We start from the raw sequence: 55921 nt of genomic DNA, 5'->3' as shown, positions 1-55921 counted from the left end.
GCTGTGGATCAACCGCCGCCTTGCCAGAGAGCAGACGGCTGCTGAGGCACTTGATGAGGAAGCTGGCGGCGAAGGCGGCGGGGCTGGCGGATCGCGTCTGGCCACTGTTCTGCCGCTGCTACGTATTACCGCTCAGGTTACGATTGCCGTGATCTTTGGCCTATTAGCGTTGGGAGCCTTGGGCATCAACATTACGCCCCTGCTGGCCGGTGCCGGTGTTCTGGGTCTTGCTATCGGCTTCGGCGCACAGAAACTGGTGGCAGACATCGTTGGCGGCGTCTTCTTCCTGGTCGACGATGCATTTCGGGTTGGTGAATATGTTGATGTTGGCGGCACAATGGGTACGGTCGAAAAGATCTCGATCCGCTCGATGCAATTGCGACACCATCGCGGTGCGGTTCACACGATCCCCTATGGCGAGATTCAGAAGCTGACCAATTTCAGCCGCGACTGGGTGATTATGAAGCTCAAGTTCACCGTGCCGTTCGACACTGATCCAAACAAGGTCAAGAAGATCTTCAAGAAGATTGGCGCCGAGATGATGGCGGATGAAACCCACAAGGATGGCTTCCTGCAGCCCTTCAAATCGCAAGGTGTGTTCGACTTTGATGATGTGGGCATGATTATCCGCGGCAAGTTCATGGCCAAGCCCGGCAAACAATTCACGCTGCGCAAGGAGATCTTCAATCGGGTCAAGGCCGAGTTCAACGCCAACGGTATCGATTTTGCACGTCGCGAGGTCCGCGTTGCGATTCCAGGCCAGGAAGAGGCCGAGGAATTGACGCATGAACAAAAGTCCGCACTCGCCGCCGCAGCGGGTGACGCGGTTGCCCAACAGGTGCAAAAGGACCAGCAGAAATAGCGCGTCCAAAACCACTCTGAAACCGCACTTAGGGTGTAGACGAAGAGGCGCTATTGCGCCTCTTTGCGTTTGTGCAACACGGAAGATGACCCGCGAAAAACGGGTACAAATCGAACAAAACGCCTTTACCCTTTCCCCCGGCGGCCCCTTCCCCTAAAAGGCGCCAACAATTGCCATCTCGGGGACTGATACAGGATGCAAGAGCCAGCCATCACACCGGATCTGATTGCCGCCCATGGGTTGAAACCCGACGAATACGACATGATCCTCGAGATCATCGGGCGCGAGCCGAGCTTTACCGAGCTGGGCATTTTCTCGGCCATGTGGAACGAGCACTGTTCTTACAAATCCTCCAAGAAATGGCTGCGCACGCTGCCGACATCCGGCTCACAAGTGATCTGCGGACCCGGTGAAAACGCAGGTGTCGTGGATATCGGCGACGGTCAAGCCGTCGTTTTCAAGATGGAAAGCCACAACCATCCGTCATACATCGAACCCTACCAAGGCGCCGCAACCGGAGTTGGTGGCATCCTGCGGGACGTCTTTACCATGGGCGCGCGCCCGATCGCGTCGATGAATGCGCTGTCTTTCGGTGAACCCGGCCACCACAAAACCCGCCAGCTGGTGAACGGTGTCGTTGAAGGCATCGGCGGCTACGGCAACTGTTTTGGCGTGCCATGTGTTGGTGGCGAAGTTCGATTCCACCCCGCGTATAATGGCAATTGCCTTGTGAACGCTTTTGCGGCCGGCCTCGCCGATAGCGACAAGATATTCTACTCCGCCGCCTCGGGTGTTGGCATGCCCGTCGTTTACCTCGGTGCCAAAACAGGCCGGGATGGCGTCGGCGGTGCCACCATGGCGTCAGCAGAATTTGACGACACGATCGAAGAAAAACGCCCCACTGTACAAGTTGGCGATCCTTTTACCGAAAAGCGCCTAATGGAAGCGACGTTGGAGTTGATGCAAACCGGCGCCGTGATCTCGATCCAGGACATGGGCGCGGCTGGCCTGACCTGTTCCGCTGTGGAAATGGGCGACAAGGGTGGTTTGGGCGTGCGCCTCGATCTCCAAAACGTACCCCAGCGCGAAGAAAACATGACCGCCTATGAGATGATGTTGTCTGAATCTCAGGAACGCATGCTGATGGTCCTCAAGCCCGAACTTGAGGCCGAAGCCCGCGCCGTGTTCGAAAAATGGGACCTCGATTTCGCAATCGTCGGCGAAACCATTGCAGAAGATCGCTTTCTGATCGTCCACAACGGCGAGGTAAAGGCCGATCTGGTTCTGTCAAAGCTGTCCTCGACTGCACCGGAATACGACCGCCCGTGGGAACCGACCCCGGCAGCGGAAGAGTTAGCTGAAGTGCCTCAGATCGACCCAATCGACGGTTTACGCGCCTTGCTCGCCTCGCCTAACTACGCGGGGAAGCAGTGGGTATATGAACAATACGACACGATGGTCATGGCCGACAGTTCCCGCACGCCCGGGCTGGGCGCTGGCATGGTGCGTGTTCATGGCACCGACAAGGTGTTAGCCTTTACATCCGACGTGACGCCCCGCTATGTGCGTGCCAATCCGGAAGAAGGCGGCAAACAGGCGGTGGCCGAGGCCTATCGCAACCTGACAGCCGTTGGCGCCAGGCCCTTGGCAACAACCGACAACCTGAACTTTGGCAATCCCGAAAAACCCGAGATCATGGGTCAGTTCGTCGGCGCGATCAAAGGCATCGGCGCTGCCGTGGCCGCGCTGGATATGCCGATCGTGTCGGGCAACGTATCGCTGTATAATGAGACCGACGGTCAGGGGATCTTACCCACCCCAACCATCGGCGCAGTTGGCTTGCTGAGCCACACGGATGAGATCATCGGAGACGAGGTTCGCGATGGCCATGTGGCGCTTGTCATCGGTGAAACAACCGGTCATCTGGGCCAATCCGCGCTGCTCGCCGAGGTCTTCAACCGCGAAGACGGCGACGCCCCGCATGTGGATCTGGATGCCGAACAGCGCAATGGCGATTTCATCCGCGCCAATCGCGAGATGATCAAGGCCTGCACCGATCTGACTGACGGCGGCTTGGCACTTGCTGCGTTTGAACTGGCCGAAGCAGCTGGCGTCGGGGTCTGCCTTGACGACGCCTCGACCGAGTTCCTGTTCGGCGAAGATCAGGCTCGCTATCTGGTCGCCTGCAACTTTGATCAAGCCGAGGCATTGATGATTGCCGCCGGTCAGGCGGGCGTTCCATTGGTATCGGTCGGGCGGTTTACAGGCGATAGTGTCCGCATCGGTACATCCGAGGCTCCGCTTGATGAGCTGACTAGCACTTTCCGCAATAGTTTCGCCGAAGCCGTTGCCTGATTCCGGCACCGGCACATCAGAAAACCTGCGCCTTCTTCGGTGCAGGTTTTGTCCTTTCAAGGCGTCTATCTGACCCTTGCACGCCCCGCCCCGGCGCTCTACATCTTGGGAAAGACCTTCAGGAGAAACCTAAATGCCGATGAGTGCCAACGATATCGAACACCTGCTGCGCGACGCTTTTCCCGATGCGGAGATTCAGGTTGGCGGCAACGACGGGGTACATATGTCGGCCATGGTCGTAGACGAGAGTTTTCGCGGCAAAAACCGGGTGCAACAGCAGCGCGCTGTTTATGCAGCCTTGAAAGGTAAGATGGACGGCCCAGATGGTGAATTGCACGCGCTGGCGCTGACCACAAAAGTGCCTGAATGATGAAATTTTTGTGGGAGGTCCTGAAGTCAATGGGCAGTTGGTCTCCTCCTGATCCAAACGAGAAACCTCCGCTTGGAATGGAAGCAACCAATTTGGGCCTCGTTAAAAAGACACACGATGACAACACGTGGCGAGAAAACATGAACAACCGCCATCGACGTGACATGTGAAGGAAACGCAAAATGAGCGACGTTAAAACCCAGATCGACGAAACCGTCAAAGCCAATACCGTTGTGCTTTACATGAAAGGCACCAAAGAGATGCCGCAATGCGGGTTCTCTTCGCGTGTGGCCGGTGTTTTGAACTATATGGGTGTCGAATACACCGATGTGAACGTTCTTGCCGATGAGGGCATTCGCCAAGGCATCAAGGATTATTCCGACTGGCCGACGGTTCCTCAGCTTTACGTCAAAGGCGAGTTTGTGGGCGGTTGCGACATCATCACCGAAATGACCTTGTCGGGTGAGTTGGACACGCTGTTTGAAGAGAATAGCGTCGAATATAATAAAGAAGCGGCCGACAAAATTCGCGAAGCAAACGCCTGACCAAGGTTAACGGCTGGAGCAATCCTGATAAATGACCTGCTCGCTGGTGGCATCACCTGCCGCCTGATAGCTGATCGATGCGTTCCATCCCTTGGAACGTAGGATGTAGGTGCCCTCACCTTCGGTGGATTCGTACCGAATGCCAGATCCGCTTGCGACCTGACGCATTGGTACCAGTTTGTTGTCCACCAGCGTCGCTGCTGCGCCCGGCCCGTCAGAGACATTAAAATACGTCACCGGCAACGGCACCCCGTTCTCGCAGGTGAAAGTTACCGACAAAATGTCGATTTCGGCCAGTGCCACCGAAGCGGGTATTGCCATCAACGCACCGCCAGCGATGCTGCGCAGACTGCTCATCGTGCCTTTTTCTCCTCGACGACCGAGGCCAGCGCCTCGGCGCGCGCGGCCAGTTCGGCCAGCGTGTCCGTAACGGACGGAGGAACGACTGCAACCTCAATCCGTTCGGGTTCTGGCAAGGGTGCAGCGCGCAATTCGTTCAGTTTGGCTTCGATTTCGGCCAGCTTGGCCTCAAGCGCCTGCACTTTCTCTTCGGTGGCCGCCGTTTTGTCTGCCAGCATCAGGCCAGCCATCAGCAGCATCCGTGATTCCGGCATCCGCCCAATCTGATCTGACAGAACCTGCGCCTCGTCATCCAGCATCTTGGCGGCTGCTTGCAAAAACGTTTCTTCACCTTCCTGACAGGACACTTCAAAGCCGCGCCCACCGATATGAATGGTCAATTCGGGCATCACTCCACCTCACCTTCTGCCAGTTTCGCCTGCGACAGCAGTGGTTCCAGGCGCGCCAGTACAGCATGTGCCTCGGCCGCATCTGTCGCCTGCGCAGCCCGCGTTGCTTCAAGCTCGGCCACGGTGGCCCGGTTTAGCAATTCAGCATCTGGCACACCGTCTTCAGCCGCAGCTCTTAGTTCGTCAACCGAGCTACGCAATTGCTCATTGGCCTTGCGCATCCTCTGAAGATCATCATCCAACCGCGACATGGCGGCACCATGGCTGGTGCGTTCGGCGCGCAACATCTCCAACTCTGCACTCAGATCGCCAACCCGTTCCGTGTCGGCCAGTTCTGACCGCAACCGGGCGTTTTCCGCTTCGATCTGTTTCGCCTGGGACATCAGCGCCTGAAGCTGTTCCAATTCAGCCCGCAGTGGTGTGGGGTCTTCGCGAGCATCCAGTTCTGAGCGCAACTTCTCGTTCTCGGCTTTCAAAGCGTCCAGCTCTTCGCTGTTTTCAAGCGCAGCTTTGGCATCTGCCAGCTCTGCCCTTGCCGCCTCGACCGATACAAGTTTCGCAGTTGCTTGCGCCAGTTCTTCCCGTAGCGAGTCACTTTCGCTGTCTTCGTCGGATGTTGACCGCAGTTCCTCAAGCTCGTTGCGCAGCTCGTCCGCTTCCTGTTCGTGCTGGTCCTTCAGCACTTTCAACCGCTCTTGAAGTTGAGCATTGGCAACACGCTCTTCCTCCAGTACCGCCTGCAACGCTTCGTCCGGAACACCACTGCCCGTGGCTGTGTGTTGCAAGGCCTCAACGCCACTGCCGATACGTTCCATCGCAGCGATGATGCGGTGCTGTAGTTCCTCGATCTGGCTCATGCCCCTGTCACCTCTTTATCAAGGTTCATTCTATTGCGGGATGATCCGAATCAAAACCCGGCCCGCCTGTCTCTAGTCTAACGGAATGCGACAGAAAATACCCACTGTTTGGTTTCAATCACTTGGGCAACACTCTTCAAGCTGGTCAAGCCTGCAACGCCCGGTTCCGCTTGCACTTTGAGGGGTGGATGGTATTGAGCCCGCAATCTGCTTGTAACCCGAAGGAACAACGCCCGTGGACCTGACTGCGCTGCGCAATGCCAACCCCGAACACTGGGACAAAGCTGCGGCCATCCGCACCCTGACCCTTGATGCCGTCGCCGCCGCCAATTCCGGCCATTCCGGTATGCCCATGGGCATGGCTGATGTCGCAACAGTATTGTTCGAAAAGCATCTGAAATTCGACGCTTCAGCCCCGAACTGGCCAGACCGCGACCGGTTTATTCTGTCCGCAGGCCATGGTTCGATGCTGGTTTATTCACTGCTGTACCTCACGGGCAACGCGGATGTGACACTGGAAGAAATCAAGAACTTCCGCCAGATGGGCGCCAAAACTGCCGGCCACCCGGAAAACTTCCTGATCAACGGTGTCGAAACCACCACTGGCCCATTGGGTCAGGGCATTTCCAACGCTGTGGGCTTTGCCATGGCAGAAGAAATCCAACGCGCGCATTACGGCAAGAAGGTTGTCGATCACTATACCTATGTGATCGCAGGCGACGGTTGTTTGATGGAAGGTGTCAGCCAGGAAGCGATCACCCTTGCGGGCCGTCACGAGCTGAGCAAGCTGATTGTTTTCTGGGATAACAACAACATCACCATCGACGGCACCGTCGACATGGCCGATCGCACAGATCAGGTGCGCCGCTTTGCAGCCTCGGGCTGGCACGTCATCGAGATTGATGGCCATGATCCCAAAGCAATCGACGCGGCCATTGTCCGGGCGAAAAAGTCGAACAAGCCGACCATGATCGCCTGCGAAAGCCACATCGCCTTGGGCCACGCCGCTCAGGACACCTCCAAGGGGCATGGCGCGCTGACCGATCAGGATCAGTTGAAAGCTGCGAAACAGGCCTATGACTGGCCTCACGACGCATTCGAGGTTCCCGCCAACGTCAAAGCGGCATGGGAAGCCATTGGTGCCCGTGGTGCGGATGAACGTGCCGCCTGGGAAGAGCGTTTCTCGCAATTGTCCGAGCGCAAGCAGGGTGATTTCAACCGCGCTTATGCGTTTGACGCACCCAAAAAGCTGGCCGGTGCCATCCGCGCGTTCAAAAAGCAGATGTCGGAAGATCAGCCTAAACTGGCCACCCGTGCGTCTTCGGAAAAGGTTCTGAATGTCGTCAACCCGATTATGACCGAAACAGTTGGCGGCTCAGCAGACCTGACTGGGTCGAACAACACCAAATCGACCGATATGGGCGTATTCCTGCCGGAAAATCGCAAGGGTCGTTACATTCACTACGGGATTCGCGAACACGGGATGGCTGCAGCGATGAACGGCATGGCTCTGCATGGTGGTATTCGCCCCTATGGCGGGACATTCATGGCGTTTACCGACTATGCCCGCCCGTCCATGCGGCTGGCTGCGTTGATGAAGGTGCCCAGCGTGTTCGTGATGACACACGATTCAATCGGTTTGGGTGAAGACGGCCCAACACACCAGCCAGTCGAACATCTGGCGATCTCGCGGGCAACGCCGAACACCTATGTGTTCCGCCCCGCTGATACGATCGAGACCGCCGAAGCCTGGGAACTGGCACTGACGTTCAAGGACAGCCCCTCGGTCCTGTCGCTGACACGCCAAGGCGTGCCGACCGTGCGCACAGAACACAAAACTAAGAACCTGACCGCCCAGGGTGCCTATGTTCTTGCCGAGGCCGATAACAAGCGACAGGCCATCCTGATCGCAACCGGTTCAGAAGTGTCGCTGGCCATGGAAGCCAAAGCGATGCTCGAGGTCGAAGGCATCGGCACGCGTGTCGTTTCCATGCCTTGTATGGAATTGTTCGCCGAACAAGATGAGGCCTATCGAAAGCGCGTTCTGCCGGGCGGTGCCGTCCGTGTTGGTATCGAGGCCGCGGTACGCGCCGGCGGATGGGACCGCTGGCTGCTGGGTGAACGGGGCCGCGAGGCCAAGTCGGATTTCGTGGGCATGTCGAGCTTTGGCGCATCCGCGCCGGCCGGTGAACTCTATAAGCATTTCGGTATCACCGCAGAGGCGACAGTTGCCAAGGTCAAAGACTTGTTGGGCTAATTGCCTACTTGGTGCGACTAATCGGAAGGGCGGCACTTGCCGCCCTTTTCTATTCTGCCGCCGCTCCCACTTGCCCCTTCAGTGCATCATAGGCACGCTGGGCGTAATCAACCCGCAGCTCATATTGGCCGCGTGCGACAATAAACTCGGGTGCTTCGATCCCTGCCGCCGAAAACACTTGTCTCAGATGCGGGCCTGATAGCGGGATGTAGTCCGCTGATTGACCGCTGAACCTGTTGAACAGCCGCCCGCCAAACCATATTCGGCGTTTTCGGGCCTGTTCGTCTGAGTGCAAACGAAAATGTAAAACGCCAAGGAGAGCTTCAGCGTCGAATGGCAACAAGTCAGCGGCGGCGCTTATGCTTGAGACGGCTGGGGCGAGACCGTCGGTGGCGGCGTTACGCATCCCCTTCCGTGTTGGACTTGGCCCAGAGACGATCCGAATAATTGGGCGGTCAGCCATGCCGGACTGGCTCCGCATTGCTAGTGCGAGCTGGATTTGCGGGACATCATCGGAGCGACGACCTTCGTCGCGACCGGAATCAGCACCAGTCCCCATGCCAGCCCGAAAATACCATCCATCGTGGCCTTGGCTGTCCATTCGACAAACCCTTCCCATTGGGCGGAAACCGAATGGCCAACAGCGTAAGCCAGGTCATGGATATGATGCCCCAGCCAACCAAAGCCCAGAACTTCCATTCCGTGAATGATGATGGAGCCTCCGACCCATAGCATGGCGGCCGTACCGACGATTGACAGCGTCTTCATGACTCCGGGCATTGCCTTGACCAACCCACGTCCCAAACCGCGCCCAATTGGAGTTGGCGCGTTATTGGCCAGATAGAGCCCGACATCGTCCATTTTCACGATCAGGGCGACCGAACCATAGACGGCCAGTGTCACGCCAAGACCCACAACCGCAAGCGTCGCGGCCTGCATCCATATATTCGGCGCCTCAATGGCCGCCAGCGCGATCGTCATGATTTCGGCCGACAGAATAAAGTCCGTTTTAATTGCGCCTTTGACCTTCTGTTCCTCCAGATGTCCCGGGTCGGGGTTTTTTAAGTCTTCTTCGATCACGTGACTGCCATGTGGGAACAAAACATGGAAAATCTTCTCGGCCCCCTCAAAACACAAATACGATCCCCCGATCATCAACAAAGGCGTAATGAGCCAGGGCGCAAAATTGGCCAGCAACAACGCAACCGGCAAAAGCAGAACAATCTTGTTGAACACCGAACCACGGGCGATGCGCCAGATGATCGGCAACTCCCGTGCTGGCGCGAACCCCTGAACGTATTTCGGTGTCACCGCTGCATCATCGATAATGACACCCGCAGTCTTGGCCCCCGCCTTTCCTGCTGCTGCAACAACATCGTCGACAGAAGACGCCGCAACCTTGGCGATTCCCGCCACATCGTCCAAAAGGGCCAACAGACCACTCATCGCGCGTCCTTTCCTGTCACCTGTCGCATCTGGAACCTACCTGATCCCACGGCTAGCGCAAGCGTTAGCGCAACCGGGACAGGTTTGCGCTAACACCTTAAAAATATGCCATTTTTGCCCTTTTGAGATTCCCCATTCGCCGTTATATGGCGTGAAAAGCAAGCGCATTTGGAGACGTCAGATGACCATCAAGGTCGGTATTAATGGTTTTGGTCGGATTGGCCGCTGTACCCTGTCGCACATCGCCGCATCGGCGCGAAACGACATTGAAGTGATCAAGGTGAACGCAACCGGACCTTTGGAAACCTCGGCGCACTTGCTGAAATACGACAGTATCCATGGGCGTTTTCCACGCGACGTATCCATCAACGGCAACACCATGGACCTGGGCCGCGGCCCGATGGAGATGTTTTCGACCTATGACATGAATGAGTTGGACTGGGATGGCTGCGATGTCGTTCTGGAATGCACCGGCAAGTTCAACGATGGGCGCAAAGCCAAAACCCACATGGAGCGTGGCGCACGAAAAGTTCTACTGTCGGCACCGGGCATCAACGTCGACAAGACCATCGTCTTTGGCGTGAACCACAACAGCTTGACCGCCAATGACAACATGGTGTCCAACGGCTCTTGCACCACGAACTGCCTTGCGCCGCTTGCCAAGGTTCTTGACGAAGGTATTGGCATCGAACACGGCATCATGACCACGATCCACGCCTATACCGGTGACCAGCCGACATTGGACCGTCGCCACAGCGACCTATACCGCGCCCGCGCGGCTGCAATGTCAATGATCCCCACCACTACAGGCGCTGCCGCTGCACTGGGAGAAGTGTTGCCGAATCTTAAAGGTCGTCTGGACGGATCTGCAATCCGTGTACCGACGCCAAATGTATCCGCTGTTGATCTGAGTTTCCGCGCCGCGCGCGACGTCACCGTCGAGGAAGTGAACACGATTGCACAGAAAGCCGCTCAAGGTCCGATGCAACGCGTTCTGGGCTACGAGCCCGCACCGCTGGTGTCGACAGATTTCAATCACACCGAAGAAAGCTCAATCTTCGCACCCGACCAGACCCGCGTCGTTGATGGCCGCATGGTGCGCGTATTGGCCTGGTACGATAACGAATGGGGCTTCTCGGTCCGTATGGCCGATGTGGCCGTTGCCATGGGTCGTCTTAACTGACTTTCCCGTGATCGCTTGAACAGCTTCGCCCGCTCAGGTTATCTGGGCGGGCGTTTTCGTTCGGGGACAGGATGACAAATCAAATCGCCATCTGGCTCGGAATACTGCTTATTGGTGGTATGATGATTGACTACGCAATGTTCGGACCCGAGCATTTGTTGTTTCTTAGCAAAAAGCTTTATGCCTTTCTGGACTGGCTTGCGTTCTGGCGATGACAGAGGTTTCGCTTGACTTTTCCGCTCATCTGATCTTGTTAGCGCTAACTACACTTTAACCGATGCCGATAGGCTATTCAGACGGAGCGCACCATGACACTCAAACTGGCAATCAACGGCTTTGGACGGATCGGGCGTGGTGTTTTGCGCGCGGTCATGGAATCGGGCCGCACAGATGTGGAAATCGTCGCGATCAACGATCTGGCGAAGCCTGAGATGAACGCTCATCTGTTTGAATTCGACAGTGTGCACGGGCGTTACGCTAACCCGGTCACCCTGACCGAGGCCGGTCTGGACGTGGGCGCAGGTCCGATCCGCCTGACCAGCGAGCGGGACCCTGAAGCGCTGAATTGGTCCGATGTGGACGTGGTTCTGGAATGTACCGGCGTTTTCCGCACGCGCGAAGCGGCCGAGCGTCACTTTGAAAACGGATCAAAGAAAGTTCTGATTTCGGCGCCAGCGCGGGGCGATGGCGGCGTTAAGACGGTGGTCTTCGGCGTCAACGATCACGAGCTGACTACAGCAGACACCGTTGTGTCGAACGCATCTTGCACAACAAACTGCCTATCGCCTGTTGCAGCGGCATTGGATGCCGGTTTGGGCATCCTGCACGGCAATATGACGACCGTTCACGCCTATACGGCAAGCCAGCCGGTGCACGACACTGCAGGCAAAGACCCCTATTTGTCGCGCGCGGCAGCCCTGTCAATGATTCCGACCACCACCGGTGCGGCCTCGGCTGTTGGTTTGGTTCTGCCGCAGCTGGCCGGCAAGCTGACCGGTCAGGCCATTCGTGTGCCAACGCCAAATGTCTCAGTCGTCGATCTGGTCGCTGAGGTCTCGCGCCCCACCACCGAAGACGAAGTAAACGCGCTGTTTGTCGAAGCCGCTGCAAAGATTCCAGGTATCCTGGCGGCGGAAAAGCGACCGCTTGTGTCCATGGACTTCAACCACGACGCGCACAGCTCCACCGTTTCGCTGGCCGAAACCAAAGTCACGGATGGCACGCTTGTGCGCGTTCTAGCTTGGTATGACAATGAATGGGGCTTTTCGAACCGGATGCTGGACACAGCCGCCGCGATGGGCGCCCTAACCTAACCTCTCGCGCAATGCTATATTGACGCGGGGCGTGACGAATTTCGACACGTCCCCGTCCAGCCGCGCGATTTCCTTGACCAGTTTCGAAGCGATGGCCTGATGCCGCGCCTCGGCCATCAGGAATACCGTCTCGATCGAGTCGTCCAAAGCCCGGTTCATGCCAACCATCTGAAATTCGTATTCAAAATCTGCCACAGCCCGCAGGCCACGCACGATGATCTGCGCACCGACGTCTCGGGCACAGTTGATCAGCAGGTTCTCGAATGGATGGGCAACAATTTCCGTTTGTGTCTGCTCAGACAGATGCGCGCATTCCGCCTCAATCATGGCCACGCGTTCTTCCAGCGCAAACAGCGGGCCCTTGTCGCGGTTGATCGCGACACCAATCACCAGCTTATCCACCAAGGCCGACGCGCGACGGATAATGTCGATATGACCCAGGGTGATCGGATCAAAAGTTCCAGGATACAATCCAACCCGCATCGCGCCCTCCTGCGCAATAAAATTTCTGCGCAAGCAAACACAACTCTGCTGCGGCTGCAAGGGGCCTCAAACAAGGCCCTTGTTGTCAGTGCCCCATGATCATGCCTTCAAGCGCATCTTTCTCCATGGCAAGTTCTGCCAGTTGCGCCTTGACCACGTCGCCCAGGGTGACGATTCCCACCAACTTGCCTTCTTCGACGATGGGCATATGGCGAAAACGACCTTCGGTCATACGAGACATGATGTCCTGAACGGTTGTCTGGCGGGTCGCGGTTACCAGCTTCTCTGTCATGTAGGAGCTTACTGGCTGGGTCAGGCAACCGCTGCCACTTTTGGCCAGTTCGCGAACAATATCGCGCTCAGACAAAATCCCAGCAGCCGTTTGCCCGTCATCGTCTGAGACAACCACCGTGCCGATGCGTTTTTCTGCCAGTACCTTTGCCGCTTCGGAAACTGTGGCTGTCGAACCGACTGTCACGACCCCATCCGCTGCCTTTGACTTGAGAATGGCCTGAACAAGCATAGGGAAAAACCTCCGGAATAACGTACTGTTTTACAAAGCGTTGCGCGATTGTCGTGACCTGTCAAGTTTCGGCAGCGGCTTCCAGCCGCGCCACCTCGTCGCGGATACCGCGTGTCAGGGCTTCGGCGAAGCGGTTCAACCGCTCGTTGCGCTGATCCCCCTGATGCCTGACCAGATAAAAACTTCGGGTCAAACTCACTTGATCCGTCAGGATTTTCTGCAGATTCGGATGAAAAGGTAGCGTGAAGTCATGTGCCACACATAGGCCGGTCCCTGACGACACCTGCCGCAGTTGGACCGAGACAGAGTTCGATGCAAGCGCGACACGGTCAACGCCAATATCGTTCAGATAGTCTAGTTCGCGGTCAAAGATCATGTCGGGAATGTAGCCAATCAGACGGTGCTGACTTAGGTCCGCCACCGACTGAATTGGTCCCTTTCGATCCAGATAGTCCTGCGTGGCAACCATATGCAGCTTGTAGTCACTGATCTTTTTGACCAACAGCTTACCGGCCGTGGGCGCACTGACGGTGACGGCCATATCCGCCTCGCGTCGTGACAGGTTGATGATCCGGGGCAAGGCCAGAATCTGAATATCCAGATCGGGGTTCGCGTCACTGATCTTTGCACAAACCTGTGGCAGCAGGTAGTTGGCGCTGCCATCTGGGGCCCCAATCCTGATTTGGCCGCTTAACGATTTGGTTGATCCAGTCATGGCCCCGGCCGCAGCGCGCATCGCCTCTTCAGCTTGCAGCCCATGTTCCAGCAATCGCTCTCCGGTCGCTGTCAGCACATAGCCCTGTTGGGATTTGGTGAACAGCAACGCATCCAGCGTCGTTTCCAGACGGGCAATGCGCCGACCCACCGTTGCAGGATCAATCTTGAGGATGCGCCCTGCGGAGGACAGGCTTTCTTCTCGCGCGACAGCCAGAAAGATTCGTATGTCATCCCAATTTGGGTTCATCCCAGTCTCTTTTGCATTTTTGCAAAGCTCTTTTGGGATATTGCCTCTGTTCCCAGGATTTCTGCAAGCCTATTCTGCGGCCAACTTTATCGGAGGAGAATTCGATGCAAGACCTGACCCACTTCATCAATGGCGAGTACGTCGCTGGCGCTTCTGACCGTTTTGACGATGTCTTCAACCCGGCAACGGGCGAAGTTCAGTACAAATGCCCGATGGCCAGCGCCGCAGAAACAACGGCCGCAATTGAACAGGCTGCTATGGCCCAACCCGCATGGGGCGCAACCAACCCGCAAAAGCGCGCCCGCGTGATGATGGCGATGGTTGGCCTTATGAACCGTGATATGGAAAAGCTGGCCGAAGCGTTGAGCCGCGAGCATGGCAAGACCATCCCAGACGCCAAAGGCGATCTTCAGCGTGGTCTGGAAGTGATCGAGTACTGCATTGGCGCACCTCAGATGCTGAAAGGCGAGTATACAGACAGTGCCGGACCTGGCATCGACATGTACTCGATGCGCCAGCCACTAGGTGTTGTGGCATCTATCATGCCGTTCAACTTCCCCGCCATGATGCCTCTGTGGCACGTCGGCCCTGCCCTAGCCTGCGGCAACGCTGTCGTCCTGAAACCGTCTGAGCGGGATCCCTCCGTTCCGCTGATGCTGGCCGAACTGTTTGTCGAGGCTGGCCTGCCCAAGGGCGTATTCCAAGTCGTCAATGGCGACAAAGAAGCCGTCGACACCCTGCTGGACAGCGAGATCATTCAGGGTGTGTCCTTCGTCGGCTCAACCCCGATTGCGCAGTACATCTATTCCCGCGCAACAGCGAACGGTAAGCGTGCGCAGTGCTTTGGTGGCGCCAAGAACCACATGATCGTGATGCCCGATGCAGATATGGATCAGGCCGCTGATGCTTTGGTTGGTGCCGGATTTGGTGCGGCGGGCGAACGTTGCATGGCTGTCTCTGTTGCCGTGCCAGTGGGCGACGAAACTGCTGATGCCCTGATTGAAAAACTGGTGCCTCGCATCGAAAAGCTAAAAGTCGGCCCCTACACGTCTGGCGATGACGTGGATATGGGCCCGGTTGTGACCGGCGCCGCCAAAGAGCGCATTCTGGGCCTGATCAATTCCGGTGTGGAACAGGGTGCGAAGCTGGTTGTCGACAACCGAGACTTCAGCCTGCAAGGCTATGAGGACGGCTTCTTTGTTGGCCCACACTTGTTTGACCACGTGACGCCTGCCATGGACATCTACCGTCAGGAGATCTTCGGCCCCGTCCTGTCGACTGTGCGTGCAGGATCTTACGAAGAAGCGCTGAAACTGGCCATGGATCATGAATATGGCAACGGCACCGCGATCTTTACCCGCGATGGCGACACGGCACGTGACTTTGCCAGCCGGGTGAATATCGGCATGGTTGGCATTAACGTACCGATCCCAGTACCGCTGGCCTACCACACCTTTGGTGGTTGGAAGAAATCCATGTTCGGCGATCTGAACCAGCATGGTGCTGACAGCTTCAAGTTCTATACCCGCACCAAAACCGTCACGGCCCGCTGGCCGTCGGGTATCAAAGAAGGTGGCGAGTTTAACTTCAAGGCCATGGACTAAGGTTCCGGCCACATCAAATCCGAAGGCCGCCTCATCGGGCGGCCTTTATCGTTCCATGATCAGTTAAGAACGATAAAGAAACTCGACAAACTCAAAAGCCTGAATGCGTGTTTGTGCAATATCCGGTAGATCGAAACTTCATGTCTGCACACAACGGAAACGTCGTCGGCACCGGCGGATTCCCGTTCATTTCATCGTAAGTTCACGAAAATTTCAGGTTGAATGTCTGGCTCTTCGCCACAACACACCATAAATTGCACCAAAATCCGAGCGGTCTTTGAGGAGGCTCACGTGTCCAATTCTCGTATTACTCGCCGTAAGGCCCTGTTGGGCGTTGCTTCGGCTTTGGCCGTTCCGTCTCTGGCGCGGGCGCAAAGCATCGATGCATTCCCGCAAACGGAAGAAGCCATAAGCACCCAGCTTCCGGTGCGTCGCAACGTATCGTCGTTTTCTCAGCAAAACTGGCAAGATCATTTCGATCAACTTGGCGTAGGCTGCTTGTTGGCCGACATCACCAGCCGAGCGGTGCATTATTGGGCGGCTGATGGTTCGTACAAGTTATACCCCAGCTCGGTCCCGATGAGCGAAGAGCTGACCAAGCGCGGCTATACCAAAGTCGTGCGCAAAACAGAGTTCCCCAGCTGGACCCCGACCGCCTCGATGCGGGAACGTGATCCAGAGCTACCCGTGCGTATGGAAGGTGGCGATCCTGGAAACCCGTTGGGTACGCGGGCGATGTATCTGGATTGGCCGGCTTATCTGGTGCACGGCACCCATGACACCCGCAAGATTGGACGCCAAAGTTCGTCCGGCTGCATTGGTCTGTATAATCAGCATGTCGAGGAATTGTATCCTCTGGTGCAAATCGGCACGCAGGTCCGACTGGTATAATCAAAAAGCCCCGGCCAAATGGACCGGGGCTTTTGTTTGCAAAGCCGTCAGTCTTATTCAGGAATGATAACCGCGTCGATGACGTGGATAACGCCATTGCTGGCTTCGATATCGGCCTGAACGACCTCGGCACCGTTGACCTTCACACCGTTTCTGGCGTTGACGCTTAGCCGATCGCCCTGAACAGTCAGGACCTTCGCTCGTTTGCCAGCGATGTCACCGGACATCACTTTGGCCGGTACGACGTGATACGTAAGGATTTCAACAAGCTGATCCTTGTTCTCGGGCAGCAAAAGGGTTTCCACGGTGCCTTCTGGCAGCGCAGCAAATGCTTCGTCTGTTGGGGCAAATACAGTGAACGGTCCGCTTCCCTTAAGCGTATCAACCAGGCCTGCGGCCTGAACGGCGGCGACCAATGTGTTAAATGACCCTGCGGAAACGGCGGTGTCGACAATGTCTGCGGCCTGGGCCTTCAGTGGCATTGCAAATGCGAGTGCGGCGGCGGCCCCCATAAATGTACGACGGAACATGGCTGTCTTCTCCTCTCCAGCTTGTTATGGAAAGGGTTACGGGCTTTGCTCAGACCCGGATCACTTTAGATCAAACTTCTTTGACCCGAACCCAGATGCTTTGAGCGCGACCATCGCGCAGAAACGGCAGGGCTTTGACGGCATCAGGGCGGGCCTGTTGCAGGAAAAACCCGGGCCAAAGCATTGAATACCCACCAGATTGCAGCAGAGCATGCAGCATGTACTGCTCGCCCCAGCCAGGGCAATCATAGAAAAACCGTTTGGGATATTCGTAGGGCAAGAAAACATCGTGCACATGGATCACCACACCCGACTTCAGCGCAGGGATGATCCGGCAAAACAGATGGGCGACATCATTGCTCATCCGCACAACGTGGCTGGAATCGATGAATAGAATGTCCCCGGCCTCAAGCTGATCGAACAGCGCGGGGTCGACCTCTTCGAGCCGTTTTTGTTCAAACTGATCGACGACGTGGGCGATGTCGGCGCGTGGATAGGGGTCAATCGCGGTGATCTGGGTTTGCAAACGACCATCGATGACTGCCTGCCGGGTGACACGCGTAGAGTTTCCGCACCCGACCTCGATCACGCGTTTTGGCTGATACCTGCGGACCATCAGATACAACGCATCCGCATCGGGGCTGTCATAATATCCGTTGCCGATGCGATATCCGGTCTGGTTCTGCGCCGGGTCCTTCAACGCGGTCAGAGCGTCCGCATGCTGCTGGTATTCCTTGGTCAGTTGCCCGACATCAAAGCTCTCCATGCCCGGAGACAAGGCGTAAGCAGGTTTGGTCAATCCCCCTGCCCGCTCAAAGCTCTCAAGCCGCGCGCGTTCGTCGCGTTCCGTGACCTTGTCGACCAGTTTTACACCAAACCGGTCAAGGGCGGCGTTGATCCGTGGAAATTTTCTGGGTTTCACGCGGCAGGCTCCGATTTGGTACTTTGCGACTGTCGCTCCATACCGTTGCTTGCCCGGCCTCTGCAAGAACCAGAACCTCAAACCCTTGGCAAAACGTTGATTTCCGTATTCACTGGTCCGACACAGGAAGAGGAGGTCCGCGAATGCAGCAGGATTTCACGCTGGGCATCGAAGAAGAATACCTGCTGGTTGATCGCGACAGCCTGCAACTGACCGAAGCACCCGAAGCCCTGATGGATGCCTGTCAGTCCGATTTCGAAGGTCAAGTTAGCCCTGAATTCCTGCAATGTCAGATCGAAGTCGGCACCCGCCCCCATACGACGATCAGCAGTGCGCGCGAGGATCTGAAACGTCTGCGATCGTGTGTCTCTGAGCATGCCGCTGCGTATAACTTGAGCCCCATCGCAGTATCCTGTCACCCTTTTGCGAACTGGAAGGATCAGCATCACACCCGCAAGGAACGCTATGATGCACTGCAACACGCGCTGGGCGGGGTCGCCCGGCGAATGCTGATTTGTGGCATGCATGTGCACGTTGGCGTTGCGGATCAGGCCCTGCGGGCAGACCTGATGCCTCAGCTGTCCTATTTTCTGCCGCATCTTCTGGCCTTGTCTACATCTTCCCCCTTCTGGAATGGCGAAGACACCGGGCTGTCGTCGTATCGTCTGACTGTATTCGACAATCTGCCGCGTACCGGTCTGCCGCCGGACTTTGACAGCTGGGCTGAATACGAGCGTACAACCGGAATACTGGTCGATTTGGGCGTTATCGAAGATACGTCAAAAATCTGGTGGGACCTGCGCCCCTCACACCGGTTCCCGACGCTTGAAACCCGCATCATGGATGTGCAGCCGCGTTTAGAACACACGCTGTCACTGGCTGCATTGGTTCAGGCATTGACGCGGATGCTTTGCCGCTTGAAAGACCGCAATCTGCGCTGGCGCCAGTATGATCGATTTTTGGTCGGTGAAAATCGCTGGCGTGCGCAGCGCTACGGTGTTGGTGAAGGACTCATCGATTTTGGTGACCGTTCCATCAAACCAATGGCCGAACTGATCGGAGATTTAATGGGCCTTCTTGCCGAAGATTCCGAAGCCCTGGGCACCATGAAAGAACTCGCGCGTTTACGGCAGATTGCTGAAAACGGAACCTCCGCAACCCGTCAACGCCGTATTCATGCCGAGGCAGCGGCCAAGGACGAGGATCCGGGCAAAGCAGTTGTTCGGCATCTGATCGAAGAATTTCACGCCGATCTTTAAGGGTTTGTTGATCTGCGCAGTACTTCCAGATGAATTCGCGCCGAACGATTGCTGACCCTGCAAAATTTCTGTAACGATTGGGAAATAAACAACCGTTCAATTATATGCCGACGGGAGGGAGCGCTATGGATTTCGCGCTGAGCGAGGAACAAACAGCCATCTTTGATATGGCTTACGCTTTTGGGCAGGAAAACATCGCCCCATTTGCCCGCCAGTGGGAATCAGATGGAACGATCCCAAAAGATCTGTGGCCCAAGATTGGAGAGCTTGGATTTGGGGCTTTATACGTCTCGGAAGACGGCGGCGGATCCGGTCTGACCCGATTGGATGCAACGCTGGTGTTCGAGGCATTGTCGATGGCCTGCCCCTCGGTTGCCGCGTTTCTGTCAATCCACAACATGTGCGCCAAGATGTTGGACAGCTTTGCGGATGATGACCTCAAATCCCGCATAATGCCCGGCGTGCTGACTATGAACACCGTACTAAGCTATTGCCTGACCGAACCCGGATCGGGCTCGGACGCTGCAGCGCTGAAAACCCGCGCAGAACGCACCAATGAAGGCTATACGCTGAACGGAACCAAAGCATTTATCTCGGGCGGCGGGTATTCTGACGCTTATGTCTGCATGGTCCGCACCGGTCAGGGCGGACCTAAAGGCATTTCCACGGTGTATGTCGAAGATGGCACCCCCGGCCTCAGCTTTGGCGCTTTAGAGAAGAAGATGGGGTGGTTAAGCCAACCCACAGCGCAAGTGCAATTCGATGATTGCAAGATTCCATCCGGCAATTTGGTCGGAACCGAGGGCGACGGTTTCAAGTACGCCATGATGGGCTTGGATGGCGGCCGTTTGAACATCGCATCCTGTTCGCTGGGCGCAGCCCAGGCAGGTTTGGACATGACGGTGCAATACATGTCCGAGCGCAAAGCCTTCGGCAAATCCATCGATCAGTTCCAGGCTTTGCAATTCCGCTTGGCGGACATGGAGATCGAGCTGCAGGCCGCCCGCACGTTCCTCCGGCAGGCGGCGTGGAAACTGGATCAGGGCGCGCCGGATGCCACCAAGTTCTGCGCCATGGCTAAGAAGTTCGTGACCGAGACCGGCTCAAATGTGGTTGATCAATGTTTGCAACTACATGGTGGCTACGGCTATCTAGCGGATTACGGGATCGAAAAGCTTGTGCGCGATCTGCGGGTGCACCAGATATTGGAAGGCACCAATGAAATCATGCGTGTGATCGTCGCGCGACAGATGCTTGCCGAGAGCTGAGGACCCAATGTCTGACATCGATATCCGCACGACTGGCCGTGCGGGGCGCATCACCCTGACGCGCCCAAAGGCTCTGAATGCACTGACTTATGAGATGTGCATGGCCATCGATACCGCCCTGCGCAACTGGCGCGAGGACGATGCGGTAGACCTGATCATATTTGACGCCGAGGGCGACAAAGCGTTCTGCGCAGGCGGGGATATCGCCGAGCTGTATGAAACCGGTACCAAGGGAGATTTCGGTTTTGGCCAGACATTCTGGCGCGACGAATATCGACTGAACGCGTTAATCTTTGAATATCCTAAACCGGTGGTCAGTTTCTTGCAGGGCTTCACCATGGGCGGCGGCGTCGGTGTTGGTTGTCATGGTAATCATCGCATTGTCGGCAAAAGCTCCAAAATCTCGATGCCCGAATGCTCGATCGGTCTAGTGCCGGATGTGGGTGGCACGCTGATGCTGGCGCTGGCACCCGGAAGACTTGGTGAGTTTCTGGGCATGACCGGTCATCGCATGGGACCTGCGGATGCTATCCTCGCCGGGTTTGCCGATCACTTCATCCCGCTTGCGCACTGGTCTGACCTGATCGAAATGCTGGAAGCCTCAGGCAACGCGGACCTGCTGCAGGACCATGCGGAAACCCCGCCGGAAGGTAAACTCTCAAGCATGCAAAGTGATATCGACCAAGTCTTTGGCGGCGAAACGCTTGGCGACATACTGATCAACCTCAGGGACAGCGATCGGGATTTCGCGTCCAATACCTTAGACGCGCTGCAGCGCAATGCGCCTTTGTCGATGGCCTGCACGGTTGAAATGCTGCACCGTTTGCGCGGCCCTGCCCTGACCATGCGCCGCGCATTGGAGATGGAATACCGGTTCACCTCTCGGGCAATGGAACATGGCGACTTTCTGGAAGGCATCCGCGCCCAGATCATCGACAAGGACCGCAACCCGAACTGGCAGTTCGCGGACCTGAGCGTTCCAGCGGTGGCCGTTTCAAAAATGCTGCAGCCACTGGGTGCGGACGCGCTGACATTCGAGGAGGAATAAGGCATGCAAATCGGATTCATTGGGCTGGGAAACATGGGTGCACCTATGGCAGCCAATCTGGCCAAAGCTGGTCATCAGGTTCGCGGCTTTGACACGGCCGGTGTGGTTGTTGAGGGTGTGACACAGGCTCAGACTGCTACAGAGGCCGTCGCAGACACGGACGCCGTGATCACCATGTTGCCCAACGGGGCCATTCTGCGAACGGTGGCTGATCAGATCATACCTCGCATGAAGCAGGGTGCCGTGTTTATTGACTGCTCGACAGTAGATGTAGACAGCGCGCGTGCTGTGGCCGATCAGGCGACCTCTGCCGGGTTGCTGTCAGTCGACGCACCTGTGTCCGGTGGCATAGGTGGAGCGTCTGCAGGCACCCTGACCTTCATGGCAGGCGGCTCGGGGGAAGCCTTTGCCAAGGCTGATCCACTGTTCGACATCATGGGCCAAAAGGCGGTTCATTGCGGCGAGGCCGGCTCCGGACAGGCGGCCAAGATCTGCAACAACATGATCCTCGGAGTCACGATGATCGCAACCTGCGAGGCCTTCGCGCTGGCCGACAAGTTGGGTTTGGATCGTCAGAAGATGTTTGATGTTGTCAGCACGTCATCAGGCTACAGCTGGACAATGAACGCGTATTGCCCTGCCCCCGGTATTGGCCCGAACAGCCCGGCAGACAACGGGTATCAACCCGGATTCGCTGCGGAACTGATGCTGAAAGACCTACGGCTCAGCCAACAGGCTGCCGACAGCGCCGATGCCGACACACCTATGGGACAGGCAGCAACCGCGCTTTACGAACAGTTTGTCGAAAACGAAGGCGGCAACGGGCAGGATTTTTCGGCGATGTTGCCGCGGTTTGAAAAACGGGGGCGGCGGTAAATTCAAGCCATTGTTGCGGCCGAATTGTACGCAATTCCAGCCTGGGTCAGTTAACGATAGCGGACTCTAGAAACTGCTTTGTCTCATCATCGGCCGGGAATATCAGTTCAATTCGCAACTCGGACAAGGCGATATCTTCCGCTGTGCCGAACTGACTGATCGTCGAAAACAAGGATAAGGTTCGGTCCCCGAACCGGTAGCTCGTCGGAATGAATGCGGGTCTGATTGACGTCTGGACCGGTGCGTCATCAGCAACGATGCATAAACGGTCGATCATCGCCTGAAGCTTGCGGTCGGTTCCGACATGCGCATTTTCAGCCCGAAGTCTTAAGATCATGTGCTGCACCACTTCAGAGTGGTTCAGCAAAGCCCCCCGGACTGCAGGATTGTCGATCAGCGCTTCAATCATGTTATCCCCTTGCCCAATACCAAGGACGCCCAACAACAATCCGGCACTTGTGTTCATTTGAACCACGTCCCAATGTCGGTTCAGGGCAAACCCCGGATAAGGATCATGCCGGTTCAACGTCCATTCCACCGCCTGACGCACCGGGCGCATGTCAGCGTCTGAAAGGTCGCGCGTTTTGTACGCTGGGCTTAGTCCAGCTGCAGTCAACAAGGTGTTGCGGGCAGAAAACGGCACCTCTAGTTCATCGCACAGCCGAAACACCATGCCGCGACTGGGACGAGACCGTCCAGTTTCCAGAAACGAAATGTGCCGCGAGGATACGCCCGCACTTAAACCCAGCTCCAGTTGGCTCATGCGCCGTGTGGTTCGCCATTCCTTCAGGGCCGTGCCGAACTCTGCACTCATACCAGACCTTTCTTTCGCATTAACAAAGTAACACGCCAAAAAGCGAATGCACTTACCTGGAAGGTAATTGTTTCACCGCATCGAAGGCCACAGCTTGTGCACAGACAATCGAAACGGAGATCACACATGACACATACGCGCGCAACACAATTGCTTCGGGGCGCATCAGCAATTTGCATTGCGTTTGGAGTGCTGATGTTTCTGTCGCTGCCATTCCAACTGGGTTCACTTTTTGGCTTGTTTCTGGACCTTGCACATCTGCCAATTGATGGCAGACAAACATTCACATCTGACAGTGAACTTCTGTTAGGGGCGATCAGTGGCGGCTTGTTGACTGGGTTGGGTGTGATAACTTGGCAGGTTACCAACCATATCTACGCGACAAATCCCAAAATCGGCGGACGGATCATGATGTACGGCCTCATCAGCTGGTTCGTCATTGACAGCACAGGGTCAATCTTTGCAGGCGCGTGGTTCAACGTGGTCTTGAACTCCGGCTTCTTGGCGTTGTTTGTGGTTCCGATCCAATTGGCCTCTAAACCCAAACCCATGCTTTCCGCATAAAGGCTTGAAGGCGCTGGCCTAGTTCCAGCGCCCAAAACTACTCGGCTGCAACACGCTTGGGCTTCAACATCGATTTCAGGTAACGGCCAGTGTAACTGTGTTCCGCCTCGGCAACTTTCTCGGGCGTACCTTCAGCGACGATCTCGCCACCGCCATCTCCGCCCTCAGGACCGATATCGATGATCCAGTCAGCGGTTTTGACGACATCCAGATTGTGTTCGATCACGACAACGGTATTGCCCTGCTCGACCAGTTCATGAAGCACTTCCAACAACTTACGTACATCTTCAAAGTGCAATCCCGTCGTCGGTTCATCCAGAATATACAGCGTTCGACCGGTTGATCGCTTGCTGAGCTCTTTCGACAGCTTCACCCGCTGCGCTTCACCACCAGAAAGCGTCGTCGCCTGTTGGCCAACTTTGATATAACCAAGACCCACACGGGCCAAGGCATCCATTTTATCGCGGATCGACGGTACTGCCTTGAAGAATTCCTGCGCGTCTTCGACAGTCATATCAAGAACATCGGCGATAGACTTACCTTTGAACCTGATCTCCAGCGTTTCGCGGTTGTATCGCGCGCCCTTGCAGGTCTCACAGGTCACGTAAACATCGGGCAAAAAGTGCATCTCAATCTTAATGACACCGTCGCCCTGGCATGCCTCACATCGTCCGCCTTTGACGTTAAAGCTGAACCGACCAGGTTTGTATCCGCGCGCCTTGGCCTCGGGCAGACCGGCAAACCAGTCGCGGATCGGGGTGAAAGCCCCGGTGTAAGTCGCTGGATTTGAACGCGGAGTTCGCCCGATGGGTCGCTGATCAATGTCGATGACCTTATCCAGATGTTCTAACCCTTTGATCGTTTCGCACGGCGCAGGCGTCTGACGCGCCCCGTTCAGACGCATCGAGGCGGTCTTGAACAACGTCTCGATGGTCAGGGTCGACTTCCCGCCACCCGAGACACCAGTCACACACACAAACTTCGCCAATGGAAACGCGGCAGTGACATTTTTCAGATTGTTGCCGGTCGCTTTCACAACCGAGACTTTCTTCTTGTTGCCCTTGCGTCTCGTGGCTGGCACCGCAATCTCACGCGTCCCAGCCAGATACTGCCCGGTCACCGAGGCTGCATCTGCCGCAATCTCGGCCGGTGTTCCTTGGCTGACCACCTGACCGCCATGTACGCCGGCTCCGGGACCAATATCAAAGACGTAATCAGCCTCGCGGATCGCTTCTTCGTCATGTTCGACGACGATGACCGTATTTCCCTGATCGCGCAGGTTCTTGAGCGTACCCAACAGCCGGTCATTGTCGCGCTGGTGCAAACCAATTGAAGGTTCGTCGAGCACGTACAATACGCCCGTCAGCCCAGACCCAATCTGGGATGCCAACCGGATGCGCTGGCTCTCGCCTCCCGACAAAGTCCCACTTGAACGTGACAGGGTAAGATACTCTAATCCAACGTTATTCAGGAATCCCAATCGCTCGCGAATTTCCTTGAGAATAGCGCGGGCGATTTCGTTCTTCTGAGCATTCAAATGGTTGGGTGCGTCCTCGACCCAAGCCAAGGCCTCTCTGATCGACATCTGGACCACCTGGCCCACATGCAGTCCTGACATCTTGACGGCCAAAGCCTCAGCCCGCAGGCGGAATCCATTGCACGCGCCACAGGGACGGTTGTTCTGATACCGCTCGAACTCCTCCCGGATCCAGGCGCTGTCGGTCTCGCGATAGCGCCGCTCCATATTCGGGATCACACCTTCGAAGCTACGCGTAACCTGATAGACCCTTCCGCCTTCATCGTAGCGGAACTGGATTTCTTCATCGCCTGAACCGCGTAAAAACACCTGCTGAACCTTTTCGGGCAGATCTTTCCAAGGCGTGTTCTTGTCAAAATCATAGTGACGCGCGATCGCTTCAATCGTCTGCAGAAAGTACGGTGACTTACCCTTGCGCCATGGTGCCAACGCGCCATCATACAGTTTAAGCGTCTGGTCCGGCACGACGAGACGTTCGTCAAAGAACAGTTCAACCCCCAACCCATCGCAATCCGGACAGGCCCCAAAAGGCGCGTTGAACGAAAACAGGCGCGGTTCGATCTCAGGGATCGTGAAGCCACTGACGGGGCATGCAAAATTCTCGCTGAAGGTGATGCGTTCCGGATCGCCTTCCCTGGGCGCAGTTTCCAGAACCGCGATACCGTCGGCCAGATCCAAAGCGGTGCGCAAACTGTCGGCCAGCCGCGTTTCCATACCCTCACGCACGACCAGACGGTCCACGACGACATCAATATCGTGCCGGAATTTCTTGTCCAGCGTTGGCGGTTCGTCCAGCTCGTAGAACTCGCCATCTACCTTGACGCGTTGGAACCCCTGTTTGCGGAGTTCGAGAAACTCCTTTTTGTATTCGCCCTTGCGGTCTCGCACGATCGGAGCCAGCAGGTAACCACGCGTCCCCTCCTCCATCGTCATTATGCGATCAACCATGTCCTGAACTTGCTGCGCTTCAATCGGCAGGCCAGTAGCCGGGCTGAATGGCGTGCCAGCACGGGCAAACAACAGGCGCATGTAGTCGTAGATCTCGGTGACCGTGCCAACAGTCGAACGCGGGTTCTTGGAGGTTGTTTTCTGTTCGATGGAAATCGCCGGGGATAGACCACTAATGTGATCCACATCAGGCTTTTCCATCATGTCCAGAAACTGCCGCGCATAGGCCGAAAGGCTTTCGACATAGCGACGTTGCCCTTCAGCGTAGATGGTATCAAACGCCAGCGACGACTTACCCGAACCGGACAACCCGGTGATCACAACCAGCCGATCGCGCGGAATATCCACGTCAATGCCTTTTAGGTTATGTTCGCGCGCGCCGCGCACCTCGATATTCTTCAGCTCAGCCATTTCGGCCCCCAACAAACAAGTTTCTTAGAGATAGGCGAGTGGCGCTGAGTCTCCAATAGAAAAGTTAGAACAAAGTGTGAACGAACAGGTTTTCGCCGAACAGGTTCCTGTTTCCAAGGCGATCCACAAACTTCACAGAGAGCCGCCCTGTTGAAGGCGTCGTCCAAGTGTCAACATTTTGAAGAAAGTGGCGCGGTTGACGGGGCTCGAACCCGCGACCCCCGGCGTGACAGGCCGGTACTCTAACCATCTGAGCTACAACCGCGCATTTTCGTGATCCCTAGGCCCGGATCCAGGCTGACAGCAGTGGCGCGGTTGACGGGGCTCGAACCCGCGACCCCCGGCGTGACAGGCCGGTACTCTAACCATCTGAGCTACAACCGCCCGCTGCCCGTTCATTGCTGAACGTTGGGGTGTATTATGGGTCCGCCCCGGTATCGTCAAGCGGCGTTTTGAAGTTTTTTGCGCTCAGCCGATTTTTTCCCAAGCTGTTAGTCGGAGGAACAAGATCAGGTTGAACTATTCCGCTCTGGTAGCGCGGTTGATTGCCCGCCGGTCTTGCGCAATTCCCTAGGCCGCTGTAGAAGCGCGCCGCGCGGGTGATTAGCTCAGTGGTAGAGCGCTTCGTTCACATCGAAGATGTCAGGAGTTCAAATCTCTTATCACCCACCAAGCCTTCGCTGGTAAATCTCTGACTTTATTTACCTTTCCTCGATCAGCTACCAGATGGCCGGTTAGATGTATCGTGAGAAACAAAAAAAGGCGCACCCATAAGATGCGCCCTTTCGATAGTCTGAGATTGATCTAATGGGCCGTAGCAGACGGGCTTGTGCTTTCTGCTGCTTTGGCTGCAGCCGCGGCTGCCTCCTCAGCGGCTTCGTCCCACTCGATCGGCTCAGGCGCACGCACCAAAGCTTGTTTCAGAACCTCTGAGACATGCGCCACCGGGATGATGTCCAGACCTTCCTTAACGTTGTCCGGAATCTCGGCCAGATCCTTTTCGTTTTCCTCGGGGATCAGAACGGTCTTGATACCGCCACGAAGCGCCGCCAACAGCTTTTCCTTCAAACCGCCGATTGGCATTGCGTTGCCGCGCAACGAGACCTCACCCGTCATGGCGATGTCCTTGCGCACCGGAATACCGGTCAGCACCGACACGATCGAGGTCACCATTGCCAGACCCGCACTTGGGCCATCTTTTGGCGTTGCGCCATCCGGCACGTGGACGTGGATGTCCAACTTATCGAACTTGGGTGGCTTTACTCCGATCTGAGGCGAGATGGAACGCACGTAGGAGGAGGCCGCGTCGATGGATTCTTTCATCACATCGCCCAGCTTACCTGTGGTCTTCATCCGACCTTTGCCGGGCAGTTTCAGAGCTTCGATATGAAGCAGATCACCACCCACTGACGTCCAGGCCAGACCGGTGACAACACCGACCTGATCGTCCTGTTCAGCCAGACCGTAGCGGAACTTGGGAACGCCAAGGAACTCATCAAGATTATCCGGTGTCACCTTAACGGTTTCCGCCTCTTTCTTGATGATCTTGGTCAGCGATTTTCGGGCCACCTTGGCGATCTCACGCTCAAGATTCCGCACGCCCGCTTCACGAGTATATGTGCGGATCATCTTTTGCAGGGCCTCATCGGTCAGTTCAAATTCCTTGTCCTTAAGGCCATGGTTTTTGACCTGCTTGCCGATCAGGTGTTGCTTGGCGATCTCGCTTTTTTCGTCCTCGGTGTAGCCGGCCAGCGGAATGATCTCCATCCGGTCAAGCAAGGGCCCGGGCATGTTGTAGCTGTTGGACGTGGTCAGGAACATCACGTTCGACAGGTCATATTCCACTTCCAAATAGTGGTCCATGAACGTGTTATTCTGTTCAGGGTCCAACACTTCGAGCATGGCAGACGCCGGGTCACCACGGAAATCTTGACCCATCTTGTCGATTTCATCCAACAAGATCAAAGGGTTCGTGGTTTTGGCTTTCTTAAGCGCCTGAATGATCTTGCCAGGCATTGAGCCAATGTATGTCCGACGGTGACCGCGGATCTCGGATTCGTCACGCACCCCACCCAGCGAGATGCGAATGAACTCGCGCCCCGTGGCTTTGGCGACCGATTTCCCCAAGCTGGTCTTACCCACGCCTGGAGGGCCGACAAGGCACATGATCGGGCCTTTTAGCTTTTTCGAACGCTGCTGAACTGCCAGATATTCGACGATCCGTTCTTTGACCTTCTCAAGGCCATAGTGATCGTCATCCAGGACCTTCTGCGCGCGACCCAGATCTTTCTTGACGCGAGACTTGGTGCCCCATGGCAGCGACAAAATCCAGTCCAGATAGTTGCGCACGACAGTGGCTTCAGCCGACATCGGGCTCATGTTGCGCAGCTTCTTCAGCTCACCTTCGGCCTTTTCACGCGCCTCTTTCGACAGCTTGGTCTCGGCGATTTTCTCTTCCAGCTCAGCAACTTCGTTCGAGCCGTCTTCGCCATCACCAAGTTCCTTCTGAATGGCCTTCATCTGCTCATTCAGATAGTATTCGCGCTGCGTCTTCTCCATCTGGGATTTTACGCGGGTCTTGATCTTCTTTTCGACCTGCAAAACCGACATTTCACCCTGCATCAGGCCATAGACTTTCTCAAGCCGCTCGCTGACGCTGAGCGTTTCAAGCAGATCCTGCTTTTGCTCAACTTCGATCCCAAGATGGCCGGACACAAGATCCGCCAGCTTGGCGGGTTCAGTGGTTTCACCCACAGCGGTCAGCGCTTCTTCGGGGATGTTCTTGCGCACTTTTGCATAGCGCTCGAACTCATCTCCGACGGTGCGCAGCAGTGCCTGCGTCGTGGTCACGTCGCCGGGCATCTCTGTCAGGTATTCCGCGCGGGCTTCAAAGAAGTTGTCGTTTTCCAGAAATTCTGTGATCTGTACCCGCGCCTGACCTTCAACCAGCACCTTCACGGTGCCGTCGGGCAGCTTCAGCAGTTGCAGAACGTTGGCCAGAACACCGGACCGGTAAATACCATCAACATCCGGATCATCGACGCCTGGGTCGACTTGGCTGGACAACAGAATTTGCTTGTCATCCTGCATCACCTCTTCCAGCGCGCGGACCGACTTATCGCGGCCGACAAACAGCGGCACGATCATATGTGGGAACACCACGATGTCGCGCAGCGGCAGGACGGGGTATGAGGAATTCAGAGGCTCTTGCATGCTCTATCCTTATCGTTGGCAAGACGGCTCCGGTCCCTCATCGAGGCAACACTCGGCCATCTCCTGTCTTGGACGATAAAGGTGGGGCCTCATCGCCCTTTTTCAACCTTACCGTCATGTATCGAAATTCAGAATGACCCGAGGTGTTACCGACTGCAAGACGTCCGCGGGACATATCCACCGAAAATTGTCAAAACGCGCGACTAAGTTATTCGCCCTGTCCTCAAAAGATGCGTTGAACTGCCCGGGACAAAAAGAACCCGTGACCATCCTGGTTTGTGCACTCCAGCCCCTTTTTTGATGAGTGGCACACAAATCCACCAAACTGGCCTGTTACGCCATATTCAGCCCGGTGATACCCGTCGCGATGGCGGCTAAGGGCCGCGCATACCATCTGGACGTTGCCCGTGTTGTTCATCAAGAATTCATGCCCCCAATCAGCCTGACAGTTCGCGGGTCGCGGCAAGGCCGGTGGGCCATTGCGTTCAATGATCGTACATTGAATGTCGGAAAATCCCGCACTTTCACCAACTGAGCATTGTATGTTTTCTGACGGGGTTTCAAATGTCCAGATATCAGAAAACGCGGGCGTGGCGCATATAATCATCGCGCCTATCAGTGGGCGGAACATCAAAGCCTCCGGGGTCAAATCGCAAAAATTCACTGTAATAATCTAGAAACAGTGTACCGTTTATAAGCTGTATTGTCACCGAAAAGGATGATCAAACTGGCGCGATATCGCCCTGCGCGCGCTGTGTGTGGAACTGCTCCTGCCATCGCTCAAACGTCCCTGCGGAAATCGCATCGCGCATATCCTGCATGATCTCCTGAAAGTAATGCAGGTTGTGCCATGTCAGCAGCATGCCCGAAATCATCTCATTCGCGCGGAAGACGTGGTGCAGATATGCACGCGAGTATTTCGAGCATGCAGGACACGAACATGCCTCGTCCAAGGGACGCGGATCATCGGCGTGCCTTGCGTTTTTGATGTTCACAACGCCAAACCGCGTAAACACCTGGCCTGTGCGGCCAGACCGTGAAGGCAGCACGCAATCCATCATATCAATGCCACGTGCAACCGCCCCAACCATATCATCAGGCTTTCCGACACCCATAAGGTATCGGGGCTTGTCTTCGGGCAGGAAACCGGGGGCGTAGTCGAGGCAGGAGAACATCGCCTCTTGCCCTTCACCTACGGCCAGACCGCCTATTGCATAGCCTTCAAACCCGATGTTTTTCAAAGCTTCGGCGCTTTCCTCGCGCAGATCACGCTCTAACCCGCCCTGCATGATACCAAACAGCGCGTGCCCCGAACGGTCGCCGAACGCTTCACGGGACCGGTCCGCCCATCGCATCGACAGGCGCATAGATTCAGCAATGCGATCACGATCGGCTGGCAAGGCGGGACATTCGTCGAAACACATGACGATGTCAGACCCCAGCAGGCGCTGAATCTCCATCGACCGTTCCGGTGACAATTCGTGTTTGGAGCCGTCAATATGCGATTTGAAGGTCACGCCCTTCTCGGTCAGCTTGCGCAGGCCCGCCAGTGACATGACCTGAAACCCGCCTGAGTCCGTCAGGATCGGTCGATCCCAGTTCATGAACTTGTGTAGCCCGCCCAAACGGTCGATCCGTTCCGCGGTTGGACGCAACATCAGGTGATAGGTGTTGCCCAGCAGGATATCCGCGCCCGTAGCACGCACGCTTTCGGGCATCATTGCCTTGACCGTCGCCGCTGTCCCAACGGGCATAAAGGCTGGTGTACGCACGTCACCGCGCGGCGTCTTGATGACACCATTCCGGGCCTTGCCATCCGTGGCTTTCAGTTCAAATGAAAATCGCTGGGTCATGTTATCAACTCGGATCGCGGAACCGGGCAGCATTTGCCCGATCAACCCGCCCAATGCAACCCGTCAGGGCAATGAGGCGACGCGGTCCGTAAATAGTCGCACCACTTCTGCCCCGTCTACATTGCGGCAAACAGAGATCGACGGACGAGACGGATCCGGCCGCGTCGCCCCCAATTCAGGTCCGTGCGCGATGACTTGAAGGCCGATTGAAGCCATGTCGAACATCGGATCATGTGTGCAGGCGATCACTGCCGTTGAATCATGCAATCCGCACCCTTCTAACCCACCAATTTCCTTGTAGAATTTCAGATAGAACCGAGAGATATCGTGCAGGAACGCCCCCATATGAGGGGATCGACTGGCCAGCGCTTCGAAATCGGCGGCCTCGTACAAGGTTTTCAGCGTCACATCCAAACCAACCAACACGGTTTCCGGTGGGGTCGCAAAGACTTCGTTTGCGGCCGCAGCATCGTGATAGATATTCGCCTCTGCATGTTCAGTGATATTGCCAGGGCAGAAAACCGCACCGCCCATGATCACCAGCCGCTTCAGATTCGAAGAAAATTCGGGATCAAGGCGGATTGCGTCCGCAATATTGGTCAAAGGCCCAATCGCACAGACTACCAGTTCACCTTTGTGTACACGGGCCATTTCGGCAAGGAACTCAGCCGCAGGCAAAGCATGGTTGTAACCGATTTCCGGAATGTCTGTCAGATCACCAAATCCCTCGGGCCCATGAACATGTTCGGAGGGGGTATGACTCTCCGATCCGCGCGGGAAAGACGCGCCTTGTGCCACCGGGATAGATAATCCCAATTTATCCCGCAAATACCGTGCATTACGACTGGATTGGTGCACATGCGTATTGCCAAAAACGGTGGTCAGGCCAACCAGCTCAATTTCAGGCGCCGCAGCAGCATATGCGATGGCCATTGCATCATCGATGCCAGGGTCAGTGTCGATTATCAGTTTCATAGCGTCCCGATATCTTAGTCTGATATGGATGCAAAGCGGTCACAATGCATAAATTCGGCCAAAAATTATCCCATTTGAACGTTTGCATCCGTCTTGTTTCCATCCATACCAGAGTTGAAATCATGCGACTCAACCCTTAAATGTATACCATCGTACACAATAAAAGAGGACAGATATGACTGAAGACCAGATTATTGGGTTGCTATCGTCAAACATCATTTACGTCTTGGCCGCCGTTTTGGTGGTTATCGTTATCCTCAAGGGCATCAAGATCGTCCCGCAATCCGAAAAATTCGTGGTCGAACGTTTCGGTCGCCTGCACTCGGTCCTTGGCCCCGGCATCAACTTTATCGTCCCGTTTCTGGATGTTGCGCGCCACAAGATTTCGATTCTGGAACGTCAGTTGCCGAACGCAACCCAGGATGCGATCACCAAAGACAACGTTCTGGTGCAAATCGACACTTCGGTCTTTTATCGAATTCTTGAACCGGAAAAGACCGTTTACCGTATTCGGGACGTCGACGGAGCAATCGCCACCACCGTAGCAGGCATTGTCCGTGCAGAAATCGGTAAAATGGATCTGGACGAGGTCCAATCAAACCGCTCGCAACTGATTAATCGTATTCAGGAAAGTGTCGAAACGGCTGTGGACGACTGGGGCATACAGGTTACCCGCGCTGAGATTCTCGATGTGAATCTGGATCAGGCGACTCGGGACGCGATGTTGCAGCAGTTGAATGCCGAACGCGCACGCCGCGCCCAGGTGACTGAAGCTGAAGGTCTGAAGCGCTCGGTCGAGTTGCAAGCCGATGCCGAATTGTACGCGGCCGAGCAAACAGCCAAGGCCCGCCGTATCCAGGCTGACGCCGAAGCCTATGCCACAGGTGTCGTTGCCAAAGCCATTCAAGACAACGGTATCGAAGCGGCACAATATCAGGTCGCACTGAAGCAAGTTGAATCGCTGAACGCACTAGGCAACGGTTCTGGAAAACAGACGATCATCGTTCCTGCAAACGCAATTGAAGCCTTTGGAGATGCGTTCAAGATGCTCAAAGGAGGAAAGTGATGGCGGACCCCGTTTGGCTAACTTGGTGGATTTGGCTGGCCGCCGCACTTGCGCTTGCGATCCTTGAGGTCGCCCTGCCCGGTTTCATATTTCTGGGCTTTGCAATTGGTGCGGCGATCACGGGCCTTCTACTGGTCATTCCGGGGTTTGTACCGTCTTTATCCTTTCTGTTACTGATATTCGCGGTTCTTTCCTTGGTGGCCTGGCTTATCCTGCGTCGAATGTTCGCTCGACCGCACGGTCAGGTGAAAACCTTTGAACACGATATCAATGACTAAACAGCTTTGGCGCCAAACTTGGCGCCATTGCCCCACTGGACGCTGTGGCGGGCATTCCCTATATAATCACTCAGGCAACTGACCCGAGGCACCAATGACCCACCCAAGCGAACAGTTTGAAGGCACACCGCTGATTGCGCCGTCGACAATAGAACACCCTTTGTACGAGCTTGTGGTTGAAGCGTGCCGGACGGTCTTTGACCCGGAAATCCCCGTTAACATCTACGACCTTGGGCTGATCTATACGATCGATATCGCCAGCGACAACGCCGTGAAGGTGATCATGACCTTGACCGCACCCGGCTGCCCGGTTGCTGGTGAGATGCCTGGATGGATCGTTGAAGCCATTGAACCAGTCGCTGGCGTAAAAGAAGTAGATGTCGAACTGACCTGGGAACCACCCTGGGGTATGGAAATGATGTCAGATGAGGCTCGACTGGAACTCGGCTTCATGTAAGTGGGCGGCATCTGCTCGCATTCCGAACATTTGTCACAAAACGGTTGTTTATCTGTTACTTAACTGTGCAGAGGCTGTCACATAGTTGCGAGACATATGTGGCGCGTTGACGCCGCAATGACCGTTTCGCGTTATATGCACGGGCCGACTGACCAACTGCCGCCCCCAAAAGACCCTGGCCCAGAATACGGACCGTTCTTGCCCGAGAACGGTCCTTTTTCATGGAAACGTCTCTTGCTGCCAGATGTTATTTCAGACCACAGGTCGATTTGATTTCGGCGGATCGTGCATCAAGCTGTGTAATGTAATCCCCTGACAACATCTTAAGCCTTTTGTTCTCAGTTCCCGTGACCAGACCCAGCAGCGCCCCAGCAGGTGTAATGGCCGCCACACTCTCAAGTTGCTTGTCCTCGGCATGCTTTTTTTCGGCATCAATGGCGCGCAAATCACCTTCAGCTGTTGCGCAATTAACCGGATGCCTGTCGGTGTCCGAGGCGGCAAACGCTGGGCCGATTGCCATGACACCAGCAACACAGAACACTGGCACCAGCTTTACCAATACATTGACCTTGATGTTTAGTGCGTTCATTCCTGTCACCTTTCTGGTCGGGTTGCGTTGCAGCATTCAATGAAAGTGGGTCGTACATTGGAAAGCTAAGTCGATCAGCACGGCCGAAACAAGCCATCGTTTCAGAAACATCAGAAAAGTCATAATCGGTGTGAAAATCCGTTCTTTTCCACACACATACTTGAGCCTCACCTAAGTCGGCCCTAAATTGGAGGTAACGTGCGACGACGGAGACTCAGATGTTTGGCATTCCCGGCAAGCAGGCCGTGACCATAACGCCCAAAGCTGCAGAGCAGATTACCCGCCTGATGTCATCCGGCGGTCATGCTGGGCTGCGCATTGGCGTCAAAAAAGGCGGATGCGCAGGCATGGAATACACCATGGAATATGTTGATCAACCTGACCCGCATGACGAAGTTGTCGAACATGACGGCGCGCGTGTGATGATCGCCCCAATGGCGCAGATGTTCCTGTTTGGCACTGAAATCGACTATGAGGTCTCGTTGCTGGAAGCGGGTTTCAAGTTTAAGAACCCGAATGTTGTCGATGCCTGCGGCTGCGGGGAATCGATCAAATTTGATGAAAACCTTGCATCGCAGGGCTGAATTCTTCTGCAATAGTCTGGTGTTTCGATCGTGCTGACCTTCAGGCGATACTCGTGCAATCTCCAACCGGAATTGTCAGGCCCTCCAGACGGTGTTATCCGATCTATCAAATGACATAGCGTTACGAGAGGATTGGATATGCGGCGTAAGCTGGCGGCTGGAAACTGGAAAATGAACGGAACCAGCGCTGTGCTGAGCGAGCTTGAACGGCTTGCGGCCCTTCATCCCTCTCCTTCCCTCGATATCCTGATTTGTCCCCCCGCAACCCTGCTTCATCGCGCCGCCGCTGCGGTCGAAAATACCGACGTTTCGGTTGGCGGTCAGGATTGTCATGCGGACGCCTCGGGTGCTCATACAGGCGATGTCAGCGCTGACATGCTGAAGGACGCAGGAGCAAGCGCCGTGATCCTAGGTCATTCCGAACGTCGCGTGGATCACGGCGAACAAAACGAAGATGTGCGCGCAAAAGCACGGACAGTTATGGATGCCGGGTTGCAGGCGATCATCTGTGTCGGTGAAAGCCTGGAGCAGCGCGACGCGGCCAATACATTGGACATCATTGGCGGCCAATTGTCCGGGTCTGTCCCGGATCAGTCGACAGGTGAGAATCTGGTGGTTGCCTATGAGCCGATCTGGGCCATCGGCACCGGCAAGGTTCCGACACTGGAAGAGATCGGTGAGGTTCACGATTTCATCCGCGCCCGGTTGGAACGCCGATTTGGCGAAGGCGTCGGTCGATCGGTGCGCCTGCTGTACGGTGGGTCCGTCAAGCCAGGCAATGCCACCGAAATCTTCGGCGTTTCAAACGTCGATGGTGCTTTGGTAGGCGGCGCGAGCTTAAAGGCCGAAGATTTTTCGGGCATTATTCAGGCGCTGGAGAGCATCTGAACACTACTCAAGAGGGCATAATCCTTATTCCGCAATGTCTTCAGCCCAAAGCTCGGGCTTTTCTTCGATGAACCGCTTCATCAGTGCAATGCAATCGGGGTCCTCCGCCAGGATGACCTCGACACCTCGTTCACGCAGGAAGTCTTCGTTACCCCCAAAATTCTGAGTGTCGCCGATAACAACCCGCGGAATGCCAAACTGAACGATGGTTCCTGAACACATCATGCAAGGCGACAAAGACGTATAGAGCACGGTGTCCCGATAGGTTCGCTGGCGCCCAGCTTTGCGCAGCGCATCCATTTCGCCATGCGCAATCGGGTCGCCACGTTGAACGCGTTGGTTGCGCCCTTGTGAGACAACCCGCCCATTTCGGGCCAAAACCGATCCGATCGGGCAGCCACCTTCTTCAAACCCCGCCTTAGCTTCGTCAAAGGCGATACGCAGCAAACCTGCGTCGGTTTCGGTAAGCATGTCGGAGGTTCCTTGTTCGATCCCTGCGATCATCCTGCCAAAGGCATCAGAATGCGTCAACGGCAGGATGATTCAGTTAGGATATCTTCATGACAACAAGACCTGAGACAATCAAAACCGCAGCCAGGATGCGAAATGGCGTTATGGCCTCACCCAAAAACATGATGCCAACCATAAACGCGCCAACAGCGCCGATGCCGGTCCAGATGACATAAGCCGTGCCAAGCGGCAAGGTGCGCATCGCTAGCGCCAGCAGGCCAAATGATCCGATCATCGACACGCCCATGATCGCTGTAGGCCACAAGCGCGTGAACCCGGCTGATTGCTTCATGGCAACCGCCCAAACGATTTCTAGCAAGCCGGCGAACAAAAGAAAAATCCAGGACATAAGAACACCTCAGAACAGGTCGGGTCGTCCCGACTGATTTCCCGGTGTGGGGAGGTCGTCCTCTGACTGCTAGATAAGAGCAGAAATCACGGGTTCAAGACACAAAAATGACCGGACGGTTTCAGCCGCCCGGTCGATTGCTAAGCACGTACCGGCTAGTTGGTTATGATTTCGGGCCCCATGAAGGTGTTCGGCAGGAATGTCGAAATCCAAGGTATGTATGTCACCATGATCAGGAAAACGAACAACACGGCCAGAAACGGCAGTGCCGCTCTCACAACACTCATCATCGGCATTCCAGCGACGCCTGATGTGACAAACAGGTTCAACCCGACCGGAGGCGTGATCATCCCGATCTCCATGTTTACCACCATGATGATCCCGAGATGGATTGGATCAATCCCCAGTTCGATAGCTATCGGAAAGACCAGTGGTGCAACAATCACCAACAGGCCCGAAGGTTCCATGAACTGACCCCCGATTAGCAGGATCACATTGACCACAATCAGGAAAGTGACAGGCCCAAGACCCGCAGACAACATGGCACTGGCGATATGCTGCGGGACCTGTTCATCTGTCAAAACATGCTTGAGGATCAGCGCGTTGGCGATGACGAACAACAAGGTTACTGTCAGCTTACCCGCCTCAAACAAAGTGTGCTTTGTATCCGGATGGAACAGCGCTGTTGCCAAAGCATAAGGCTTGGACAGCAGGGACCGGTTTGGCGTTCCGTCTTCGGTACTGAGCGGGCCCATGTCCTTGTAGACGAAGCTTGCAATGAAGAAGGCATAAACCGCGGCCACCGCAGCAGCTTCGGTCGGCGTGAAGATACCGCCATAGATCCCACCCAGAATGATCACGATCAGAAACAGGCCCCAACCGGCCTCGCGGGCCGAAACGAAAATCTCGCCCCACCCTTTCCAGTCTCCCTTGGGCAGGTTTTTAACCTTGGCCATGACGTAGATTGTGATCATCAGCATCAACCCGGCCAAAAGACCCGGAATCACGCCAGCCAGGAACATGCGTCCGACCGAGACTTCGACAGCTGCCGCGTAAACAACCATCACGATTGAAGGCGGGATTAGGATGCCCAAAGTGCCCGCGTTACAGATCACACCCGCCGCGAATTCCTTGGAATACCCCACCTGCCGCATGCCCGCGATAACGATGGACCCGATGGCCACAACAGTCGCCGGAGAAGAGCCAGACAAAGCAGCAAACAGCATGCACGCAAATACACCCGCAATCGCCAACCCTCCGGGCAAATGCCCGACGCAAGCGATCGAAAAGCGGATAATCCGCCGCGCCACGCCGCCCGTAGTCATGAAGGACGACGCCAGAATGAAGAACGGGATCGCAAGCAAGGTAAAGTGGCCTTCGAACGCCTCAAAAAGCGTACCTGCGACCGAAGCCAGCGAACTGTCGGAATAAATCAGCAGGAACAGGGTCGAGCTGAGGCCCAATGCGACCGCAATCGGAACACCAATTAGCAGCAGACCGATGACCATCGAGAAAAGAAGAACAACATCCATCAGTCGTGTTCTCCCCGCTGGGCCCGAACTTCTTCGATCTCGTCCTCAACCTCGTGGCTGGCAACCAGGCGGTCGGTTTCGCCGCGCCAAATCTGCATTGCGACTTGAGTAAAACGAATGACCAGCAAAAGCATCGACAGTGGAAGAATGAAGTAAGGCACAACCTTTGGCAGCTTTTCGTAGTATTCGCCGTAGTTGATCATCTCTTCCAGAAAACGCAGCGGTGCGATCATTGGGATGTCATCAACTTCATAAAAGCTTTGACTACGGGCATCGAGATTGAACCCGGTCGGGAACCATCGCCCCGAGGTGGGCGGCAGATCCGCAAAGACGGCCCAGTAGTCATAGGCGCCCTTCAGCATCAGCAGTGAAAACGCCAGACAGCACGCGACCGAAACCAGTGTAAGAATCCGCCTTGGCGCAGGTGCCAGCATGTTCAGGATCGCATCCACACCCAGATGGGCATGTTTTTTCACCGCATATGACGCACCCAGAAGAACCAGCCAGCCGAATGCAAAAACGGTCAGCTCCAGCGCCCATAGGATATTGGAATTAAAAACAAACCGCGCAATCACGTTCGCAAAGGTTATGGCCGTCATCAGGCCTAGCAACAACGCAATCAGGGTTTCTTCGATATGGTCGACCAGCCCGCCTTGGCCGGATTTCGCACCAGACATCTCTCTGTCCCCGCATTTTTTGTGATGAGAGTTAAAAATGGCGGGCCTAATCCGGCCCGCCCGACCTATGCGCCCATAACTCCCCAGTCCCCGGACGCGCGGTCTGTTCTTGGATCAGAACCCGGCGTTGATAGCTTGCGCCGCATCGATCTTGTCCTGACCGACGTCACCAGAGAACTGGTCCCAAACAGGCTTCATGGCATCAACCCATGCCTGACGCTGTTCCGGGTTCAGATCACGAATGATACCACCCGCATCGGTGATCGACGCTTTTGCGGCTTCGTTTACCGAGAATGCCTCTTTATTGCGGGTTTCAGTCACTTCGCTCAGGATCGTCAGGAACTGATCACGCACTTCCGGATCAAGGCTGTCCAGCCAGTCGACCGAGGTCACAACCAGATAGTCGATGATACCGTGGTTGGTTTCCGTGATGCCATCCTGCACCTCAAAGAACTTCTTCCCGTAGATGTTCGACCAGGTGTTTTCTTGGCCGTCCACAACGCCCTGTTGCAGGGCACCGTACACTTCCGAGAACGCCATTTTCTGTGGGCTTCCCCCGATGGCTTCCATCTGAGCGACCAGAACGTCCGACGATTGAACACGGAACTTCAGGCCTTCCGCATCAGACGGATCCATCAGCGGCTTGTTCGCTGACATCTGCTTCATACCATTGTGCCAGAAGGCCAGCCCCTGAAGGCCGCGGCGCTGCATGCTGTCTTTCAGGGCTTGACCGTCATCCGACGCCTGGAACGCGTCGACCGCATCGATGTTCTTAAACATGAATGGCAAATCGAAAAGGCGGAACTGCTTGGTGAACTTTTCGAACTTTGACAGCGAAGGGGCAGCAAGCTGTACGTCGCCTTGCAGCATCGCTTCGAGTACTTTGTCGTCGTTGTACAGTGTGGAGTTCGGATAGACCTCCACACACATCACGCCGTTCATCTCGTCGTTGACGCGCTGTTCCAGCAAGGACGCAGCGATGCCCTTAGGGTGTTTGTCGGTGTTCGTCACATGTGCGAACTTCACGACGATCTCGCCATCGTCGCAGGCTGCCATGCCGGCGGTCGCGGTCACAGTCAACGCCAGCGCGGTTGCGGCTGTTGTCAGGATTTTCATCTGTTTTTCCTCCCAGACTTCTTTGAACCTTCCCATTGGCGCTTAATCAGCACCAGACGGCGGAAGTGAAGCGAATCAAACCTGACCGCACAACGGTTCGATCTACCGAACTAGTACGTCGCTTTTTTATATATAAATCATACCATTATAAGCAATTTTGCAATCGAGCGCTTCGTTGACCGCTAACAGAGTGCGGAAAACCGCACACGCCAGAGCAGGTTTGTGCGGATTTCCGCACTCCTAACGAATCGCTTAGGCGAATCGCTGCGTAATAAATCTGCTGCAGCCACAGTCCGCTTACCTACGATAATCTTCTGGTCGAATCTGATAACGGGCCAGCTTGTCGTAAAACGTCTTGCGAGGAAGCTTAAGTGCCTTGGCCGCATCTGAGGCTTTACCATTATGTCGGCCCAGTGCCGCGATCAGCAAAGACCTCTCGACCTGCGCCATTTGCTCGCTCAACCCAAGGTCCCCGGCCTTTGCCACTTCTTCCGGCATACCAAGTACAAACCGCATCGCCGCTGACATCAGGGATCGCGCGTTGCCTGGCCAATCGCTGGCCATAAGAGCAGCCAGATGCTCGGATGTGATTTCAGGCTCAGCGATCCCCGCCTGTTCAGCAGCTTGTGACACATAGTGACGGAAGATGACCGGAATGTCCTCAGGACGTTCGGCAAGCGAAGGGATCAAAATGCGCATCACGTCCAGTCGGTAGAAGAGGTCTGCATTGAACTGCCCCTCGGACGCCAGGGCCGACAAATCCGCCGTCGTCCCCGCGATGATCCGCGCGTCAGTGCCCCGCTCGACCAACTCGAGCGCGGTATATTGCGTAGCCTGCGGCATTGCCGAGACTTCATCGAGAAACAAGGACCCACCACTCGCGTCCTCACAGGCAAGGGCCAGATCTTCCGGGCTGAGACCCGAGGCCTGGCGTTTGACGAAAGGCCCCTGCCCAACAGCTGACATCAGGTGAACCACTTCGGCGACTTTGGATATCCCACTTCCGGGCGGGCCGTTGACCAGAACCTCGGCGCCGGTCAGAGCGACATTGCGTACCCGATCACGTAACGCTTCTGCTTGATCGGACAGCCCAAACAACAAACGCGCCGCAGGGTCGCCGCGTTCAAGTTCGGATTTCATCACGCGTTGTTCGATAACCTGTCTGCGGGCGGTGAATGCCCTCTCTAACACAGCCAACAAGTCAGATGCGGCGCAGGGTTTTTCTAGAAAATCAAACGCCCCCTGCCCCATGGCCTGAACGGCCATTGGAATATCGCCTTCTCCGGTCAAAAGGATAACTGGAAGGTCCGGGTCGATGTCACGGGCATATGACAATAGATGGAACCCGTCCCGCCCGGGCATTCGAATGTCCGAAACAATTACTCCGGGAAAGTCGGCACGGATGTGATCCTTGGCGGCGACAAAAGACCCGGCGGCGACAGGAGCGTAATCCGCCAGCTCTAGCGTCTGTGACAAAGCCTCACGTACAGCAGCATCATCATCAACCAACAAGACCTTCCGCATTATGCAGCATCTTCCTTCTCAAAAGGGTCCAGTTCCACCGTGAACTCGGCCCCGTCTGCGGTATTTGAACCACGAATATCACCCCCAAAGCTTTGAACCAGACCGTAAGAGATTGACAGGCCCAGCCCCATCCCATCCGAAGAGCCAACGCTTTTGGTCGTATAAAACGGCTCGAACACGCGATCCGGGTCGGCGATTCCGGGGCCAGTGTCGCGCACCGAGACGCGCAGCCGCGTTTGCCCGGACAAAGCGATCGTGACCTGTCTGCGCGAGCGATCCTCCATGGCATCCAACGCGTTGTTGATCAGGTTAACGAACACCTGCACCAGACGCACTTCGCCCCCCCAGACATAGACCGGATTGGCGGGCGGGTCCCAATCCAATGACGCGCCTTCCTCGCGCATGCGCGCTTCGGTCAGTTCAACGGCGGTATTGAGGATATGCACCAGATCGACCCGTCCCGCAGGCTCACTTTCGTTTCGGGCAAAAGCGCGCAGGTTCTTGATAATCCGCGCCATGCGCGACGCCATTTCTGAAATGCGCCCCAAATTCTCGCCGGCTTTCTCGCCTTGGCCACGGGTCATAAAGGCCGTTCCATTGTCGGCAAACTGCCTGATTGCCATTAGGGGTTGGTTAAGCTCATGACTGATACCAGCCGACATTTGTCCCAGAGCGCTTAGTTTACCGGCCTGAACCAGATCAGCTTGCGCTTGTTTCAGCGCCGCTTCGGCCTCTTGCCGTTCCGCCACCTCGCGCCGCAAGGCACTGTTGGCAACCGTCAAATCCCGTGTGCGCTTGGCGACACGGCTTTCGAGAACGGTATTCGCCTCGGCCAAGGTGCGCCGCCGCTCGGTCGCCAGAAAAAGCAAAGCACCAAAGGCCAGGCAAATCGCAGCAACCGTAGCCGCCTGCAATCCCGCCAGTCGCCGGGCCGGAGCAACATCCACCAGTACCTCGGCCGTCATGCCGATCACCGGCAGATCAAGCGTATGATGCAGCGCGTGGCGCGGAAGGTATCGACCCCAGTTCAGCGTCCACAGCTCATATCCTCCGACCCAGGACGAGGCGAATTCAACCGCCTGATCATCAGGTGGCATCAGCCCCGGTTGTCCGCCAGCGCGACGCCAGAACAGAAGATCAGACCGGTTTGAGATAAAGACTACACCGTCCGTATCGACAAAAAAGATCGCTTCGGTACTGCCGCGCCAGGTCTGCTCAACATCTTGCACATCAGCGACGACCATCAACGCCCCTTCTACCTGCCCTTCGGGACCAAAGGTCGGGGCCGCGTAGGTATAAATGCGTGCTCCGCTGAGGGGCTGAACACCGCGCGCGCTGCCCATTGCGCCTTGCAAAGCACGTTCAAACGCCGGATGTCCGGCCATACTGCGCTGAGCCACCGGTTGGGCCGAGGCCAGAATCTGGCCGTTCAGGTCCAGATACATCATGTTCACGGCAGCTGTTTTATCAGCCACATCCAGAAGCACTTTTTCTGCGTCTTGACGCTGTTGGGGTGTTTCTATGCCGCGCAGGGTGGGATGGTTCGCCATCAGCACCGCAAGTTCCTGGTACACTTGCATCTGAGTGCTCAGACGGTCCGCCGCCAGCTCAAGATCAGCCTCGGCCTTTTCACTCAATTGCGACACAGCCTGCCGGTAGCCATAGGACCAAACCGCCGCTGACAACAGCCCGACGGCAAACAGGAAACCGACAATGACCCAAATCCTTTGCATGACATAGGGTCTTGCATTCAGAGCGGCGCATGGCAAGTCTGCGCCGCATGAAGACGTTGCACCAATCTCCTACTGATCCCGGTTTCGTACAAGATCCATACCCGTTCTACGATGCGGCGCGGGATTGCGGAGATCTGGTGTACTGGAACGACTACAACATGGTCTCAGCCGTGTCTCATAATGCTGTTCATACGTTGTTTCGCGATCGCCGGTTTGGTCGTGAAGTTCCGCCCGAATTAGCGCGTATTGGTCCAGACCACCTTGCGCCGTGGCTTACAGTAGAGGCACATTCGCTGCTGGAAGCCGAACCACCCCGGCACACGCGCCTGCGCGCTTTGGTAATGCGAGCGTTCACGTCGCGCGCCATCGCGGCGCTTACGCCATCCATCGAAGATCTATGCAACACCCTTATCGATGCTTTCCCTGCTGGACCATTTGATCTGCTGGAAACCTTCTGCACGCAGGTTCCGGTCATTACGATCTGCCGTCTGCTAGGCGTCCCCGAGGATATGGCGCACAGCTTGCTTCGCTGGTCGCATGACATGGTCGCGATGTATCAGGCCAGCCGCACCCGCAAGACCGAAGACAGGGCCGCGCAATCTGCACAGGACTTCACCAGTTTTCTCGACGACTACATTCGAAGCCGGCGCAGTGATCCGCGAGACGACTTGATCACCCGACTAATCGCTGCCGAAGAGGAGGGCGAAAAGCTCTCTCGGGACGAGTTGGTGGCGACCTGCATACTTATTCTAAATGCGGGCCACGAAGCCACGGTCCATTCCCTTGGCAACGGGGTGAAAACGCTGTTGCAGACCGGAACCGGCCCGCAAGCGTTCGCGGCCGATGCCATCGACAAAACTGTCGAGGAAGTCCTGCGGTATGACGCGCCTTTGCACATGTTCACACGCTACGCTTATGAACAGGCCGAACTATTTGGGCACTCCTTCAAGCGGGGGGATCAGTTGGCTCTGCTGCTAGGCGGGGCGAATCGTGACCCTGCAATCTGGCCAGATCCAAACAGGTTCGATCCGACGCGTGCGATTCAAACCAACAGCAGCTTCGGCGGAGGACTGCATTTCTGCGTCGGCGCACCCCTTGCTAGGCTGGAAATGCGGATTGCCCTGCCGGTTCTGTTCCAAAGATGCCCAAATCTGCGGTTGTCGGAACAACCTGTTTATTCAAACAGCTATCACTTTCATGGCTTGGAACGCCTGTTGGTGCAGGCCTAAGCCTATCAAGCCTCAACCAACGCATTCAGCGGCAGCATTGTGGTCGACTTTATCTCCTCCATCGACAGCAACGCCGTTACGTTGTGGACCCGTACTTCTGAGATCAGAGACTGATAGAACTGATCGTAAGCACGGGCGTTTTTAACCCTGACCTTCAGGATGTAGTCGATATCCCCTGCCAGCCGGTGCGCTTCTTGCACTTCCGGGTGATCCCGCAAAGCTTTCAGGAATTTGTGCTGCCATTCCGCCTCATGCTCAGACGTTCGGATCAACACGAAAAACGTCGCTTCGAATCCCAGCGCCTCGGCATCCAGCAAAACAGTCTGCTGACCGATGATCCCGGCCCCTTTCATTTTGCGAATGCGATTCCACACCGGTGTCTTGGAACTGCCGACCTGGGCCGCGATTTCATCCAGTGACTGACTGGCATCGCGCTGCAGTTCGGCCAGAATTTTTCGATCCATGTCGTCTATGCGCACCGACATTCCAAATTTCCTTCCGTTTCGAAACCAACGTCCCGATGAATCCGTAAGCTAGAACATATGTTCTTATTTCGACGGACATATGGCGCTTTGGTGGGAATATTTCCTATATTGAGAGGCAAGTCAAACCAAGCTCGAGACGATCCGATGCAGCATTCACATGAGACAAAAGACACAGGACATGTCGACTTTGTTGGCGCCGGCCCAGGTGATCCGGAATTGCTGACGCTCAAGGCCCTGTCTGCATTTGATCAGGCGGAGATTGTCCTGCATGACCGTTTGATCAGTGATGAGCTTCTTGCGCTGGCAGGCCAAAATGCGGCGCTGGTCGATGTTGGCAAAGCTGGGTTTGGACCGTCCTGGAAGCAAGAAGATATTGATCAGCTTCTGGTCGAACATGCCTTGCGAGGCAAGCGCATTGTGCGCCTGAAATCCGGGGACCCCACTGTATTTGGCCGCCTGGACGAAGAAATCGAAGCGGTTGAGGCTGCTGGTATCCCCTGGCGTATCATTCCCGGCATCACCGCTGCATCCGCAGCAGTTGCGGGAATAGGTCAGAGCCTGACCCGCCGTGGCCGCAACTCTTCTATCCGGTTCCTGACCGGGCATGACATGAAGGGTTTTGCCGATCACGACTGGGCCGCGCTAGCGCGCGCAGGTTCTGTTGCTGCCATCTACATGGGCAAGAAGTCTGCCCGTTTCATTCAGGGTCGCTTAATCATGCATGGCGCAGATCGCGCCACGCCGGTCACTCTGGTCGAAAACGCATCGCGCCCTGATCAACGCATTCTGCCCACTACGCTGGATCAACTACCGGCCGATCTGGCCGCCGCCGAAATGGACGGCCCCGCCCTGACATTTTATGGCCTTGCTCCGCGCGATGCGGCGCAGGCTGCCACCGAATTCAATAAGGAGCTTGCCTGATGGCCCGCGCTTTTACCCCAAAAGTCGTCACTGCAAACGATTTGCTGGAAGGCGATGTGATTTATCAGACCGAAGATGACCGCTGGTCCCGTGACCTGGCCGAAGCGGAGCTGATCACGGACGAAGCACACGCACAGGTTCGCCTGCTTGATGCGGCTCGTCAGGCCAGCAAGATCGTCGGAGCGTACCTTGCCGACGCAGCAGCCGGTGAAAGCGGCCCTGAACCCACCCATTTCCGGGAAGACTTCCGCCGGACTGGCCCGTCCAACTATGCCCACGGCAAACAGGAAACTTCCCAGCAGCCCCGGACCTGACCTCAGGCCCCTCTCTCCCCTTTCAAGGCCCCCAGGTTTGGGGCTGCACTTAAGGACAGCTAGACATGTATCGCTACTCCGAATTCGACACCGCATTCCTGGCAGAGCGCAACGCACAGTTCCGCGCGCAGGTCGAGCGCCGCATTGACGGTTCGCTGACCGAGGATGAATTCAAACCGCTTCGCCTGATGAACGGTCTGTATCTACAATTGCATGCTTACATGCTGCGGGTTGCCATTCCCTATGGCACACTGAACAGCACGCAGATGCGTCAACTGGCCCTGCTGGCCGAGAAGTGGGACAAGGGCTATGGCCATTTCACCACGCGGCAAAACATCCAGTACAACTGGCCTAAATTGAACGACGTGCCAGATATGCTGGACGCGCTGTCCGAGGTTGGAATGCACGCCATTCAGACCTCAGGCAACACCATCCGCAACGTGACCGCCGACCACTTCGCCGGTGCCGCCGCAGATGAGGTCGCAGACCCGCGCCCCTATGCTGAATTGCTGCGCCAATGGTCCACCGACCACCCGGAATTCCAGTTCATGCCGCGTAAGTTCAAGATTGCCATCACGGGATCCGAAAACGACCGCGCGGTGATCAAAGCACATGATATCGGCCTGCAACTGGTTGAACGCGATGGCGTTCTGGGCGCGCGCGTTATCGTTGGCGGCGGCCTGGGCCGTACCCCGATGATTGGCAAGGAACTGTCGGACTTCGTCGCCTTTGACGATCTGCTGGCTTACCTTGAAGCAACCGTTTCGGTGTGGAACCAAATCGGTCGCCGCGACAATAAGTACAAAGCGCGCATCAAGATCACCGTGCACGAGCATGGCATCGATGCGATCCGCTCCAAAGTCAATGAGCGCTTCCTCCAGACCCGCCCCCAGTTCAAAGGTGCGGACATGAACCTGTTGGAAGAGATCAAAGGCCACTTTGCGCCGCCAACCTATCGTGACGGTTCGGTGGTCTCGTTTGAGAGCGCCTATACCAATGATCCGGTCTTCCGGTCTTGGGTCGACACCAACATCGCGCCGCACAAAAACGCGGACCATGCGATCGTCACTATCTCGATCAAGAAGCACGGTGCTACACCTGGTGATGCGTCGGCTGAACAGATGCGCGTGATGGCCGATCTGGCCGAAGAATTCGCCTATGACGAGCTGCGCATCAGCCATGAGCAAAACGTGATCCTGCCGCATGTCCATAAATCGGACCTGCCCGCGATCCACACCAAGCTGAAAGAGCACGAACTGGCAACCGCCAATATCGGCTTAATCAGCGACATCATCGCCTGCCCTGGTATGGACTACTGCGCGCTGGCGACAGCCCGTTCAATCCCGGTGGCACAGCAGATCGCGACCCGTTTCGATGAGTTGAAGCTCGAGCATGACATCGGACATCTGAAGATCAAGATCTCGGGCTGCATCAATGCCTGTGGTCACCATCACGTGGGTCATATCGGCATCCTGGGTCTGGATCGTGCAGGCGTTGAGAACTACCAGATTACTCTGGGTGGTGACGGGACTAACACCGCTGCAATCGGCGACCGCACCGGTCCGGGCTTTGCCTATGACGAAATCGTGCCCGCTGTCGAACGCATCGTCGAGGCTTATCTGGAACAACGTGAAAGCGCCGAGGAAACTTTCCTTGAAACCTACCGTCGGGTTGGAATGGCACCGTTCAAAGCGGCCCTCTACCCCGAGGCGCAGGCCAATGCCGCTTGACCTGATCCAGACGGAACTGGGCAAAAACCGCGCCGAGTTGACCGAAAGGGTCGACGCGCTGAACGCCCGGTTCCGCCATCACAGTGCCCATGACGTGATGCATGGTGCCATAGAAGAAATCGACGAGCTTGCCTTAGTTTCAAGCTTCGGCGCGGAATCGGTGGTGTTGCTTCATATGGCAGCGGTGGTCGACAAGATGACACCGGTGCTGTTCATCGACACGCAGATGTTGTTCACCGAAACGCTGGAGTATCAGCAAGTGGTCAGCGAGCGTCTGGGATTGCGAAACGTCAAGATCATCCGAGCGGATGATGAAGATGTGGAGCGCGAAGACCCCTACGGCGCGCTGCGGTTGCGGGATACGGATGCGTGCTGCAACCTGCGCAAGACCTTCCCGCTGCAACAGGCTTTGTCGGGCTATTGCGGTTGGATCACCGGGCGCAAACGGTTTCAGGCGGGCACACGCACAACGCTCGAGTTCTTTGAGGTCGAAGACGGCACCGGTCGGATCAAGGTCAACCCACTGGCGCATTGGGCGCCCGAAGATGTGCGCACCTATATGGACGAAAACAACCTACCCCGGCATCCGCTGGTGGCGAAAGGATACCCTTCGATCGGCTGTGCGCCCTGCACCTCGCCGGTCAAAGAAGGCGAAGACCCCCGCGCCGGACGCTGGCGCGATCAGAGCAAAGAAGAATGCGGCATCCACTTTGTCGACGGCAAAATGGTGCGCGCAGGAGAGAAAACATGACTGTAATTGTAACCGATGAAGGGTTCACCCCCGATGATTGGACCAATGGCTATGTGACATTGGAAGACGCTGCAAATGACGTTGTGGCGCTGGATGTCGCCTCGGACACGGACCCCGATGAGTTGATCGACCGTCTGGGCAGCGCTGAAATGGTTCGGGTGGATTTTCCCTCTTTTGCGGATGGGCGTGGTTTTACCATTGCCCGCACATTGCGCCTGAAAGGATATACCGGACGGTTGCGTGCCAAAGGGCATGTGCTGGCTGATCAGTACGCGATGGCCCGCCGTAGCGGGTTTGACGAGGTCGAAATCGACCAGGATCTGGCCTCTCGCCAACCAGAAGATCAATGGCTTGCGCGCGCCAATTGGCTGGAAAACAACTATCAGGCCCGCCTGCGCGGTTAACTCACCGCCCGCCAGCTTGTGATACAAGGGGGCAATCCGCCCCCTTTTCATGACCTGAATCAAAGCTTAAACGGAGATGTCGGTTTAACAGACCGACAGTGAAATGATGACAGAGATGATGCCCGTGACCGAAGCCACCGCCGTTAAGGCCCCTGTCCTGCCGGACGCCCAGACCGTGACCGATGTGAAGCATTGGACTGACAGTCTGTTTTCCTTCAAGGTGTCCCGCCCCGCCAGCTTGCGTTTTCGCTCGGGCGAGTTCGTGATGATCGGCCTGCTGGGCGACAACGGCAAGCCACTTCTGCGCGCCTACTCGATCGCCTCGCCATCCTGGGACGAAGAGCTGGAGTTCTACTCGATCAAAGTGCAGGACGGTCCTCTAACCTCGAAACTACAGCACATCAAACCGGGTGATCAGATCATCCTGCGCCCTAAGCCGGTTGGTACGTTGGTGCATGATGCATTGCTGCCCGGCAAACGCCTGTGGTTCTTTGCCACCGGCACCGGATTTGCACCATTCGCCTCGCTGCTGCGCGAGCCGCAGACCTATGAAGATTATGACGAAATCATCATCACCCATACCTGCCGAGAAGTGGCCGAGCTGGAATATGGTCGTCAGTTGATCGAAAACATCCGTCAGGACGAGTTGCTGGCCGAACTGATCGGCGAAGGATTTGCCGACAAGATCCGCTACTACCCGACCACCACCCGGGAACAGAGCCCAAAGATGGGACGTATCACCGAGTTGCTGAAAGACGGCACAGTGTTTTCGGATCTGGGTGTCGAAGGTGGCATCAAGCCCGAAACAGATCGTGCCATGGTCTGTGGATCACTGGCGTTCAACCTCGATATCAAAGCGATACTGGAAGAATTCGGGCTGCGTGAAGGTGCGAATTCTGACCCGAAAGAATTCGTGATCGAAAAGGCATTTGTCGGCTGATCTGCGTGGCTGGCCGGGAATTCCACACTCAGCCAGCCAAATCCCGCTATAAATCCCTGGATTTTCGTGTTTCCCGGCACTTATGTTGCTTGAAACAATGCGCGCACCAGTCTAAATTCCGGGCTCGAAATTCTGCAATAATCAAAGGAATGAACCAATAGCTCGCAGACCCCACAACGCGCCGCCGCAACGAGACACTGGCCCACGCGTAAACGACAAGATCCGGTCCCCCGAAATCCGCCTGATTGGCGCTGAAGGCGAAAATGTCGGGGTGGTTCATCCCGCCAAAGCTATGCAGATGGCCGACGAAGCCGGCCTTGATCTTGTAGAGATCTCTCCGAACGCAAATCCCCCGGTCTGCAAGATCATGGATTTCGGCAAGTTCAAGTATGAGACGCAAAAGCGGGAAGCCGAAGCGCGCAAAAAGCAGAAGATCATCGAGGTGAAAGAGGTCAAATTCCGGCCCAACACCGACACGCATGACTACGACGTCAAGATGCGCAATGTGTTCAAGTTTTTAGAAAACGGCGACAAGGTTAAAGTCACCTTGCGTTTTCGTGGCCGCGAGATGGCCCACCAGAATCTGGGCCGCGAATTGCTTGAACGCGTTGCGGAAGACACCAAGGACATTGGCAAGGTCGAGAACATGCCAAAGATGGAAGGTCGTCAGATGATCATGATGATCGGTCCACTGCCGCAGAAGTAACCTGCCGTCAGCGGTCGTTTTCTAAAGCTCTCGCCCATTGGCGGGGGCTTTTTTGTTGGTCAGCCACTGGGCCGCATCCCGAATATCAAAGGCAAGCGAAATGACATCGACAACAAACAGGATCATAAGAAACCAAAAGTAAGTCGATGGCAGTTCCGCGCCGCTCAGCAATAGGCCAATGACGATCACAACCAAAGGTGTCCAGAAAACAATGTGCGGCAACGCCATCGCACCAGACATACTGCGGGTCACCAGCATGATCGGCAGGTTGAACGCCATTCCTGCAATCGCAAGAACCGCGATCATAATCCCCAGCGGCTGATCCAGAAACGCCAACGGGATCAAGTTCACTGGGACCAGAATGAATGACACCCAGATCTGAACCCACAAAGGCAAGTTCCGAAAACTCGTCCAGATATCTAGCAGCATGTCATAACCCCAAGTCAGTGAGCTGTGAGACACAACTATATGGTTCTTCCTGAACCGGAAGGCTGGTCACATCATTGTCAGATCACAGACGTCAGCGCACGCGCCAATTTTTCGACCAGTTCTTCAACCTGTTGATCGGCAATGATGAACGGCGGGGCCAAAAGAATATGATCTCCGTTCTTGCCCTCTCGGGTCCCTGACATAGGGTAACAAATCAACCCCTCGGCCATGGCAGCCTTTTTGATCTTTCCAGCGATCCCCAAGCCGGGATCGAACGGAGTTTTCGCCTCTCGGTCGGCGACCAACTCAATGCCTCGAAACAACCCTCGCCCCCGGATATCGCCGACATTTGCGTGCTGTCCGAAAGCGGCCTCCAACGCGGATTGCAATTGTTCCCCCATGACACCGGCGCGTGCGGGCAGATCGCGCGTTGTAAGTTCGGTCATAACCGCCAAAGCCGCCGCAGTCGCCACTGGATGGCCGATATACGTATGCCCATGCTGAAAGAACCCCGACCCATCCCGAATCGCGTCATAAATCTGGCGCGAGCACAGCATGGCGCCAATTGGTTGATACCCTGCCCCTAACCCTTTGGCGATACACAGAATGTCCGGCGCGATACCGTCGTGATCGCAGGCAAACAAATGCCCGGTTCGCCCCATGCCGCACATGACTTCGTCTAGGATCAACAGCACACCGTATTGATCACAGATTTCACGCACACGCTTGAAATACCCCTCAACCGCCGGAACCGCGCCAAGTGTCGCCCCCACAACCGGTTCAGCCATGAAAGCCATAACCGTTTCGGGGCCCAACCGCAGGATTTCTTCCTCCAACTCATTGGCAACGCGCTGGCCATACTCAAAACTGCTCTCACCGTCGGGCTTTTCGGCATATTCATAACACGGGGCAATATGCGTCATCTCGATCAACATCGGGGCAAATTGCGCCCGCCGCCAAGCGTTACCACCCGCCGACAAAGCCCCAAGAGTATTTCCATGATAGCTTTGGCGTCGGGCAATGACGTGGTGACGCTCGGGCTGACCGATTTCAAGGTAATACTGGCGCGCCAGCTTGATTGCCGCCTCAGTTGCCTCTGACCCTCCGGACACGAAATACACCCGATCCAAATCTCCCGGCGCGTGTTGAATCAACAGATCAGCCAGTGCTTCTGCCGGCTCAGAGGTCATGAAACCACTATGCGCAAATGCGATCTGTTCCACTTGTTTCTGAACAGCTTCAATCACGGCCGGGTTGGAATGACCCAGACAAGAAACAGCCGCGTCACCACAATCCAGATAGCGTTTGCCCTGCGTATCGATCAGATAACACCCATCACCACCGGCAGCGACCGGCAGCTCGGCTTTGGTATGTCGCGGAAAAACGTGGCTCATTTTGAGGTCCTTTCAATCCTGGAGATCAGCGCCGCAACAGATTCAGCATTGTCACTCCAGGGCCGACCAGTTGGATCGGTCAGGCTGTTTTCGAATCCTACGCGCACATCACCTCCACGCAAGGCGGCTTCTTGCAGACAGATGTGTTCTTGCGACCCAAAGGCGCACACCATCCATGGTGCTGCGTCCTGAGGGAAAAGATCGATATCTTCCGGGGCTGACACCTGACCGGCCGCATACCGGCCCAACACAAACAAGCGATCAACCTGCCCAGCCCGAACGATCTTGTTGGCTTTCCAATGCTCTAACAGCTTCGCATCCTCCGTATCGTACAGGATGTGCTGAACCCGAGTGCCCTGTTCCTTGCAAAGACCATAAACACGCTCGGCCAATTGGGGCGCGCGCGCAATTTCGCGCACCGAAATCGACGCCCATGTCGGTTGAACCTCCAGAAGGCAAACCAATTGCGCCTTAACGTCAAAGACACCCGCCGCCTCAGTCGAAATCTGCACATCCATGTCTGGAACGATCGAATGAAGCGCAGCAATCGTCTCGCGGTATCGCCCGGCGTCCAGCGAATGCTGCCCCTGATCATCCCGAACATGCAAATGCAAGCCCTGAGCGCCTGCATCAAAGCATGTCCGCGCAACCTCTACGATCTGGTCCAAGGAGATCGGAAGCCGTGGATGACCCAAACGGTCTAGCCGCGCGCCGTTGGGGGCAGCTAGAACGTAGGGTCTTGCAAGGGACGCCCATGAGCTGACTTCTTGTCGTCGAAGCGGATTTGACATTGCTGGTTCTCCTGCCGCCCTTGTCATACAGCCACATACCCGACGTTTTCTATTTTCAAATGTCAAAACATATGTTTTTCTTTGGTAATGACGAATACATCCATCCAATTGGTCAAACTCTTACGTCGCAATATCGATCAATTTCCACCGCAGCTTCAAGCGGCGGCCAAGTACATTATCGATCACCCCGCGGATTTCGGCATCGACCCCATTCGGGTCACTGCAGAAAAGATCGGCGCCAGTTCGAACGTTTTGGTCCGGCTGGCCCAACGGCTGGGCTTTGACGGTTTTGATGCTCTCCGACAGCCATTCCGACAAGCGCTCGTCACCGACAAAGAGGACAGCCTGCAACAGGATTGGTTGGCGGGCATGAGGTCAGCCGATCAACTAAGCCAAACTCAGGCGTCCCTTGCTCAAAACGAGCTGAATGTGGTCACAAGATCGCTGCGCCTGATGGACCCCAAGAAGATCAGGCAAGCCACAGATTTCATTCTTGGTGCCCGCCGGTGTTTCATCACGGCCACCCGCGCCAGCCATGCGCTGGCATACTATTTTCACTATGTCGGTCGTATGGCTCATCCGGATCTACACCTAATCCCACGCCACATGGGATCGGCGATAGATGATCTGTTGGACGCAGACAAAAACGATTGCCTGCTTGCCATGACCGTTCACCCCCATTCCGCGGATACAATCCGGTCGATGCGCTTTGCGCGGGACAAGGGCATGCGGATCATCCTGATCTCTGACAGTGATCTCATCGCTCCCGGTATCAAACCCGATGTGACTTTTCAGATCAGCACCCGGTCAATGCATCACTTCTCCAGTTTTTCCGGGGCAATGGCGGTTCTGGAATGCCTGCTGGGCCATCTCTTCGCTGCGGGCGGGGATGCTGCGCGCCAGAGGGTCGAAGATTACGAAAAAGCCCGAGAAGACACCAACGCCTATTGGCAACCATCAAAACTTCCCAAACTGCGCAGGCCTTAAAGCCCCGGTGTTTTGACCGGGGCTTTAACCTACTTTCTGAGATTCGTATTTAGATGGTCGCTTGTACGGCGCGTTTGGTCATGACCTTGACCAGATGTGCGCGGTAGTTTTTGCTACCGTGCAGATCGGCGATCATGTTGGCGGGGTTGATATTCAGATCCATTAGAGCGTCTTCGCGGAACTCTTTGCTCAGCGCCTGTTCGGCCTCGGACCAGCGGAACACCCCGTCTTCGCTGGCGCCGGTGACAGCAACACGCACACCGTCTGCAAACCGGGCCAGGTACACACCCACCAGCGCAAAGCGTGATGCCGGTTGCAGGAATTTCTGATAGCTGGCCGCCTGCGGCACCGGGAACCGGACACTGGTGATGATCTCACCCTCGTCCAGCGCCGTGGTGAACATGCCCTGAAAGAAGTCATCCGCCACGATCTGCCGGGTATTGGTGACAATCGTAGCCCCCGATCCCAACGCGCCTGCAGGGTAACAGGCCGCCGGATCGTTATTGGCGATCGAACCGCCAATGGTGCCGCGATTACGCACCGCTGGATCGCCAATCTGACCGGCCAGCGCTGCCAGCGCCGGATAGCTGCCAGCCGCGTCAGCGGCCACCGCCGCATGGGTCGTCGCGCCGCCAATGGCGACCGAGCCATCATCCTCGACGCAGACCCCTTGCATCTCAGCAATACTGCTCAGGGACACCAGCGACGACGGGGCTGCCAAGCGCTGTTTCAGCGTCGGGATCAGGGTTTGCCCACCTCCCAGCGCCTGCGCATCTTCGCCCCCCAGTGCCGCAACCGCATCAGCAATGGTCGAGGGCTTCTCAAACTCGAAATTGTACATTTCGTCTTCCTTTCCAAAGAGCACCCTTCCGCTCTTCATCTTTTTGGAAATATTCCGGGGGTCTGGGGGCAGCGCC

Annotated in this window: 58 protein-coding genes and 3 tRNA genes (1 of these 61 cut by a window edge); 30 read left to right on the top strand and 31 right to left on the bottom strand. The window is 56.0% G+C overall.

Features of this window, described 5'->3' with window-relative positions; genetic code table 11:
* The 4 genes from ACR0BU_RS05740 to grxD form a co-directional block, all read left to right on the top strand.
* Positions 1–862, top strand: partial view of a mechanosensitive ion channel family protein gene (locus ACR0BU_RS05740; RefSeq protein ID WP_480735445.1) — the 3' end only. Its footprint begins 1403 nt before the window's first position; only the last 862 of its 2265 coding nucleotides appear in the window; the start codon falls outside the window, past its left edge; the stop codon is at positions 860–862.
* 195 nt (positions 863–1057) lie between these two features.
* Complete coding sequence (gene purL / locus ACR0BU_RS05735; RefSeq protein ID WP_480735443.1) at positions 1058–3217, top strand: phosphoribosylformylglycinamidine synthase subunit PurL; 2160 nt, start codon at positions 1058–1060, stop codon at positions 3215–3217.
* Positions 3218–3350: 133 nt separating this feature from the next.
* On the top strand, positions 3351–3587 hold the full coding sequence (locus ACR0BU_RS05730) for a BolA family protein (protein WP_298935708.1): 237 nt from the start codon (positions 3351–3353) through the stop codon (positions 3585–3587).
* 182 nt (positions 3588–3769) lie between these two features.
* Entirely contained in the window at positions 3770–4132 is a 363-nt protein-coding gene (gene grxD, locus ACR0BU_RS05725; protein WP_480735441.1) for a Grx4 family monothiol glutaredoxin, read from the top strand.
* Positions 4133–4138: 6 nt separating this feature from the next.
* Here grxD and ACR0BU_RS05720 read toward each other — a convergent pair whose 3' ends face one another.
* Genes ACR0BU_RS05720 through ACR0BU_RS05710 form a run of 3 tightly spaced genes read right to left on the bottom strand, consistent with a single transcriptional unit; the run spans position 4139 to position 5738 of the window.
* A complete protein-coding gene (locus tag ACR0BU_RS05720; protein WP_298935712.1) occupies positions 4139–4489 on the bottom strand; it encodes an MliC family protein in 351 nt (116 codons plus the stop codon).
* Positions 4486–4881 carry a cell division protein ZapA gene (locus tag ACR0BU_RS05715; protein WP_480735439.1) on the bottom strand — a complete coding sequence of 132 codons (396 nt, stop codon included), beginning with the start codon at positions 4879–4881 and terminating at the stop codon, positions 4486–4488. The genes ACR0BU_RS05720 and ACR0BU_RS05715 overlap by 4 nt, the downstream gene beginning before the upstream one ends.
* Positions 4881–5738, bottom strand: coding sequence for a hypothetical protein (locus tag ACR0BU_RS05710; RefSeq protein ID WP_480735437.1), 858 nt, complete (start codon positions 5736–5738; stop codon positions 4881–4883). The genes ACR0BU_RS05715 and ACR0BU_RS05710 overlap by 1 nt, the downstream gene beginning before the upstream one ends.
* A 235-nt stretch (positions 5739–5973) precedes the next feature.
* Between ACR0BU_RS05710 and tkt the strand changes: the two genes are divergently transcribed.
* A complete protein-coding gene (tkt, locus tag ACR0BU_RS05705; protein WP_480735436.1) occupies positions 5974–7995 on the top strand; it encodes a transketolase in 2022 nt (673 codons plus the stop codon).
* Positions 7996–8044: 49 nt separating this feature from the next.
* Here tkt and ACR0BU_RS05700 read toward each other — a convergent pair whose 3' ends face one another.
* On the bottom strand, positions 8045–8458 hold the full coding sequence (locus ACR0BU_RS05700) for a hypothetical protein (protein WP_480735434.1): 414 nt from the start codon (positions 8456–8458) through the stop codon (positions 8045–8047).
* Between the two features lie 20 nt (positions 8459–8478).
* Entirely contained in the window at positions 8479–9441 is a 963-nt protein-coding gene (locus ACR0BU_RS05695) for a DUF808 domain-containing protein (RefSeq protein ID WP_480735433.1), read from the bottom strand.
* A gap of 181 nt (positions 9442–9622) precedes the next feature.
* Between ACR0BU_RS05695 and gap (ACR0BU_RS05690) the strand changes: the two genes are divergently transcribed.
* From gap (ACR0BU_RS05690) to gap (ACR0BU_RS05680), 3 genes are all read left to right on the top strand, one after another.
* A complete protein-coding gene (gap, locus tag ACR0BU_RS05690; protein ID WP_299075090.1) occupies positions 9623–10624 on the top strand; it encodes a type I glyceraldehyde-3-phosphate dehydrogenase in 1002 nt (333 codons plus the stop codon).
* 71 nt (positions 10625–10695) lie between these two features.
* Positions 10696–10839, top strand: a complete 144-nt coding sequence (locus tag ACR0BU_RS05685) for a hypothetical protein (RefSeq protein WP_299075088.1) — start codon at positions 10696–10698, stop codon at positions 10837–10839.
* A 93-nt stretch (positions 10840–10932) separates the two neighbouring features.
* On the top strand, positions 10933–11937 hold the full coding sequence (gene gap, locus ACR0BU_RS05680; protein WP_299075086.1) for a type I glyceraldehyde-3-phosphate dehydrogenase: 1005 nt from the start codon (positions 10933–10935) through the stop codon (positions 11935–11937).
* Here gap (ACR0BU_RS05680) and coaD read toward each other — a convergent pair.
* From coaD to ACR0BU_RS05665, 3 genes are all read right to left on the bottom strand, one after another.
* The gene (gene coaD, locus ACR0BU_RS05675) at positions 11929–12420 is read right to left on the bottom strand and encodes a pantetheine-phosphate adenylyltransferase (protein ID WP_298935727.1); all 492 of its coding nucleotides are present in this window, start codon (positions 12418–12420) and stop codon (positions 11929–11931) included. The two genes, gap (ACR0BU_RS05680) and coaD, sit on opposite strands and share 9 nt — an antisense overlap.
* 85 nt (positions 12421–12505) lie before the next feature.
* Positions 12506–12943 carry a CBS domain-containing protein gene (locus ACR0BU_RS05670; protein ID WP_298935728.1) on the bottom strand — a complete coding sequence of 146 codons (438 nt, stop codon included), beginning with the start codon at positions 12941–12943 and terminating at the stop codon, positions 12506–12508.
* 61 nt (positions 12944–13004) lie between these two features.
* Positions 13005–13907, bottom strand: a complete 903-nt coding sequence (locus tag ACR0BU_RS05665; RefSeq protein WP_480735431.1) for a LysR family transcriptional regulator — start codon at positions 13905–13907, stop codon at positions 13005–13007.
* Positions 13908–14011: 104 nt separating this feature from the next.
* Between ACR0BU_RS05665 and ACR0BU_RS05660 the strand changes: the two genes are divergently transcribed.
* Both ACR0BU_RS05660 and ACR0BU_RS05655 read left to right on the top strand, forming a co-directional pair.
* Positions 14012–15511: a CoA-acylating methylmalonate-semialdehyde dehydrogenase gene (locus ACR0BU_RS05660; protein WP_480735429.1), complete on the top strand. Its 1500-nt coding sequence runs from the start codon at positions 14012–14014 to the stop codon at positions 15509–15511.
* Positions 15512–15802: 291 nt separating this feature from the next.
* Positions 15803–16402 carry a L,D-transpeptidase gene (locus tag ACR0BU_RS05655; RefSeq protein ID WP_298935733.1) on the top strand — a complete coding sequence of 200 codons (600 nt, stop codon included), beginning with the start codon at positions 15803–15805 and terminating at the stop codon, positions 16400–16402.
* 53 nt (positions 16403–16455) lie between these two features.
* Here ACR0BU_RS05655 and ACR0BU_RS05650 read toward each other — a convergent pair whose 3' ends face one another.
* On the bottom strand, positions 16456–16932 hold the full coding sequence (locus ACR0BU_RS05650; RefSeq protein ID WP_298935734.1) for a fasciclin domain-containing protein: 477 nt from the start codon (positions 16930–16932) through the stop codon (positions 16456–16458).
* 70 nt (positions 16933–17002) lie between these two features.
* Entirely contained in the window at positions 17003–17854 is an 852-nt protein-coding gene (locus ACR0BU_RS05645) for a class I SAM-dependent methyltransferase (protein ID WP_299890078.1), read from the bottom strand.
* Between the two features lie 143 nt (positions 17855–17997).
* Between ACR0BU_RS05645 and ACR0BU_RS05640 the strand changes: the two genes are divergently transcribed.
* From ACR0BU_RS05640 to mmsB, 4 genes are all read left to right on the top strand, one after another.
* A complete protein-coding gene (locus tag ACR0BU_RS05640) occupies positions 17998–19113 on the top strand; it encodes a carboxylate-amine ligase (RefSeq protein WP_298935736.1) in 1116 nt (371 codons plus the stop codon).
* A 125-nt stretch (positions 19114–19238) separates the two neighbouring features.
* The gene (locus ACR0BU_RS05635; RefSeq protein ID WP_480735426.1) at positions 19239–20381 is read left to right on the top strand and encodes an acyl-CoA dehydrogenase family protein; all 1143 of its coding nucleotides are present in this window, start codon (positions 19239–19241) and stop codon (positions 20379–20381) included.
* 7 nt (positions 20382–20388) lie between these two features.
* On the top strand, positions 20389–21429 hold the full coding sequence (locus ACR0BU_RS05630; protein ID WP_480735425.1) for an enoyl-CoA hydratase/isomerase family protein: 1041 nt from the start codon (positions 20389–20391) through the stop codon (positions 21427–21429).
* Between the two features lie 3 nt (positions 21430–21432).
* Positions 21433–22305, top strand: coding sequence for a 3-hydroxyisobutyrate dehydrogenase (mmsB, locus tag ACR0BU_RS05625; RefSeq protein ID WP_480735423.1), 873 nt, complete (start codon positions 21433–21435; stop codon positions 22303–22305).
* 46 nt (positions 22306–22351) lie between these two features.
* Here the strand turns inward: mmsB and ACR0BU_RS05620 are convergent, their stop codons facing one another.
* Positions 22352–23119 (bottom strand): MmyB family transcriptional regulator, encoded by a 768-nt coding sequence (locus ACR0BU_RS05620; protein WP_480735422.1) that lies wholly within the window; start codon positions 23117–23119, stop codon positions 22352–22354.
* Between the two features lie 126 nt (positions 23120–23245).
* Here ACR0BU_RS05620 and ACR0BU_RS05615 point away from each other — a divergent pair, with 126 nt between their 5' ends.
* The gene (locus ACR0BU_RS05615; RefSeq protein WP_480735421.1) at positions 23246–23683 is read left to right on the top strand and encodes an excinuclease ABC subunit A; all 438 of its coding nucleotides are present in this window, start codon (positions 23246–23248) and stop codon (positions 23681–23683) included.
* Between the two features lie 37 nt (positions 23684–23720).
* Here ACR0BU_RS05615 and uvrA read toward each other — a convergent pair whose 3' ends face one another.
* From uvrA to ACR0BU_RS05600, 3 genes are all read right to left on the bottom strand, one after another.
* Positions 23721–26579 (bottom strand): excinuclease ABC subunit UvrA, encoded by a 2859-nt coding sequence (uvrA, locus tag ACR0BU_RS05610; RefSeq protein ID WP_480735420.1) that lies wholly within the window; start codon positions 26577–26579, stop codon positions 23721–23723.
* Positions 26580–26767: 188 nt separating this feature from the next.
* Positions 26768–26844: transfer RNA gene (locus ACR0BU_RS05605), tRNA-Asp, on the bottom strand.
* Between the two features lie 42 nt (positions 26845–26886).
* Positions 26887–26963, bottom strand: a tRNA-Asp gene (locus tag ACR0BU_RS05600).
* Between the two features lie 213 nt (positions 26964–27176).
* On the opposite strand from ACR0BU_RS05600, the gene ACR0BU_RS05595 reads away from it, so the two are divergent.
* A tRNA-Val gene (locus ACR0BU_RS05595) sits at positions 27177–27251 on the top strand.
* 132 nt (positions 27252–27383) lie between these two features.
* On the opposite strand, the gene lon is transcribed toward ACR0BU_RS05595, so the two are convergent.
* The 4 genes from lon to ACR0BU_RS05575 all read right to left on the bottom strand — a co-directional run bounded on the left by lon (position 27384) and on the right by ACR0BU_RS05575 (position 32620).
* The gene (gene lon, locus ACR0BU_RS05590) at positions 27384–29792 is read right to left on the bottom strand and encodes an endopeptidase La (RefSeq protein ID WP_480735418.1); all 2409 of its coding nucleotides are present in this window, start codon (positions 29790–29792) and stop codon (positions 27384–27386) included.
* A 223-nt stretch (positions 29793–30015) separates the two neighbouring features.
* Entirely contained in the window at positions 30016–30423 is a 408-nt protein-coding gene (locus tag ACR0BU_RS05585) for a DUF6636 domain-containing protein (RefSeq protein ID WP_367277437.1), read from the bottom strand.
* Between the two features lie 91 nt (positions 30424–30514).
* On the bottom strand, positions 30515–31645 hold the full coding sequence (tgt, locus tag ACR0BU_RS05580; RefSeq protein ID WP_480735417.1) for a tRNA guanosine(34) transglycosylase Tgt: 1131 nt from the start codon (positions 31643–31645) through the stop codon (positions 30515–30517).
* A 63-nt stretch (positions 31646–31708) separates the two neighbouring features.
* Positions 31709–32620: a nucleoside hydrolase gene (locus tag ACR0BU_RS05575; RefSeq protein WP_480735415.1), complete on the bottom strand. Its 912-nt coding sequence runs from the start codon at positions 32618–32620 to the stop codon at positions 31709–31711.
* Between the two features lie 175 nt (positions 32621–32795).
* On the opposite strand from ACR0BU_RS05575, the gene ACR0BU_RS05570 reads away from it, so the two are divergent.
* The 3 genes from ACR0BU_RS05570 (at position 32796) to ACR0BU_RS05560 (ending at position 34421) form a co-directional block, all read left to right on the top strand.
* Positions 32796–33686 carry an SPFH domain-containing protein gene (locus ACR0BU_RS05570; RefSeq protein ID WP_298932178.1) on the top strand — a complete coding sequence of 297 codons (891 nt, stop codon included), beginning with the start codon at positions 32796–32798 and terminating at the stop codon, positions 33684–33686.
* Positions 33686–33964 (top strand): NfeD family protein, encoded by a 279-nt coding sequence (locus ACR0BU_RS05565; protein ID WP_298932180.1) that lies wholly within the window; start codon positions 33686–33688, stop codon positions 33962–33964. The genes ACR0BU_RS05570 and ACR0BU_RS05565 overlap by 1 nt, the downstream gene beginning before the upstream one ends.
* 94 nt (positions 33965–34058) lie before the next feature.
* On the top strand, positions 34059–34421 hold the full coding sequence (locus ACR0BU_RS05560; protein WP_298932182.1) for an SUF system Fe-S cluster assembly protein: 363 nt from the start codon (positions 34059–34061) through the stop codon (positions 34419–34421).
* Positions 34422–34668: 247 nt separating this feature from the next.
* Here ACR0BU_RS05560 and ACR0BU_RS05555 read toward each other — a convergent pair whose 3' ends face one another.
* Positions 34669–35010 (bottom strand): hypothetical protein, encoded by a 342-nt coding sequence (locus ACR0BU_RS05555; protein ID WP_298932184.1) that lies wholly within the window; start codon positions 35008–35010, stop codon positions 34669–34671.
* Between the two features lie 218 nt (positions 35011–35228).
* Between ACR0BU_RS05555 and ACR0BU_RS05550 the strand changes: the two genes are divergently transcribed.
* Positions 35229–35594, top strand: a complete 366-nt coding sequence (locus ACR0BU_RS05550; protein WP_298932186.1) for a HesB/IscA family protein — start codon at positions 35229–35231, stop codon at positions 35592–35594.
* A gap of 138 nt (positions 35595–35732) precedes the next feature.
* Entirely contained in the window at positions 35733–36482 is a 750-nt protein-coding gene (gene tpiA / locus ACR0BU_RS05545) for a triose-phosphate isomerase (RefSeq protein WP_480735412.1), read from the top strand.
* Between the two features lie 24 nt (positions 36483–36506).
* On the opposite strand, the gene ACR0BU_RS05540 is transcribed toward tpiA, so the two are convergent.
* The 7 genes from ACR0BU_RS05540 to ACR0BU_RS05510 form a co-directional block, all read right to left on the bottom strand.
* The gene (locus ACR0BU_RS05540) at positions 36507–36953 is read right to left on the bottom strand and encodes a nucleoside deaminase (protein WP_298932190.1); all 447 of its coding nucleotides are present in this window, start codon (positions 36951–36953) and stop codon (positions 36507–36509) included.
* Between the two features lie 76 nt (positions 36954–37029).
* Positions 37030–37341 carry a DMT family transporter gene (locus ACR0BU_RS05535; RefSeq protein ID WP_299078776.1) on the bottom strand — a complete coding sequence of 104 codons (312 nt, stop codon included), beginning with the start codon at positions 37339–37341 and terminating at the stop codon, positions 37030–37032.
* A gap of 155 nt (positions 37342–37496) precedes the next feature.
* Positions 37497–38873 (bottom strand): TRAP transporter large permease, encoded by a 1377-nt coding sequence (locus ACR0BU_RS05530; RefSeq protein WP_298932193.1) that lies wholly within the window; start codon positions 38871–38873, stop codon positions 37497–37499.
* Positions 38873–39550 carry a TRAP transporter small permease gene (locus tag ACR0BU_RS05525; RefSeq protein WP_480735409.1) on the bottom strand — a complete coding sequence of 226 codons (678 nt, stop codon included), beginning with the start codon at positions 39548–39550 and terminating at the stop codon, positions 38873–38875. The genes ACR0BU_RS05530 and ACR0BU_RS05525 overlap by 1 nt, the downstream gene beginning before the upstream one ends.
* Positions 39551–39664: 114 nt before the next feature.
* A complete protein-coding gene (locus ACR0BU_RS05520; RefSeq protein WP_298932196.1) occupies positions 39665–40666 on the bottom strand; it encodes a DctP family TRAP transporter solute-binding subunit in 1002 nt (333 codons plus the stop codon).
* Between the two features lie 297 nt (positions 40667–40963).
* Entirely contained in the window at positions 40964–42193 is a 1230-nt protein-coding gene (locus ACR0BU_RS05515) for a sigma-54-dependent transcriptional regulator (protein WP_480735809.1), read from the bottom strand.
* Positions 42190–43923, bottom strand: a complete 1734-nt coding sequence (locus tag ACR0BU_RS05510; RefSeq protein ID WP_299078771.1) for a sensor histidine kinase — start codon at positions 43921–43923, stop codon at positions 42190–42192. Before ACR0BU_RS05510 ends, ACR0BU_RS05515 begins: the two co-directional genes overlap by 4 nt.
* 47 nt (positions 43924–43970) lie before the next feature.
* Between ACR0BU_RS05510 and ACR0BU_RS05505 the strand changes: the two genes are divergently transcribed.
* Positions 43971–45152, top strand: a complete 1182-nt coding sequence (locus ACR0BU_RS05505) for a cytochrome P450 (RefSeq protein ID WP_480735807.1) — start codon at positions 43971–43973, stop codon at positions 45150–45152.
* Between the two features lie 5 nt (positions 45153–45157).
* Here the strand turns inward: ACR0BU_RS05505 and ACR0BU_RS05500 are convergent, their stop codons facing one another.
* Positions 45158–45637: an Lrp/AsnC family transcriptional regulator gene (locus ACR0BU_RS05500; RefSeq protein WP_298932198.1), complete on the bottom strand. Its 480-nt coding sequence runs from the start codon at positions 45635–45637 to the stop codon at positions 45158–45160.
* A gap of 144 nt (positions 45638–45781) precedes the next feature.
* Here ACR0BU_RS05500 and cobA point away from each other — a divergent pair, with 144 nt between their 5' ends.
* The 7 genes from cobA to infC all read left to right on the top strand — a co-directional run bounded on the left by cobA (position 45782) and on the right by infC (position 51403).
* A complete protein-coding gene (gene cobA, locus ACR0BU_RS05495) occupies positions 45782–46558 on the top strand; it encodes a uroporphyrinogen-III C-methyltransferase (RefSeq protein WP_480735408.1) in 777 nt (258 codons plus the stop codon).
* On the top strand, positions 46558–46872 hold the full coding sequence (locus tag ACR0BU_RS05490) for a DUF2849 domain-containing protein (protein ID WP_298932200.1): 315 nt from the start codon (positions 46558–46560) through the stop codon (positions 46870–46872). The genes cobA and ACR0BU_RS05490 overlap by 1 nt, the downstream gene beginning before the upstream one ends.
* 65 nt (positions 46873–46937) lie before the next feature.
* A complete protein-coding gene (locus ACR0BU_RS05485) occupies positions 46938–48602 on the top strand; it encodes a nitrite/sulfite reductase (protein ID WP_480735406.1) in 1665 nt (554 codons plus the stop codon).
* Complete coding sequence (locus ACR0BU_RS05480; protein WP_480735405.1) at positions 48592–49353, top strand: phosphoadenylyl-sulfate reductase; 762 nt, start codon at positions 48592–48594, stop codon at positions 49351–49353. The genes ACR0BU_RS05485 and ACR0BU_RS05480 overlap by 11 nt, the downstream gene beginning before the upstream one ends.
* A complete protein-coding gene (locus tag ACR0BU_RS05475) occupies positions 49350–49757 on the top strand; it encodes a DUF934 domain-containing protein (protein ID WP_299078762.1) in 408 nt (135 codons plus the stop codon). Before ACR0BU_RS05480 ends, ACR0BU_RS05475 begins: the two co-directional genes overlap by 4 nt.
* Before the next feature lie 106 nt (positions 49758–49863).
* The gene (locus tag ACR0BU_RS05470) at positions 49864–50697 is read left to right on the top strand and encodes a ferredoxin--NADP reductase (RefSeq protein ID WP_298933452.1); all 834 of its coding nucleotides are present in this window, start codon (positions 49864–49866) and stop codon (positions 50695–50697) included.
* 115 nt (positions 50698–50812) lie between these two features.
* Entirely contained in the window at positions 50813–51403 is a 591-nt protein-coding gene (infC, locus tag ACR0BU_RS05465; RefSeq protein ID WP_480735805.1) for a translation initiation factor IF-3, read from the top strand.
* A 21-nt stretch (positions 51404–51424) separates the two neighbouring features.
* Here the strand turns inward: infC and ACR0BU_RS05460 are convergent, their stop codons facing one another.
* The 3 genes from ACR0BU_RS05460 to ACR0BU_RS05450 all read right to left on the bottom strand — a co-directional run bounded on the left by ACR0BU_RS05460 (position 51425) and on the right by ACR0BU_RS05450 (position 54017).
* The gene (locus ACR0BU_RS05460) at positions 51425–51832 is read right to left on the bottom strand and encodes a hypothetical protein (protein ID WP_480735403.1); all 408 of its coding nucleotides are present in this window, start codon (positions 51830–51832) and stop codon (positions 51425–51427) included.
* Between the two features lie 77 nt (positions 51833–51909).
* Positions 51910–53226, bottom strand: a complete 1317-nt coding sequence (locus ACR0BU_RS05455; RefSeq protein WP_480735402.1) for an aspartate aminotransferase family protein — start codon at positions 53224–53226, stop codon at positions 51910–51912.
* Entirely contained in the window at positions 53223–54017 is a 795-nt protein-coding gene (locus tag ACR0BU_RS05450) for a beta-keto acid cleavage family enzyme (protein WP_480735400.1), read from the bottom strand. Before ACR0BU_RS05450 ends, ACR0BU_RS05455 begins: the two co-directional genes overlap by 4 nt.
* 87 nt (positions 54018–54104) lie before the next feature.
* Between ACR0BU_RS05450 and ACR0BU_RS05445 the strand changes: the two genes are divergently transcribed.
* Positions 54105–55004, top strand: a complete 900-nt coding sequence (locus tag ACR0BU_RS05445; protein WP_480735398.1) for a MurR/RpiR family transcriptional regulator — start codon at positions 54105–54107, stop codon at positions 55002–55004.
* A 49-nt stretch (positions 55005–55053) separates the two neighbouring features.
* Here ACR0BU_RS05445 and ACR0BU_RS05440 read toward each other — a convergent pair whose 3' ends face one another.
* Positions 55054–55845: an FAD binding domain-containing protein gene (locus ACR0BU_RS05440; RefSeq protein ID WP_480735396.1), complete on the bottom strand. Its 792-nt coding sequence runs from the start codon at positions 55843–55845 to the stop codon at positions 55054–55056.
* Between the last annotated feature and the right edge of the window lie 76 nt (positions 55846–55921).

The organism is Ruegeria sp. CK2 (genome assembly GCF_056536585.1).
This window is presented reverse-complemented; position numbering and strand designations above follow the sequence as displayed.

Bases quoted from the DNA above. Each gene is read 5' to 3' on its own strand.
- purL (WP_480735443.1), top strand. From the start codon at position 1,058: ATGCAAGAGCCAGCCATCACACCGGATCTGATTGCCGCCCATGGGTTG.
- ACR0BU_RS05730 (WP_298935708.1), top strand. From the start codon at position 3,351: ATGCCGATGAGTGCCAACGATATCGAACACCTGCTGCGCGACGCTTTT.
- grxD (WP_480735441.1), top strand. From the start codon at position 3,770: ATGAGCGACGTTAAAACCCAGATCGACGAAACCGTCAAAGCCAATACC.
- ACR0BU_RS05720 (WP_298935712.1), bottom strand. From the start codon at position 4,489: ATGAGCAGTCTGCGCAGCATCGCTGGCGGTGCGTTGATGGCAATACCC.
- ACR0BU_RS05715 (WP_480735439.1), bottom strand. From the start codon at position 4,881: ATGCCCGAATTGACCATTCATATCGGTGGGCGCGGCTTTGAAGTGTCC.
- ACR0BU_RS05710 (WP_480735437.1), bottom strand. From the start codon at position 5,738: ATGAGCCAGATCGAGGAACTACAGCACCGCATCATCGCTGCGATGGAA.
- ACR0BU_RS05700 (WP_480735434.1), bottom strand. From the start codon at position 8,458: ATGGCTGACCGCCCAATTATTCGGATCGTCTCTGGGCCAAGTCCAACA.
- ACR0BU_RS05695 (WP_480735433.1), bottom strand. From the start codon at position 9,441: ATGAGTGGTCTGTTGGCCCTTTTGGACGATGTGGCGGGAATCGCCAAG.
- gap (WP_299075090.1), top strand. From the start codon at position 9,623: ATGACCATCAAGGTCGGTATTAATGGTTTTGGTCGGATTGGCCGCTGT.
- ACR0BU_RS05685 (WP_299075088.1), top strand. From the start codon at position 10,696: ATGACAAATCAAATCGCCATCTGGCTCGGAATACTGCTTATTGGTGGT.
- gap (WP_299075086.1), top strand. From the start codon at position 10,933: ATGACACTCAAACTGGCAATCAACGGCTTTGGACGGATCGGGCGTGGT.
- coaD (WP_298935727.1), bottom strand. From the start codon at position 12,420: ATGCGGGTTGGATTGTATCCTGGAACTTTTGATCCGATCACCCTGGGT.
- ACR0BU_RS05670 (WP_298935728.1), bottom strand. From the start codon at position 12,943: ATGCTTGTTCAGGCCATTCTCAAGTCAAAGGCAGCGGATGGGGTCGTG.
- ACR0BU_RS05665 (WP_480735431.1), bottom strand. From the start codon at position 13,907: ATGAACCCAAATTGGGATGACATACGAATCTTTCTGGCTGTCGCGCGA.
- ACR0BU_RS05660 (WP_480735429.1), top strand. From the start codon at position 14,012: ATGCAAGACCTGACCCACTTCATCAATGGCGAGTACGTCGCTGGCGCT.
- ACR0BU_RS05650 (WP_298935734.1), bottom strand. From the start codon at position 16,932: ATGTTCCGTCGTACATTTATGGGGGCCGCCGCCGCACTCGCATTTGCA.
- ACR0BU_RS05640 (WP_298935736.1), top strand. From the start codon at position 17,998: ATGCAGCAGGATTTCACGCTGGGCATCGAAGAAGAATACCTGCTGGTT.
- ACR0BU_RS05635 (WP_480735426.1), top strand. From the start codon at position 19,239: ATGGATTTCGCGCTGAGCGAGGAACAAACAGCCATCTTTGATATGGCT.
- ACR0BU_RS05630 (WP_480735425.1), top strand. From the start codon at position 20,389: ATGTCTGACATCGATATCCGCACGACTGGCCGTGCGGGGCGCATCACC.
- mmsB (WP_480735423.1), top strand. From the start codon at position 21,433: ATGCAAATCGGATTCATTGGGCTGGGAAACATGGGTGCACCTATGGCA.
- ACR0BU_RS05620 (WP_480735422.1), bottom strand. From the start codon at position 23,119: ATGAGTGCAGAGTTCGGCACGGCCCTGAAGGAATGGCGAACCACACGG.
- ACR0BU_RS05615 (WP_480735421.1), top strand. From the start codon at position 23,246: ATGACACATACGCGCGCAACACAATTGCTTCGGGGCGCATCAGCAATT.
- uvrA (WP_480735420.1), bottom strand. From the start codon at position 26,579: ATGGCTGAGCTGAAGAATATCGAGGTGCGCGGCGCGCGCGAACATAAC.
- lon (WP_480735418.1), bottom strand. From the start codon at position 29,792: ATGCAAGAGCCTCTGAATTCCTCATACCCCGTCCTGCCGCTGCGCGAC.
- ACR0BU_RS05585 (WP_367277437.1), bottom strand. From the start codon at position 30,423: ATGTTCCGCCCACTGATAGGCGCGATGATTATATGCGCCACGCCCGCG.
- tgt (WP_480735417.1), bottom strand. From the start codon at position 31,645: ATGACCCAGCGATTTTCATTTGAACTGAAAGCCACGGATGGCAAGGCC.
- ACR0BU_RS05575 (WP_480735415.1), bottom strand. From the start codon at position 32,620: ATGAAACTGATAATCGACACTGACCCTGGCATCGATGATGCAATGGCC.
- ACR0BU_RS05570 (WP_298932178.1), top strand. From the start codon at position 32,796: ATGACTGAAGACCAGATTATTGGGTTGCTATCGTCAAACATCATTTAC.
- ACR0BU_RS05565 (WP_298932180.1), top strand. From the start codon at position 33,686: ATGGCGGACCCCGTTTGGCTAACTTGGTGGATTTGGCTGGCCGCCGCA.
- ACR0BU_RS05560 (WP_298932182.1), top strand. From the start codon at position 34,059: ATGACCCACCCAAGCGAACAGTTTGAAGGCACACCGCTGATTGCGCCG.
- ACR0BU_RS05555 (WP_298932184.1), bottom strand. From the start codon at position 35,010: ATGAACGCACTAAACATCAAGGTCAATGTATTGGTAAAGCTGGTGCCA.
- ACR0BU_RS05550 (WP_298932186.1), top strand. From the start codon at position 35,229: ATGTTTGGCATTCCCGGCAAGCAGGCCGTGACCATAACGCCCAAAGCT.
- tpiA (WP_480735412.1), top strand. From the start codon at position 35,733: ATGCGGCGTAAGCTGGCGGCTGGAAACTGGAAAATGAACGGAACCAGC.
- ACR0BU_RS05540 (WP_298932190.1), bottom strand. From the start codon at position 36,953: ATGCTTACCGAAACCGACGCAGGTTTGCTGCGTATCGCCTTTGACGAA.
- ACR0BU_RS05535 (WP_299078776.1), bottom strand. From the start codon at position 37,341: ATGTCCTGGATTTTTCTTTTGTTCGCCGGCTTGCTAGAAATCGTTTGG.
- ACR0BU_RS05530 (WP_298932193.1), bottom strand. From the start codon at position 38,873: ATGGATGTTGTTCTTCTTTTCTCGATGGTCATCGGTCTGCTGCTAATT.
- ACR0BU_RS05525 (WP_480735409.1), bottom strand. From the start codon at position 39,550: ATGTCTGGTGCGAAATCCGGCCAAGGCGGGCTGGTCGACCATATCGAA.
- ACR0BU_RS05520 (WP_298932196.1), bottom strand. From the start codon at position 40,666: ATGAAAATCCTGACAACAGCCGCAACCGCGCTGGCGTTGACTGTGACC.
- ACR0BU_RS05510 (WP_299078771.1), bottom strand. From the start codon at position 43,923: ATGCAAAGGATTTGGGTCATTGTCGGTTTCCTGTTTGCCGTCGGGCTG.
- ACR0BU_RS05505 (WP_480735807.1), top strand. From the start codon at position 43,971: ATGAAGACGTTGCACCAATCTCCTACTGATCCCGGTTTCGTACAAGAT.
- ACR0BU_RS05500 (WP_298932198.1), bottom strand. From the start codon at position 45,637: ATGTCGGTGCGCATAGACGACATGGATCGAAAAATTCTGGCCGAACTG.
- cobA (WP_480735408.1), top strand. From the start codon at position 45,782: ATGCAGCATTCACATGAGACAAAAGACACAGGACATGTCGACTTTGTT.
- ACR0BU_RS05490 (WP_298932200.1), top strand. From the start codon at position 46,558: ATGGCCCGCGCTTTTACCCCAAAAGTCGTCACTGCAAACGATTTGCTG.
- ACR0BU_RS05485 (WP_480735406.1), top strand. From the start codon at position 46,938: ATGTATCGCTACTCCGAATTCGACACCGCATTCCTGGCAGAGCGCAAC.
- ACR0BU_RS05480 (WP_480735405.1), top strand. From the start codon at position 48,592: ATGCCGCTTGACCTGATCCAGACGGAACTGGGCAAAAACCGCGCCGAG.
- ACR0BU_RS05475 (WP_299078762.1), top strand. From the start codon at position 49,350: ATGACTGTAATTGTAACCGATGAAGGGTTCACCCCCGATGATTGGACC.
- ACR0BU_RS05470 (WP_298933452.1), top strand. From the start codon at position 49,864: ATGACAGAGATGATGCCCGTGACCGAAGCCACCGCCGTTAAGGCCCCT.
- ACR0BU_RS05460 (WP_480735403.1), bottom strand. From the start codon at position 51,832: ATGCTGCTAGATATCTGGACGAGTTTTCGGAACTTGCCTTTGTGGGTT.
- ACR0BU_RS05455 (WP_480735402.1), bottom strand. From the start codon at position 53,226: ATGAGCCACGTTTTTCCGCGACATACCAAAGCCGAGCTGCCGGTCGCT.
- ACR0BU_RS05450 (WP_480735400.1), bottom strand. From the start codon at position 54,017: ATGTCAAATCCGCTTCGACGACAAGAAGTCAGCTCATGGGCGTCCCTT.
- ACR0BU_RS05445 (WP_480735398.1), top strand. From the start codon at position 54,105: ATGACGAATACATCCATCCAATTGGTCAAACTCTTACGTCGCAATATC.
- ACR0BU_RS05440 (WP_480735396.1), bottom strand. From the start codon at position 55,845: ATGTACAATTTCGAGTTTGAGAAGCCCTCGACCATTGCTGATGCGGTT.